Genomic DNA, 57,671 nt, shown 5'->3' on the forward strand with positions numbered 1-57,671 from the left:
CAAGTCGAGAAAGCCGTAAGCCTGGCGGCCGTCGGCGATCGCATAATGCTCGCATCTGATCGCGCGGACGCGAATACCGCCGAGCGGGAAGATACCGGTCTCGACCGCCGCCTTGCGGACGAGTTCAACGACCGCGGCCATATCGACGCGGCCGTCGAGATTGGCTGAATATTCGATCGTGAAGTGCGGCATGTTCCGATGACTCCCGCTCTCTTAAGGCATCAGGCGAAGTAGCAACTTACTGAACCGTACGGACCATAATCCGCCTGGATCGTGTCTCCCTTGCGGGTTTCGATCGGCCGGACGAACGAGCCCGCCAGCACCACTTGTCCGGCTTCGAGCGCCAGCCCGTTGGGCGCGATCTTGTTGGCGAGCCAGGCCACTGACGTGGCGGGATGATTGAGGACGCCGGCCGCGAGTCCGGTTTCCTCGAGCTGGCCATTGCGGAAACAGAGCGCGCCGATCCAGCGGAGGTCGGCGTCCATCGGCCGGATCGGGCGTCCGCCCAACACGATCCCGGCATTCGCGGCGTTGTCGGCGATGGTGTCGAAAATCTTCCGCGTCGCCTTGGTCTGCGGGTCGACGCGCTCGACTCGTGTATCGAGGATTTCCAGCGCGGGTACCACGAACTCGGTCGCATTAAGCACGTCGAACATCGTGCAATCCGGTCCCGACAGCCGGGACTTCATCACAAAGGCAAGCTCCGCCTCGGCGCGGGTCGCGATGAAGCGGTCCGACGGCACCAGCCCGCCGTCTGCAAAGAACATATCGTCGAGCAGGATGCCGGAATCCGGCTCATCGATATTGAGCGCGCTCTGCATCGCCTTCGAGGTCAGGCCGACCTTGTGTCCCTTCACGGCACGGCCCTGGGCGACCTTCATCTCCACCCAGGCTTTCTGAATAGCGTAGGCATCCTCGATCGTTATGCCGGGATGTTCGAGCGAAAGCTGGCGGATCTGCTTGCGCGTCTTCTCGGCTTGATCGAGCCGCTCGGCGGAGCTTCGGATGTCGTCTCTGGAAAGCGCCATGGGCGTCCGGCTCGATCAGCAAAAAAGCGGGTGCTGAAATTTGTTTAACATGTTAAGTTATCCGACGCAAACTGATTGATGCTTATTGCGCCGCAAAACTTTATCCTTCGCGGAAACGACGATTCCGGAAGCGGCGGGCCACTGAAAATGTCAGGCAAGAAATCGCCGAACGGATCGCGTTCGGACCAGGAGGGAACGACGGAAGCCCGCCGCATGCCGATGCGCGAATTCTCGCGTTCGCTGCCGATGTCGCTCTTGCGTGCGCGCGAAGCCGTGATGCGCCAGTTCCGTCCATCCTTGCGCAATCATGGGCTGACCGAGCAGCAATGGCGGATTCTGCGCGCGTTGACGGCGGTGGACACTATCGAAGTGACAGAGCTCGCGCGCGTCGCTTTTCTGCTGGGGCCGAGCCTGTCGCGAATCCTGCGCGACCTCGAAGCGCGCGATCTGATTGAGCGGCGCACGGCCAAGGCGGATTTGCGTCGCGGCGAGGTGTCGATCACATCCAAGGGGCTGAAACTGATCGAGGCCGTCGCGCCCACCTCGGAAGCGATCTACGCCGAGATCACCCACCGCTTTGGCGCGGGCAAGCTCGCCGAATTGCAGGACATGCTGGGCGAACTCGAGCGCAGCCTTGCCGCGATGGAGGTAGCGGGTGAGGGCGAGGCCGCAGCCGACGAGTAAGCGCAAATTTGCATGATGCTAGCGGCCCGATGCATAGCGGCGGCGCAAATGATTGCAATCATTTGTCAAATGCGACTGAGGCGGTAGACACGCGCGCGATTTTTCGCTCAAAGTGCCGGCCAAGCCGGTCATCAAAACCGGCGCGGGAGTCGCGAGGCTAGCTGCCCAAACGCAAGCTTCCCTCGTGCAAGGACAGGCTGAAATCCGGACATGGTCACAATAAAAGTCAACAATCTGATCGATTTCGTCGCTGAGGTTTTTTCCCATTCGGAATCCTCGCCTGAGGAAGCCAGGCGCATCGCGACTTACCTCACGACAGCGAATCTCACCGGCCATGACAGCCACGGCGTGATCCGGGTTCCCGTCTACATTCGCTGGAAGAAGACGGGCAACGTCGTTCCCAATCAAACCCCCGAGATCGTGGTCGACACGCCTTCGCTGGCCGTGGTCGATGGCAAGTTCGGCTACGGCCAGACCGTGACGCCGTTCGCAGTGCGGACCGGCATCGAGAAATGCAAGAAGGCGGGACTGTCAGCCATCGCGCTGCGCAATGCCGGCCATATCGGCCGCGTCGGCGACTGGGCGGAAATGGCTGCCGCCGAAGGGTTGGTGTCGGTGCACTTCGTCAACGCCGCAGGCTCGCTGCTGGTCGCGCCTTATGGCGGCGTGCAGAAGCGGCTCTCAACCGCGCCTTATTGCGTCGGCATTCCGCGGAAAGGGCAGGATCCGATCGTGCTCGATTTCGCGACCTCGATCGTCGCCGAAGGCAAGGTGCTGGTCGCCAGCCGCGGCGGCAAGAAACTGCCGACTGGTGCACTCGTTGATGCCGATGGCACGCTGAGCGAGGAGCCATCCGTGCTCTATGGTCCCTACACGCCGGACGGGCCGCGCGATCATACCAAGGGGACGGGCGCGATCCGTGCCTTCGGCGAGCACAAGGGTTCGGGGCTGGCCTTCGTCTGCGAACTGCTCGGCGGTGCGCTGACCGGCACCGGCGCCACCTCGGGCGGCCGGCAGTTCGCCAACGGCATGCTCGCCTTCTATATCGATCCCAAGGTGATCGACACGACTAACTATTTTGACGCTGAAATCTCGCGCTATACGGACTTCATCCGCGAGACGAAACCGATCGCCGGCGTCGAGTCCGTGCTGGTCCCGGGCGATCCCGAAAGGAAGATGCGCGCCGAGCGCACCAGGAACGGCGTGCCGCTGCCTGACGATACCTGGGCTGCGATCGTCAACACCGCCCGCGAGGTCGGTGTCAGCGAGGCCGCCATTCAACGCGCCATCAGCTAATCAACTCCACGAGTTCCAACAATTGCAACGATCACAAAGGGAAAGCGATCAATGGCAACCAACAACGTCAAGAAAGTATGGGCCTCGGGCAAGGCCGTGGTGAACGCGTGGCTCGCGATCCCGTCCGGCTTTTCGGCCGAAGTGATCGCGCAATGCGGCTTCGACAGCGTCACCGTCGACATGCAGCACGGCGTGCAGGATTACCTCTCGATGGTTCAGTGCTTTCAGGCGATGAACGGTCACCCGGTGACGCCGATGGTCCGCGTGCCCTGGAACGAGCCCGGCATCATTGGCAAAGTGCTCGACGGCGGGGCCTATGGCGTGATCTGCCCGATGATCAATACCCCGCAGGAAGCCAAGAACCTGGTCCAGTACGCCAAGTATCCGCCGAAGGGCACGCGCTCGAACGGCCCAATCCGGTCCGGCATGTACGGCTCGGCCGGTTCTTACCAGCAGACGGCGAACGACGAGATCGTGCTGTTGCCGATGATGGAGACCAGGACGGCGGTCGAGAACATGGAATCCATCCTCGATGTCGAGGGCATCGACGGCGTCTATATCGGCCCGTCCGACCTCGGCTTCTCCTATGGCCTGGTGCCGAAGCTCGACCGCGATGAGCCGGAAATCCTCAAGATCTACGAGAAGATCGTCAAGGAATGCGGCAAGCGCGCCCTCAATCCCGGTATCCACTGCTCCGGCGCCGAGGGCGCGGTGCGCGCCATCAACATGGGGTTCAAGCTGGTGACGCTGTCGAACGAGAGCGGCTTGATGATGACCTACGCCAAGATGCAGGTGAACCAGACGAGGAAGGATTCCGGCGGCAAGGCTTAGAACGCCCTCGTGTCCCGGATGCGGTGCAGCGTTGTAACGCTGCTCCGCAGAGCCGGGACCCAACCTTACGGCGGCAGTGCGTAGGCCCCGGATCAGCAGCGCACCGTAGGAGTCGCGCGAAGCGCGATCCCGAACGCGCTGCGCAGCATCCGGGGCACATAGCTAGACACCGAGGAGACACCACAATGACCACCCCGGCACCCGTGATCCGCCTGCATCCCGACGACGGCGTGCTGATAGCGCGCGCAAGCCTTCCGCCGGGCATGGTGGTGGCCGACGGCGTCACCACCGTCGAGCGAATACCGGCGGGCCACAAGGTCGCGATCAGGCCGATCGCCGTAGGCGAGCCGGTGCGTCGCTATGGCCAGATCATCGGTTTTGCCACCCGGCCGATCGCGTCGGGCCAGCATGTGCACACCCACAACTGCGGCATGGGCGATTTCGCCAAGGACTATGCCTATGGCGTTGACGTCAAGCCGGTGCCGAATTTCGATCTGCCCGCGACTTTCGACGGCATCCGCCGCGCCGACGGACGGGTAGCGACGCGCAACTATATCGGCATCCTCACCTCGGTGAACTGCAGCGCCCATGTCGCCGGCATCGTCGCCGACATGTTCAAGAAAAACCCCTTTACTGGCGACAACCCGCTGGCCGATTTTCCGAACGTCGACGGCGTCGTCGCGCTGACCCACAAGACCGGTTGCGGCATGACGCAGGACGAACCTTTGGCGCTGCTGCGGCGGACGCTCGGCGGTTACGCGCGGCATGCGAATTTTTCCCATGTGGTCGTGCTCGGGTTGGGCTGCGAGGTCAACCAGATCGGCGGGCTGATGCAGGAGCAAAAACTCGCCGGCCGCCTGCGCGCGATGGACATCCAGGAAGTCGGCGGTACCCGCAAGACGGTGGAAGCCGGCATTGCCTTCGTGAAGGAGGCGCTGTCCGACGCCAATAAAGTGAAGCGCGAGAAGGTCGCAGCCAGCGAACTGACGGTAGCGCTGCAATGCGGCGGCTCCGATGGCTACTCCGGCGTCTCAGCCAATCCGGCGCTGGGTGCTGCGAGCGATCTGCTCGTGCGCCACGGCGGCACCGTGATTCTCTCGGAAACGCCCGAGACCTACGGGGCCGAACATCTGCTGACCCGGCGCGCGGTGAGCCGCGAAGTCGGCGAGAAACTCGTCGGATTGATGCGCTGGTGGGAGGAATACACCAGGCGTGAAGGCGCCGAGATGAACGCCAATCCGAGCCCGGGCAACAAGGCTGGCGGCCTCACCACGATCTTGGAAAAATCGCTGGGCGCGATGGCCAAGGCCGGCAGCACCAATCTGGTCGACGTGCTCAACTATGCCGAGCCGATCACCAAGAAAGGTTTTGTGTTTATGGACACGCCTGGCTACGACCCGGTCGCAGCCACGGGCCAAGTGGCGGGCGGCGCTAACTTGGTCTGCTTTACCACGGGGCGCGGTAGCGTGTTCGGCTGCAAACCCGCGCCCTCGATCAAGCTTGCGACCAACACGCCGATGTACAAGCGCATGGAAGACGACATGGACGTCAATTGCGGCACCATCCTGGATGGCGAGGAAACCGTGCAGCAATGTGGCCAGCGCATTTTCGACCTGATGCTGAAAACGGCGTCCGGCCAACCGACCAAGAGCGAAAGCTTCGATTTCGGCGGCGCCGAATTCGCGCCCTGGGTGCTTGGGGCTACCATGTAAGGGGTTGTTCGTCATTCCGGAGCGATGCGCAGCATCGAACTACGGTGCGCAATTGCGCACCTGAGAATCTCGAGATTCCCCGATGCGCAATTGCGCATCTGAGGTCTGGTCCTTCGGAATCATCCCGGAATGACGACGTCAAACATCCGCACTTCCCATAGGCACGCCGTGCCCGTTGTTAGTGCTTGATCCCATCCGGAACCGGTGTTCTGCTTAAAAAAGCCGCTGGAGTCTCCGGTCCGTGTCGATCTTCGTCGCACTACACCATGTCACGCACTACAAATACGACCGGCCGATCGACCTCGGCCCGCAGACTGTTCGCCTGCGCCCGGCGCCGCATACGCGCACGCCGATCCTGAGCTATTCGCTTAAAGTCACGCCATCCAATCATTTCGTGAACTGGCAGCAGGATCCGCAGGGCAACTGGCTGGCGCGATTCGTGTTTCCGGAGAAGGCGATCGAACTGAAGATCGAAGTCGACTTCACCGCGCAGATGACGGTGGTCAATCCCTTCGATTTCTTCGTCGAGCCCTACGCCAACTCCTTTCCGTTCCAGTACACAGCCGATCTCAAGACCGAACTCGCGCCCTATCTCGTCACCGCGGAGCAGGGACCGTTGTTCGCGGCTTACTTAAAGGAGATTCCGCGCGAGGCCGAGAGCACCGTTAATTTCCTGGTCGAGCTCAACGCGCAGCTTCAGAAGAAGATCAAGTATGTCATCCGCATGGAGCCGGGTATTCAGACGCCGGAAGAGACGCTGGCCTGCGGCTCCGGATCGTGCCGCGACTCGGCTTGGTTGTTGATCCAGATTTTTCGCCACCTCGGCCTCGCGGCGCGCTTCGTCTCAGGCTATCTCATGCAGTTGCGTCCCGACATCGATCCGGTCGAAGGCCCACGCGAGGTCGAAAGCGATTTTACCGATCTGCACGCCTGGGCGGAGGTCTATCTTCCCGGCGCCGGCTGGATCGGGTTCGACGTCACCTCGGGCATGCTGACGGGCGAGGGGCACATTCCCGTCGCCGCCACGCCGCACTACCGCTCGGCAGCGCCGATCTCGGGCAGCGCCGGCTTCGCCAATGTCGAATTCGGCTTCGAGATGAGCGTCAAACGCATCCGCGAGGCGCCGCGGATCACGCGGCCGTTCTCCGACGAATCCTGGGCGCGTCTCGATCGTCTGGGCGAGCAGGTCGATGCCGATCTCCAAGCAGACGATGTGCGGCTGACCATGGGCGGCGAGCCGACCTTTGTCTCCGTCGACGATCTGGAATCGCCGGAATGGAACATTGCCGCCATCGGCCCGACCAAGCAGGCGTTGGCGGATGAGCTGATTCGAAAGTTGCGTGCGCGTTTCGCGCCGGGCGGGTTACTGCATTACGGGCAGGGCAAATGGTATCCGGGCGAAAGCCTGCCGCGCTGGGCCTTCGGCCTTTACTGGCGCAAGGACGGCGTGCCGATCTGGAAGAATGCCGATCTCATTGCGAAGATCGAAAACCCTCACAAAGCCGATATCGCCGACGCCCGGCAACTGATGGAAGGCGTCGCGAAGCGGCTCGGCCTCGATAATGAGTATCTGATGCCGGCCTATGAAGACCCCGTGCATTGGCTGCAAAAGGAAGCAGCACTTCCGGTCAACGTCGACCCCGGCGACTCCAAGCTGTCCGATCCCGAAGAACGATCACGCATGGCGCGGGTATTCGATGAAGGGCTCGATAAGCCAAAAGGATTCGTGCTGCCGATCCAGCATGCGGACGCCGATGGTCCAGGCTGGATCAGCGAGCGTTGGCAGCTTCGGCGGACCCATTTGTTTCTGATACCGGGCGATTCCCCGCTAGGGCTCCGGCTGCCGATGGCGTCGCTGCCGCATGTTCCGCCGGAAGAATATCCTTATGTCGTCGAGCAGGATCCGATGGATGCGCGGCTGGAGCTGGCGGCCGAAGACAAGGATGCCACCGCGGGAGGCGTGCCAACAAAGCCTGTGCAGAAACCAAAACCCAAACCCAAGCCGGTGCGCACGGCAGCCTCAGTCGAAATCCGCGACGGCGCGTTGTGCGCCTTCATGCCGCCGGTCGAGAAGCTCGAACACTATCTCGACCTGATCGCAGCGGTCGAGGCGACGGCCGAAGAGTTGCAAATACCGGTTCACGTCGAAGGCTATGGGCCGCCCTATGATCCGCGCATCGAGGTGATCAGGGTGACGCCCGACCCCGGCGTGATCGAGATCAACGTCCAGCCGGCGCAAAACTGGCGCGAGGCGGTCGACATTACCTTCGGCCTCTATGAAGACGCCGCCAAGATACGCCTCGGCGCCAACCGTTTTCTCGTCGATGGGCGCCATACCGGTACCGGCGGCGGCAACCATGTCGTGGTTGGCGGTTCGACGCCGCAGGATTCACCGTTCCTGCGCCGCCCTGATCTGCTCAAGAGCCTGGTGCTGTACTGGCAGCGCCATCCGTCGCTGTCCTATTTGTTTTCCGGCATGTTCATCGGCCCAACCAGCCAGGCGCCGCGCATTGACGAGGCACGCCATGACGGACTTTATGAGCTGGAGATCGCGCTGGCGCACGTGCCGTCGCCCGATGTCGAGGCCCCGCTATGGCTGGTCGATCGGCTGTTCCGGCATATCCTCGTGGATATCACCGGCAATACCCATCGCGCCGAAATCTGCATCGACAAGCTCTATTCGCCCGATGGCCCGACCGGCCGCCTCGGGCTGGTCGAATTCCGCGCGCTCGAAATGCCGCCTGATCCCAGGATGTCGCTGGCGCAGCAGCTTCTAATCCGCGCGCTGATCGCAAAGCTCTGGCGCGAGCCGCAGCAGGGCAAGTTCGTACGCTGGGGCACCGCGCTGCACGATCGCTTCATGCTGCCCCATTTCCTGTGGGAGGATTTTCTGGGCGTGCTCGATGAGCTCAGGCAATCCGGCTACGGGTTCTCGCCGGAATGGTACTCCGCCCAGCTCGAATTCCGCTTTCCGGTGTTCGGTCGCGTCCACCACGGCGGTGTCGCGCTGGAACTGCGCCAGGCGTTGGAGCCCTGGCATGTGCTTGGTGAGGAGGGCTCGGCCGGCGGCACCGTGCGCTATGTCGATTCTTCCGTGGAGCGTCTGCAGGTCAAGGCCTCAGGTTTTATCGAAGGCCGCCACGTCGTGACCTGCAACGGCAGGCGGATGCCGATGACACCTACCGGCCGCTCGGGCGAGGCGGTCGCCGCCGTCCGCTTCAAGGCCTGGCAGCCGGCCTCGGGGCTGCATCCGACCATCCCGGTTCACGCGCCGCTGACGTTTGACTTGATTGATAGCTGGAACGGCCGCTCGCTCGGCGGCTGCGTCTACCACGTCGCCCATCCCGGCGGTCGCAACTACGACACCAAGCCGGTCAATTCCTACGAGGCGGAAGCGCGGCGGTTGGCCCGGTTTCAGGATCACGGCCACACCCCTGGCCGAATCGAGCCGCCGCCCGAGGAACGCACAATTGAATTCCCTTTGACGCTCGACTTGAGGACGCCGCTCCTGATCTAATCGGGAGCGACGATCTCGGGGAATCGGAATGTCAGGCCAAGGCAGCAATCAGGAGAGCAAGGCCCGTCCGGGTCAGCGCCGGATGGCGCAATGGACGCGCGATTATGCGCGGCTGCCCGGCATTCCCGACGAATATATCGGGCCTGACGGAGCGCCGCGGGCGGCCTGGGCCCGTTTCTTCGATGCCTTTGCGGCGCTTTCACCTGTTGATATCGAGCGGCGTTTCGCCTCCGCTGACCGCCATCTGCGCGAGGCCGGCGTCACCTATCGCGCGCCCGGCGAAACCGCCGACCGGCTGTGGCCGCTCAGCCATCTGCCGCTGATTATCGACGAGGCCGACTGGCAGCAACTGACCTCGGGCATCGCGCAGCGCGCCCAATTATTGGAAATGATCCTGCGCGATCTCTATGGCGAGGGCCGGCTGGTCACCGAGGGCGCGGTACCCGCGGCCGCGATTGCCGGCAGCAACGAATATCTGCGCGCCGTCTGCGGCGTCAAACCGCCCGGCGGGCGTCATCTCCATTTCTATGCCGCCGATGTCGGTCGCGGCCCGGACGGGCGCTGGTGGGTGCTGAACGACCGCACCCAGGCGCCGTCGGGCGCCGGTTACGCGCTGGAAAATCGCCTGGTGCTGTCGCGCGCTTTTTCCAATCTCTACAAATCGATGAACGTCGAGCGCGTCGCGCCGTTCTTCGAGGCGTTCCGCGATTCGCTTCGGGCCAGCGCCGACCGCGATGAGCCGCGGATCGGCTTGCTGACGCCGGGGGCCTTCAGCGAAACCTATTTCGAGCACGCCACACTGGCGCGCTATCTCGGCTTTCTCCTGGTCGAGGGCGACGATCTCGCCGTCAGCGGCGACCGCATCCATATCCGCACCGTTGCCGGGTTGAAGCGGCTCGATGTGCTGCTGCGCCGGGTCGATTCCAATTTTCTCGATCCGCTCGAGCTTGATGCCTCGTCGCATCTCGGCGTGCCCGGCCTGATCGACGTGCTGCGCAAAAACGGCGTCGTCGTCGCCAATATGCCGGGCTCCGGCGTGCTGGAGGCGAGGGCACTGCTCGGATTCCTGCCGAGCCTGTGCCGGCGCCTGCTTGGCGAGAATCTGATCATGCCGCACATCGCGACCTGGTGGTGCGGCCAGAAATCCGCGCGCGAGGAAGTGCTGTCGCGGCTGGAGGATTTCGTCATCGAGGGTGCCTATGGCCGCGTCGTTCCGGGCTTTTCCAGCCATGCGCCGGTCCTCGCTGGCGAGCTGCCGGCAGCCGAGCGCGACCGGCTCCGGCAGGCGATCACCGACCGCGGCATCGACTATGTCGGACAGGAACTGGTGCGCCTGTCGACCACGCCGGTGTGGGAGCAGGGCCGGATCACGCCGCGCCCGTTCGTGCTCCGGGTGTTTGCCGCAGCGACTCCGCAAGGCTGGACCATCATGCCTGGCGGTTTCTGCCGGATTGCCGAAAAGGGGGATGCCCGTGCGGTGTCGATGGGTGACGGCGTGCGGTCGGCAGATGTCTGGGTAGTATCCGACAAGGCCGTAGCGTCGGCGACGCTGTTGCCTGGCGCCGACACTGTGCGGATCAGGCGGATCGCCGGCGTGGTGCCGAGCCGTGCCGCGGACAATTTGTTCTGGCTCGGCCGCTATCTCGAGCGCGCCGAGGCGACGCTGCGGCTGATCCGCGCGCTCGGCACCTCGACGCGCGATCCGGCCAAGGGAGTGTCAACCGCGCTGCATTCGATCGAGCGTATCCAGCGGATTCTAGTGACCTGGGGCGCCACCTCGCAGACGACGCGGACCAACCCGGCGCGGGTGATCGCCGAGGCGCTGCAGAGCGAGGAGAAGTTCGGTTCGGCGCTTTCATTGGTGCGATCGGTGCAGCGCACTGCGAGTTCGCTGCGCGAGCGGCTGTCGCCCGACGCCTGGCATATCATCACTGAGATGGTGGAACGCCTTGCGCTGCAGGTCGACGATGACGACAGCATTGTCAGTGCCGCCGAACTGACGCTGCAGGAGTTGGCGAGCCTTGCTGGTCTTGCGCAGGAGAACATGAACCGCGCCGCCGGCTGGCGCTTCCTCGACATGGGCCGCCGCGTCGAGCGCGCCATCAACACCGCGCGGTTGGCGCGGCAGTTCGCCTATGACGAAGCGGGCGAGGAAGACCTCGACGTGCTGTTGACGCTGGTGGATTGCCAGATCACCTACCGCTCGCGCTATCTGGTCGGGCCGGCGCTGGCGCCGGTGCGCGACCTCGCCGTGCTCGACCCTTATAATCCACGCTCGGTCGCCTTCCAGGTCGCAGCACTCAACGACCACATCGCGGCGCTGCCAAGCCTGAAGGAACACGGCTTGATTGAGCGGCCACAGCGGCTGGCCGTGGCGCTGCAGGCGACGCTGACGACGGCGGAGGCCGCCACGCTTGATGTCACAACCTTGTTCGCGCTCGAACAGTCTCTGCTCAATCTCGCCGACGCAATCGGCCTGCATTATTTCCCGCACGGGCCGCATGCGAGCCGGCCGGAGAAGCTGACAGGCCTTGCGTGATCTACGACATCCGTCACGTCACGACTTACGCCTACGAGAGCCCGGTGAGCTTTGCGCGGTGCTCCCTGCGGCTGGAGCCGCGGAGCGGCGACGGACAGCAATTGATTTCCCACGCGGTCGAGATCCGGCCGCGGCCGGCCGCGCGCACGGTGCGGCAGGACTTTTTTGGAACCCATACCGAGAGCGTGCTGATCGAGACTGCGCATCGCAATTTGCGGATCGATTCCCGTTCGCGGGTTTCGGTCTCGCGTCAGGCGCCTAGTCGCGCGGCACCCAGCCCGCCGTGGGAGCGCATCCGCGACGTGGCCTTCGAGGCTAGCAGCCTCGGCCCGGCCTCGCCGGTCGGATACGTCTTTGCAAGCTCGCTGGTGCCAGTACTGGCGCCGCTCACCGCCTATGCCGCGCCAAGCTTCCCGCCGGGCGGCGGCGTCCTCGCAGGCGCCCTCGACCTGATGCGCCGCATCCGCGGCGATTTCAGGTACGACCCCAAGGCGACCGTGATTTCGACGCCGCTCAGGGAAGTGTTCGAGAAGCGCCACGGCGTCTGCCAGGACTTTGCCCATGTGATGATTGCGGGCTTGCGCGGGCTCGGCCTGCCGGCGGCTTATGTCAGCGGCTATCTGCGCACCATTCCCCCCGCCGGCCAGCCGCGCCTGCAGGGCGCCGACGCCAGCCACGCCTGGGTTTCAGTCTGGTGCGGCGCCGAGCTCGGCTGGATCGGGTTCGATCCCACCAACGACCTCCTGGTCGAGGATGATCACATCATCCTGTCGATCGGCCGAGACTTCTCCGACGTCTCGCCGGTCGACGGCATCATCGTCGGATCGCCCAAGCAGAAGCTCAACGTCGCGGTGGACGTGCTCGTGGTGGAGTAGGTCGAATGGCGGCCGCGGGGAAACTGCGCTCCCTCTCCCGCTTGCGGGGAGGGCTGGGGTGGGGGGCCGCCGCGAGTCACAACGTTCGTGTGGAGAGAGTTTCCCCACCCGCATCGCATCTTGCGATGCGATGCGACCTCCGCAAGCGAGAGGTTAAAGCCACTGCGCCGACAGAGCTCAGGTACCTGTCTTGCGCATCTGCTCGGACGAATCCGCGCGCAGATTGCGGAAGAATTTTTCGACCTCACGGGACAGCGTCTCGGCGGTCGCGGTCAGTTCGCTGGATGCGGTGAGAACGGAAGCCGCTGCCGTGCTGGTCGTGCCGATGGCGTCGCTGAGCGAGCCGATGTTGACCACCAGCGTTCCGTTGCCCTGCGCCGCCAATTGCGCATTCGACGATATCTCGCGGGTTGCCGAATCCTGCTGCTCGATCGCGCTGGCAATGATGGAAGTTACCTCGTTGATCTCGCGCACCGCGTTGCCGATCTCACGCACCGCTTCGACGGAGGTTTTGGTCGACGTCTGGATCAAGCCGACGTTCTGGCCGATTTCGGCGGTCGCCTTGGCGGTCTGCTCGGCCAGCGCCTTGACCTCGTGGGCGACCACGGCGAAGCCGCGGCCGGCATCGCCGGCTCGCGCGGCTTCGATGGTCGCGTTGAGCGCCAGGAGATTGGTCTGCTCGGCGATCGCCTGGATCAGGTTGAGCACGCCGTCGATGCGCTGGGTCGCAGCCGCCAGCCCCTCGATTTCGGCGACCGATTTCTCGGTGCGCTGGCCCGCCTGCTCGACGGCGCTGGCCGATTGGCGCACCTGGCGGCCGATTTCCTCGACCGACGCGGAAAGCTCCTCGGCGGCGCTGGCGACGGCAGAAACGTTGCTGGACGCCTGCTCGGTCGCGCTCGAAGCGGCCACCGCGCGTCCGTTCGCATCCGACGCGACGCTGGCGATGGTCTGCGCGGTGCCGCGCATCGCGGTCGCATTGTCGGTGACCGCGCGCAGCACGCCGCCGATCGCTTCCCGGAAGGCATCGACCGAGGCTTCGATATGGCGGGTGCGCTCGTCGCGCGCTTTTGAATCCTCGAGCACCTGTGAATTGAGGTTGCGGTTGTGATCCATTGCTTCCTGGAAGATCTTGATGGCGCGGGCGAGTGCGCCGATTTCGTCGGCGCGTTCGGTATGCGGAACCTCGACGCCCTCGGCGCCGTCGGCGACTTGTTTGATGGTGGACGTGATGATCGAAAGCGGACGGGCAATCGAGCGCGCGATGATCAGGATGCCAATGACGACCACCGCCAGCGCCATGACGCCGAGGGCGGTCAGCACAAAAGCCATCGTGTGGTTGGTATCGGTTTGTTGCGCCAGCTTCTTGCTGCGTTCGGCATAGACCTTGGAAAGCGCCTCGAGATCCTTGTTCAGCGCGGTGCGCACTTGGCGGTTGGCGTCGTTGTCGCCCCATTCACGTCCGGCAGCCCCGTTGATCTCGACGCCGCGGCGAACCAGTTCCTTGCGGAAGTCGACGAACTGTTCGATGCGCTTCTTGAAGGTAGCGAACTGCTGGGCGTCATCGGCCTGAACCAACGCTTCCCAGCTCTTGACTACGTCGAGAATGCGCTCATTGAACTTGAGCAGTCCATCGCCGTATTTCTTCACCACCGCCGGTTCGCTCGACATGTAGATGCCGCGGGATTCCATCACGACCGCATAGACCAGCGAATTGATGCGCTCGACATTGAGCGCGGCGCGGCTGGCGATCGAGACCGCTTCGGTGAGTTCGGCGTTCTGGCGGGTGTTGTAGTCGGACAAGGCCGTGATCGCGGCGACGAGCACGGCGACCAGCGCGAAAATCGAATACAACTTGGCTGCAAGCGAAAACCGGAATGCCATGGCGCCACCAAAACGAGTGCGGTATTTGCAATTCAGCCGTATCGGCACGCGGTGTGGATCCAGCGAATGCCGTCAGCTTGGATAAAGTGTGCTGAATTTTGATGGAGAATGTCTTAACGCGCGAAGTTCATCAGGCTGCAACCAATACTAATCATCAAATTGTTTCAGGTAGTTACGGGATTAGAGCGGACGGGCCGCGCTGGGAAAATTCGCCAGCACTGCGCGACTGGAACGGGCGCAGCCATGCCGGTGCAATTGCAGGTGGCTGTTGCGGAAGACGACGCCGGTCCCTGGACCACCCAGCCAGACGAACGGGGCCCGCCATGACGGGCAACCCCGCGCTCGGCGCACGTCAATCTGTCACGGCAACCCCACAACCGAAAGTAGCTTCAGCCAGCTTCCGCCATCGAGAAGGCTTCTCACCAAGCGCAATCCGCTTGGGCAAGCATTTCTGCAGCGAATCAAGTTAGACACCGAGCAAGGCGACAGAACTTGGTCGAGTTGGTCTTGCCGGGCGGCAACAATCGGTCGCTCCAATCGTCATGTGACGTCTGCAGAAGACGCCACTCTTTCGCTTATCCGTGAGAATTGGGACTCATGACTCAAAGTGTCGCCTTGCCGGGCAATCTCGATCTGTATCTTCACGTGCGCGTGCTGATCGCCCTGATCCTCGGGCTCAGCGTCACGCGTTTGGTCAGTGGCATCGCGGCGTTGGTCCAGCACCCCGGTCGCTACCCGATCTGGCCTGTACATCTTGGCTGGGTCGCCTGGGCGCTCCTGAACGTGGTCACGTTCTGGTGGTGGGAGTTTCGGCTGAGCCACATCCAGCAGTGGACGTATGGACTTTACTTCTTCGTCTGCGTGTACGCATCGATGTATTATTTCCTGAGCGTCCTGCTTTTCCCGCAGGATCTCGACGAATATAACGGTTACGAGGACTACTTTCTCTCCCGCCGCCGCTGGTTCTTTGGCTTTGCCGCGCTTACGGAATCGCTCGATGTGGTCGATACCTGGATAAAGGGCGAAGCGCATCTGCGATCGCTCGGACTGGAATATCTCATCGCCACTGGCGCATTCGTATTGCTGTCCGCGGCAGCCGCGAGAACGCGCAACCCGAAATTCCACATGCTGTTTGCGCTCAGCGCGGTGGTTTATGAGATAAGCTTTTCGATCCGCCATTTTGGTACGCTGGATTAGTCAAGGGCGGGACGCCAATGGCTGGTCCCGTCCACCGCCACAGTCTCGAGCGGATTGACGCCCGGATGATGCCGACATTCCCGCTGATTGCGGCCTGTGGCCTTGGCTGTCCGCCCGGCATAGATTAGCCAGGCAACGGAGCGGGTACGGCGCAGGAGGGTCAGCATGGTCTATCGGCAGATCATTGGTGCCACCACCTATGCGTTCGACGGTTTGCGCGAACTGCTCGCCAAGGCGACGCCGCCGCGATCCGGCGACCGTCTTGCTGGCGTAGCGGCCGATAGCGCGGAACAGATGATCGCAGCGCGAATGGCGCTCGCCGACGTGCCGCTGAAGCATTTCCTCAACGAGGCTGTCATCCCCTATGAGGATGATGAGGTCACCCGGCTGATCATCGACAGCCACGATGCCCCGGGTTTTGCGGCCATATCGTCGCTGACCGTCGGCGGCTTCCGCGACTGGCTGCTCTCCGATGCCGCAACAAGCGAGTCTTTGGCGAAGGTCTCGCGCGGCATCACTCCGGAAATGGCCGCCGGCGTCTCCAAGCTGATGCGCAACCAGGACCTGATCCTCGTTGCCAAGAAATGCTCCGTGACCTCGGCCTTTCGCAACACCATCGGCCTGAAGGGCCGGATGAGCGTGCGGCTGCAGCCCAACCATCCCTTCGATGATGCCAAGGGCATTACCGCTTCGATCCTCGACGGCATCCTCCTGGGATCGGGCGATGCCTGCATCGGCATCAATCCGGCCACCGACGATCCAGCCGTGATCGGCGAGTTGCTGCGGCTGCTCGACGGTATCATCTCGCGGCTGCAGATACCGACGCAGGGCTGCTTGCTCACGCATGTCACCACGACGCTTGGGTTGATCGGGCAGGGCGCGCCGGTCGATCTGGTATTCCAGTCGATCGCGGGAACGGAGGCTGCCAATCGCAGTTTTGGTGTGGATCTCGCGCTGCTGCGCGAGGCGCGTGAGGCGGGGCTGTCGCTTCGCCGCGGCACGGTCGGCAACAATTTGATGTATTTCGAGACGGGGCAGGGCTCGGCACTCTCGGCCAATGCCCATCACAATGTCGACCAGCAGACATGCGAGGCGCGGGCTTACGCGGTGGCTCGTGCCTTCGACCCGCTGCTGGTCAACAGCGTCGTCGGTTTCATCGGTCCGGAATATCTTTACGACGGCAAGGAAATCATCCGCGCAGGCCTTGAGGACCATTTCTGCGGCAAGGTGCTCGGCCTGCCGCTCGGGGTCGACGTCTGCTACACCAACCATGCCGAAGCCGACCAGGACGACATGGACAATCTGCTGACGCTACTGGCCGCCGCCGGCGTCACCTTCATTATGGGCGTGCCGGGCGCCGACGATGTCATGCTGAACTATCAGTCGACCTCGTTCCACGACGCGCTCTACGTCCGGGACCTCTTCGGGTTGAAGCGAGCGCCGGAGTTCGACGATTGGCTGGTCCGCTCAGGCCTCGCGGACGGCGACTTTCGACTTGCCGGCAACCCGGCCCTGCTGCCCGAATTTGCCTCGCGGCTGATAGCCTGAGCCCCGGCCTGCAGATTTTCGTGCAACCAATTGAACCCGCTGCGAGTTAGGTCTGACTGTCACAATGTTGAAGAATTTCTGGCCCAGCTTTCAATGTCGTGCTTAAATTCATGTCAGCCTTGAGGAAATTTGATGAGAGCTGAAGGCATCGGAACGGTACGGCGTATCCTGTGCGTCTTCCCGCGCTATACGTCTTCTTTCGGTACATTCGAGCACGCCTATTCCCTGACCGACGGCGTGCAGGCTTTCATGCCACCGCAAGGCCTGTTGCTGATCGCGGCCTACCTCCCGGCGAACTGGCCGGTCCGCTTCATCGACGAGAACATTCGCCCCGCCTCGAAGGAAGATTTCGAATGGGCGGAGGTTGTGTTCGTCAGCGGCATGCACATCCAGCGCCAGCAGATGAACGACATCTGCCGCCGCGCTCATGCGTTCGATCTCGCAGTGGCGATCGGCGGACCGTCGGTGAGCGCCTGCCCGGATTACTATCCCTCGTTCGACTATCTCCATGTCGGCGAACTCGGCGACGCCACCAATGAGCTGATCGAACGGCTGGCGCGCGACCCCTCGCGCCCCGCGCAGCAGGTGGTGCTGGCGACCAAAGATCGGCTGTCGATGACCGAGTTTCCGATACCGGCCTACGAGCTGGCGGAAGTGAAAAAATATCTGCTCGGCAGCATCCAGTATTCAAGCGGTTGTCCCTATCAGTGCGAGTTCTGCGACATCCCAGGGCTCTATGGCCGCAACCCGCGTCTGAAGACGCCTGAACAGATTGTCGCCGAACTCGACAAGATGCGCGAATGCGGCATCACCGATACGGTCTATTTCGTCGACGACAATTTCATCGGCAACCGCAAGGCCACGCTGGAATTGCTGCCGCATCTGATCGAATGGCAGAAGAGGACGGGCTATGTCGTGCGACTGGCCTGCGAGGCGACGCTGAACATCGCCAAGCGGCCCGAGATCCTCGAGAAAATGCGCGAGGCGATGTTCGTCACCGTGTTCTGCGGCATCGAGACGCCCGATCCCGACGCGCTGAAGGCGATGCACAAAGACCACAACATGATGGTCCCGATCCTCGAAGGCATCCAAACCATCAATTCCTACGGCATGGAGGTCGTCTCCGGCATCATCATGGGTCTCGACACCGACAAGCCGGGTACGGCGGACGCACTGCTCAATTTCGTCGATGAATCGCGGATTCCACTGCTAACGATCAATTTGTTGCAGGCGCTGCCTAAGACGCCGCTGTGGGACCGGCTGGAGCGCGAAGGTCGGCTGGTCAATGACGACGACAGCCGCGACTCCAACGTCGAATTCCTGATGCCCTACGACCAGGTTATTAGTTCCTGGAAGCGATGCATGGAGATCGCCTATCAGCCCGAGAAGCTCTACGCGCGCTACCAGTATCAATGCGACTACACCTACGCCAACCGGATCAAGGTGCCGGTCGCGCCTGAAATGAAGACTTGGCCCAACATCAGGCGCGCGCTGATCATGCTGCGCAACATCTTCTGGCAGGTCGGCGTGCTCAGCGATTACAGGCGCGTGTTCTGGAAGTTCGCGATCGGGCGGCTCAGGCGCGGCGATCTCGAAGGTCTGATCGGTTCGGCCACGATCGCGCATCATCTGATCAAGTTCGCGCGTGCGGCGTCCGAGGGCCAGCAGAACGCATCGAACTATTCGATCCGGTTGCGCGAGGCCTCAGTGCCTGCCGAGTAAAAGCCCATGAAAGCGCCGGCGCCGCCGATCCGCTCGCTCGAAGCCCTGCGGGAGCTGACGCCGGCGCGCGTCGGGCTCGGCCGCTCCGGCGCGAGCATGCCGACCGACGCGCTGCTTGCCTTCACCCTCGATCACGCACGCGCGCGCGATGCCGTGCATGCCGCATTCGATGTGGAGCATCTGGTTGCCGGATTGGCAGGGCTTGGCCTGGAGGTCAGCGAGGTCTGCAGTCAGGCACGCAACCGGGGTGACTATCTGCGCCGTCCCGATCTCGGACGCATGCTCGATCCGGATTCGCGGCGCACACTCGAGAAGCGAAGCAGCGGTGCGAACGCGATTGTGATCATAGTAGGTGACGGGCTGTCGCCGGCGGCCGTCAATGTCCACGCGGTCGAACTGGTTCGCCATCTTGCTCCGCGCCTGACGGCGGGTGGGATTCTGTGCGGCCATGTCGTGGTCGCTTCCGGCGCGCGCGTGGCGCTGGGCGACGAGATCGGTGCCGTGCTCGGCGCACGGATGGTGGTGATGCTGATCGGCGAGCGGCCCGGCCTGTCGGCCCCCGACAGCCTCGGCGCCTATCTGACGTTTGCGCCGCGCATCGGCCTCACCGACGAGAAGCGCAATTGCGTGTCCAACATCCATGGCGCAGGCCTGAGCTACGATGAAGCCGCCTTCAAGATCGCGTGGCTGGTGCGTAAAGGCATCGCGCGCCAAGTCACGGGCGTGGCGCTGAAGGACGAAAGCGGAACCGCGCTGATCGTCGCCAGACCACCGATCGATTGAGTCCGAAAACCGTTCGACATCCGGCTGCTTCGCCGTTGTGAGCCAACTCGCGCCTGGCAATGTGAGCCGCTTCCCCAAAAATTGACCGGTGAGGTTGCGGCGCTCCGCTGCAGCATGCGTTGGGTTTGTCAGCCTGAACGCGCCAAAAGCAGTCCAAAGTGGCGCTGGCAGGTGTGGCAAATCAGAGACTTAACGCGCATTTTCGACATTTGCGTGCCGATTTGCCCTGCCGCGCGCGCTTGCCGGATCAGGTTCGGGCCTGTAAAACGGCGCCGATTAATTTACCGCGTGATTTCAAAGGCTAGCGCCGATCGGATAGGGCCCTCGAAGCCGCAATCGCGCCACCAAACTGCATAAAACCAAGCTGCACAACAGGCCGACGTGAGAACTGGACAGGGTATGCTCGACAAGAACTCCGAAAGTCACGTCCACGTCCAAGCCATCGAGGAACCGCCGCCGGGCAAAAGCATCGCCTTCGGGCTCGAGCGCATGGGCCTGATCGCGGTCAAGGCGCCGATCCTGTCCATGATCATCCTCGCCGCGCTGATCGTGGCGGCGTTGTTCGGCATCGAGCGGATCAAGATCGACGACTCGCTGAGCCAGTTGTTCCGCTCCGATTCCAAGGACTACAAGCAATACGAGGCCGTGACCAAGCGCTTCCCGGCCACCGAATTCGACGTCCTCGTCGTGGTCGAGGGCAAGACGCTGCTGGCCCGCGAGAACCTCGAAAAAATCCGCGACATGGTCACCGACCTGCAACTGGTCGAGGGCGTGCGGGGCCTGGTCTCGCTGTTTTCGGCGCGTCAGGCGCCGGAGCCCGGCAAGCTGCCGGCCGCGCTATTCCCGCCCGAACTGCCGCAAGGCGCCGCGTACGACAAGTTCGCCGAGACCGTCAAATCCAACGAGATCATTCGCGGCAAGCTGTTGTCGGAGGATGGCACGCTGGCGCTGATTGTCCTGTCGCTGGAGCCGAAGGTCGTTTCCTCCAACGATCTCGGCAAGGTGGTCGGCGAGATCAGGAAGATCATGGCCGAGGATCTCGCCGGCAGCGGGCTCAACGCGCAGCTTTCCGGCGTTCCCGTCATGCAGCTCGAGATCCGCAACGCGGTCAAGCGAGACGGGTTGACCTACAACATTCTCGGCATTCTGGCCGGCTGCATCATCGCAATCATCTTCTTCCGCAAGATATCGTTCATGGTGGTCGCGGCCTTTCCGCCGATCATCGCAATCCTGCTCGCGCTCGGCGGCCTCGGCTGGGCCAATTTCAATCTCAACATGTTCCTGAACGTGATGACGCCGCTCATCATGGTGATCAGCTTCTCGGACTCGATGCAGTTGACCTTCGCGGCGCGCGACCGCCTGATCGCGGGCCAGGACAAGATTACCGCCTTCACCAACGCGGTGCTGGTGGTCGGCCCGGCTTGCGTGCTCACTCACGGAACCGCCGGCATATCTTTCATTGCACTGCAATTCTCCGATTCCGAACTGATCCGCAAATTCGGCGAGGCTGGTCTTGCCGCCACCATTATCGCGCTGGTGGCCGTGCTGTCGCTGGTGCCCGTATTCGGGGTGCTGTTCGTCCGCAACGAGAAGGTTTTTGCCGTCAAGTTCCAGAGCGCCGACGCCGGCGTGCAGGCGCTGCGCAACTTCTGCTACTGGATTGCGGTGCGGATGGTTGGCCGTCCGGGGCTGTTCAGCCTGCTTGCGGTGCTCCTCGTCGCTGGCCTCGGCTACATCTATGCCACGCTGGAGCCGCGCTACCGGCTCGCCGACCAGGTGCCGGACAAGCGGCAGGCGGTGGCGGCGTCGAGCCGGCTCGACGCCAAGCTCACCGGCGCCAATCCGATCGACGTGCTGATCGAATTCCCCAAGGGCGCCTCGCTCTACGCGCCGGAAACCTTGAAGACGATCGCCGATGTTCATTCCATGGTCGAGAAATCGGCCGGCGTCGGCAACGTCTGGTCGCTGGAAACGCTGCGTCGCTGGCTGGCGGAGAAGGCAGGCAGCACCGATGTCGCGACGCTGAAGGAATATGTCAGCGTTATTCCCGAGCATCTGGTCCGCCGCTTCATTTCGGCCGATCAGGATGCGGTGGTGGTCTCGGGGCGCGTTCCCGATCTCGACTCGAGCGAAATCCTTCCCGTGATCGACAAGCTCGACAAGGCGCTCGACAAGGTACGCGCCGAGCATCCCGGCTATGAGATCGCGGTGACTGGCCTGTCGGCGATTGCCGCCCGCAACAGCGCTAACATGATCGAGAAGCTGAACCGCGGCCTCACGGTGGAATTCCTGCTGGTTGCGATCTTCATCGGCCTCGCATTCCGCTCGGTCGTGGTGATGTTCTCCTGCATCCTACCCGGCATTTTCCCGGTGGTAGCATCGGGCACGGTGTTGTGGATATTGGGCGAGGGGCTGCAATTCGCCAGCGTGGTGGCGCTGACGGTGTCGTTCGGCCTGGGCCTCAGCGCCACGATCCACTTCCTCAACCGTCTGCGGCTGGAGAGTAAGCCGGGCGTCAGTTCGGGACTGGCGGTCGAGCGCGCTACCGTGCTGGTCGGTCCGGCGCTGATCCTGACCACGGTGGTGCTGGCCTGCGGCCTCGTCGTCACCGTGTTCTCCGACCTGCCGTCGCTGCGGCTGTTCGGCTGGCTCAGCGCGTTCTCGATGATCGCAGCGCTGGTGGCTGACCTCTTCATCCTGCGGCCAACTTCGATGTTCCTGATCAACCTGTCGGAAAAGATTCGCGGCGTCAGTCACACCCAGCCAGCGAAGAACAAGGTCGCCGAATAACGAACGCTGCTGAATAGCAGGGTTTGCCGGCCAACGGCAGCCGCAGAGGAGGCTGAGGAATGACGTCTGCAGGATTAGCCGCTCGCCCTGCGGCCGACGCTGCCGCCTACCGCGCGGTCGAACACATCTATCATTCCTATCTCACCGGGCTGATCCTGATGCTGGCATCGCGGGCCGGCGCGCCACGCGCCGCCAAGGTGGTGTTTCGTACCTTTCGGCGCCAGCAGCTGGCGCGCTTTCTTCCCGGATTGAAGAAGCTCGGCCTCGACCAGCTCCCTCATGCGGTCGCCTGCGCGCAATATCACTATCTGTCGAACCAGGTCGGCGGCGTGAAGGTCGAGTATGTCTACGAGAACGACCGCAAGGCCTGGGTGCGCTACCCGCCGCCGCGCTGGATCTGGTCCGGCACGGCCATTTGCGGAATCCCCTCGGAAGTGTCGCGGGCGATGCTGCGCGGATGGCACGCCAATAACGGCGCCGTGCTCGGCAACCCCAAGCTCGGCTTCGTCTGCACCGGGCAGACCGTCGATGGTCAGCCCGGGCTGGAGGGTTACTACAAGGAGTGGGATCACGATCTCGCGCCCGAGGAGCGGCTGCAGTTTTCGCCCGGCGAGCGCTGTCCACCGTTCCGCGCCGATCTCGCGCCGCGCCTGCCGGAGAACACATGGCCGGAGGAACGGCTGCAGAAAGTGCTGCGCAACTATGCGATGGAGTACGTCACCTCGATCGTGCCGGAGACGATTGCCGTGCTCGGTCCGGAAGAGGGCGGCCATCTCGCCGCCGCCGCGGCGCGGCTTGTCGGGATGCACACCTTCGATGATGTCGCCGCGATGCTGGGCGGGGTCGAAGCGGGAGCGGTGGGGTTCGCCAAGGCCTTCGCCCGGCTTGCGCGGGGGCAAGATGACGATGCGGAATTACGGATCGAAGGTTCGGGCGCAACCGTGCGCCAGACCTCGTGGCGGCTGATGGCGGAGCGCGAAGCGCTGTCGCCTGCGGTATTCGACGCCTGGAACGAATTGTGGGTGGGGGCCGCGCTTGCGCATGACCGCTTCATACGGGTCGATCTGACGGAACGCCGCGACCGCGGCGATAGCCATTGGGGCTGGCAATTCCGCTGAGCTGCCGAAAATGAAAATGGCGGCACCGGGGGAGGGCCGCCATTTGGCATTACTGGCGTGATGAGCCGTATCAGGTCTTCGTCATCGTGATCTTGACGCCGCGGATCTCGCCCTTGGAGTCGATCTGCACGATCTGCTTGTTGCCGGTGGTGCGCAAATTCAGGTTGGCTGCAAATCCCGACGCCTCGACGAACACGTCGATCTGGCCGCCGCCGGCGGTGCCCTGTAGATTGCCGAAGATATTCCGGCTCTTTTCGCTCCAGTTGCCGGAGATGCGGTCACCCTGGCTGGTGACGTCGCTCGACAGGTCGAACTTGTAGCTGTCGCTGGCGCAGTGCAGGTTTTGTTTCAGGCCGAGGCCGTTGGCATTGACCTTGTAGTCGGCCTTGCAGCGGATGTTCTCGGTGGTGCCGTTGGACAGCGCGACGGTGCCGGTGCCGCTCCAGTTTCCATCAAAGCCGGCAAACGGACCGCCGACCTGGGCATGGCCTGCGGTGACCGACAACATGAGCGCGGCGCCGATCCCGGCCGCTGCGAGAGCCTGACCGAACAAGCTGGAACCAAACAGTTTCATCGTGAGTTTTCCCATAAAATAGACGCTTCTCTTGCAAGATACGTCTCGCCGCATCGAAGATTTAGTGTTTCCGCAGTATCTTAGGTTCAAAATGACGGAGTGTTGTTTCCGCCGGTTGCGGCAGGAAAGGGCACAAGCAGCCGAATGGAATCAAATATTCGCATCGGCTCCGTCGGCGCAGCATCTAGCTTCGCGCCGCATTGTCTGCAACAGCCAATTGCGGGAGGGCTGTGGCAAAAATACACCTTAGATATCAGTTTGTTATTTGTGGCGCTGAGATCGCCGTAAATTTGGCCGCATTTACCATGCTTGTCCTGTGCACGCTGCTGCGTTACGCGGCACCTGCCATCCAAACAAATCCGCCCCGGCGATGCCGAAACGCAAATCGGGAACAGGATTTTCATGCTGCCGAAATGAAGGAATACGATGCGTAAATCTCTCCTGGCCCTCACCTTGTTGTCGATGTCGGTCTCGTCGAACATCGCCTTCGCCCAGCAACAGCGCAGCGGAACGGCGGAGGAGCAGAAGGCCTGTACGCGCGACGTGCAGAAATTCTGCCGCCCGGTTATCGATCAGGGCGATCTCACGATCCTGGCGTGCCTTAAGGAACATCGGCCCAAGATCAGTGCGGCTTGCAACCAGGTTCTCAAGAACAACGGCCAATAAGGCGCGGCTAGCGTCCGTTAACCCTCGCTGAAAAGCCATTTTCGGCTCTATGACGCGCGTCACGGGCGGGGCTAATCAGCCCATATAGCATTGGTTTTGGCGGCGTATTCCCCTATATGGGGCTCGCGATCTCCTCGCATGCGCCGAAGCACCGGCGCGTGCCGCCAATCCCGATTGATGTAGCAAGTTCTTGATGACCACCGCGAGCGACCTGCGATCCGGAAAGACCGACCGCGACGAGAATTTTCCGGTCGCGTCGTGGATTATCCATCCGCGTCACCGGGCGCTGATCCTCTCATTCTACAATTTCGTCAGGACTGCCGACGACATCGCCGACCACGCAACACTTAGCGCGGACGAAAAGCTGCGCTATCTCGACCTGCTCGAGGCGGAATTGCTGGGCAAGGGCGACACGCAACCGGAGGCCGTCCATCTGCGCCGTGCCCTGGCCGAGCGCGCTATGGTGCCGCGGCACGCGCTCGATGTGCTGGTCGCATTCCGGATGGACGTCACCAAGCTGCGTTACGAGAACTGGGACGACGTCATTCATTATTGCCGCTATTCGGCCATGCCGGTCGGCCGTTTCATGCTCGACGTTCATGGTGAGAGCACCTCGACCTGGGCCGCCTCCGACGCGCTGTGTGCGGGACTGCAGATCAACAACCATTTGCAGGATTGCGCCAGGGACTACAAGAATCTCAACCGCGTCTACCTGCCGCGCGATGCGCTGGCAGCAAGCGGTGCCACTGTCGAGATGCTGGGCGAGGCAAAGTCGCAGCCGGTGCTGTTGCAATGCCTTCATGCACTCGCGGTCAGGACCGAAACCCTCCTCAACAAGAGCAGGTCGCTCAACGCCGAGGTGAAGGATTTCCGGCTCGGGCTCGATATTGCCGTGATCCAGGCGTTTGCCGACAAGATCGTCGGCATGCTGAAAGTGCGCGATCCGCTCTGTGAGCGCGTACATTTGAGCAAGCTGGAGTTGCTCGGCCACACCATCGGCGGCGTCGTCGGCGAGATCACCCGCCGCGCGATTGGACGTCGTCCCCAGACAAAACCGGCGGCCGGCGCATGACGTTGCATCCGGCGGCGGCCAACGCAGATTACGGCACCACCGCGTCCGGCAGTTCGTTCTATGCCGCGATGCGCATTCTGCCGCGCGACCAGCGCGAGGCGATGTTCCAGATCTACAGTTTCTGCCGTCAGGTCGATGACATCGCCGATTCCAACGGCCGGCGGCCCGAGCGGCTGGCCGCGCTCCAGCAATGGCGGGATGACATCGACGCGTTGTACCAGGGCCGCCCGCCGCCGCGCCTGCAGGATTACGCCGCGTCGGTCAAAACCTTCGGATTGAAGCGCGAGGATTTTCTCGCCATCGTCGACGGCATGGAAATGGACGTGCCGCAGGATATCCGCGCGCCGGATCTTGCGACCCTCGATCTCTATTGCGACCGTGTCGCAAGCGCGGTCGGACGCTTGTCGGTGCGCGTGTTCGGCTTGCCCGAGGAAGACGGGATCCTGCTCGCCCACCACCTCGGACGCGCGCTGCAATTGACCAATATACTGCGCGACATCGATGAAGACGCCGGCCTCGGCCGCCTCTATCTGCCACGCGAGGGCCTGCTGCTTGCCGGCATCACGACCGACGATCCGCAACGGGTGATTGTCGATCGCGCATTGCCGAAAGTATGCCTGCCGCTGGCCGAGCGCGCGAAAAAGCATTTCGAGAAAGCCGACCAAATCATGAAACGCAATTCGCGGCGCGTGGTGCGCGCGCCGCGAATCATGTCGAAATATTACCGCGCGATCCTGGACTTGCTATTGGCCCGGGGTTTTGCCGCTCCGCGCGAGCCGGTTCGCGTTCACAAATGGGCGAAGATTGCCATCCTCCTTCGTTATGCGATCATCTGATGCAGAAAAACGTTCATATCATCGGCGCCGGCATTTCCGGCCTTTCAGCGGCCGTGCGGCTCGCCAACGCCAATTACCGGGTGCATGTCCACGAGGCCACGCAGCAGGCCGGCGGCCGTTGCCGGTCCTATTTCGACGCGGCCACTAACCTCACCATCGACAACGGCAACCATCTGCTGTTGTCAGGTAACCGCCATGCGCTGGCTTACGCCAGATCGATCGGCACCGAGGCGGGGCTGGTCGGGCCGAAGCTTGCGCAGTTTCCCTTCGTCGACATCTCAACCGACCAGCGCTGGCAGCTCGACCTCGGTGACGGCAAGTTGCCGCTGTGGGTGCTCGACGAGGCACGCCGCGTCCCCGATACCAAGCTGCTCGATTATCTCGCCTTGGCGCCTCTGGTCTGGGCAGGGACCGACAAACTGGTCGGCAATGCAATCCCCTGCAAGGGCACGCTGTACGACCGGCTGGTGCAGCCGCTGCTGTTGGCCGCGCTCAACGTCGATCCGCCCGAGGGCTCGGCGGGGCTTGCCGGCGCGATCGTGCGGGAAACACTGCTGGCGGGTGGGCAGGCCTGCCGGCCGCTGATCGCGCGCGATGGCCTCAGCGCCGTGCTGGTCGAGCCTGCGATCAAGCTGTTGCAGGACAAAGGCGCCTCGGTCCAACTCGGTCATGAGCTGCGCGACCTCGTCATGAAGGGGAGCCATGTCGGCGAGCTGAAATTCGTTGGCGACACCATCGCGCTCGGCCCCGACGACGTCGTGGTGCTCGCAGTGCCGCCGCGTCCTGCGGCGGCGCTGCTGCCGGGCCTGAAGACGCCATCGAAATTCCGCGCCATCGTCAATGCGCATTTCCGTTTCGATCCGCCCAAGGATGCCGCGCCGATTCTCGGTGTCGTCGGTGGCCTCGTGGAATGGCTGTTCGCGTTCCCGCAGCGGCTGTCGGTCACCATCAGCAACGGCGACCGTCTCGTGGATATGCCGCGCGAAGAACTCGCGCTGGCGATCTGGCGGGATGTCTGCAAGGCCGTCGGCCTGCCGGACGAATTGCCGCTGCCGCCCTGGCAGATCGTGCGCGAGCGCCGTGCGACGTTCGAGGCGACGCCGGAGCAGAATGCGCTGCGGCCGGGCGCCGTGACATCGTTCAAAAACCTGTTTCTCGCCGGCGACTGGACTGATACCGGATTACCGGCAACCATCGAGGGATCGGTGCGATCGGGTGATCGCGCCGCCGATCTGGTTCTGGCGAGGCCAGCCTGATCGGATCAAAGCGTGACCGGCTTCACAGAAGCTGCTCGCGAATGGAGAGAGTCTAGCGATATGCTTTCCGTCGACAAAAAAATTGCGGTCGATTCCGTTGCGACAGTCGATCCCGTCGCGCTGGAGAAGAGCATCTCTTCTGCGACCGAGGCATTGCTCGGCTACCGGCAATCCGATGGACACTTTGTGTTCGAGCTGGAAGCCGACAGCACCATCCCCGCTGAATACATTCTGCTGCGCCACTATCTCGCCGAGCCCGTCGACAGCGCGCTAGAAGCCAAGATCGCGAACTATCTGCGCCGCACCCAGGGCAGTCATGGCGGTTGGCCGCTGGTGCAGGATGGCCCGTTCGACATGAGCGCCAGCGTCAAATCCTATTTCGCGCTGAAGATGATCGGCGATTCCGTCGACGCGCCGCACATGGTGCGTGCGCGCGAGGCGATCCGCTCGCGCGGCGGCGCCTCCGGCAGCAACGTCTTCACGCGTTTCCTGCTGGCCTTCTATGGCGTGCTGAGCTGGCGCGCGGTGCCGGTGCTGCCGGTCGAGATCATGCTGCTGCCGATGTGGTCGCCGTTCCATCTCAACAAGATTTCCTACTGGGCCCGCACGACGATCGTGCCGCTGATGGTTATGGCGGCACTCAAGCCATTGGCGAAGAACCCGAAGGGTGTTGGCATCGACGAGTTGTTCCTGCAGGACCCGAAATCGGTCGGGATGAACAAGAAGGCGCCGCATCAGAGCTGGGGCTGGTTCACGCTCTTCAGCACGCTGGACAAGATCCTGCGCGTGGCCGAACCGCTGTTTCCGAAAAAGCTGCGCCAGCGCGCGATCGACGCCGCGCTTGCATTCACAGAGGAGCGGCTGAACGGTGAAGACGGTATGGGCGCGATCTATCCGCCGATGGCCAATGTCGTCATGATGTACGACGCGCTCGGCAAGGGACCGGATTATCCGCCGCGCGCGGTCACCCGCAAGGGCATCGACAAGCTGCTCGTGATCGGCGAGCACGAGGCCTATTGCCAGCCCTGCGTCTCGCCGGTGTGGGATACCGCGCTGACCTGCCACGCGCTGGCGGAAGCCGGCGGCGACGATACGATCAAGAAGATGGAGCAGGGTCTCGACTGGCTGAAGCCGAGACAGGTGCTCGACCTCAAGGGCGACTGGGCGGCGAAGGCGCCTGATGTCCGCCCGGGCGGCTGGGCGTTCCAGTACAACAACGACTATTATCCCGATCTCGACGACACCGCCGTGGTCGTGATGGCGATGGACCGCGCACGGCGGGCGTCCGGCAGCAAGGAATACGATCAGGCGATTGCGCGCGGCCGCGAGTGGATCGAGGGCCTGCAGAGCCGTGATGGCGGCTGGGCCGCCTTCGACGTCAACAATCTCGAATATTACCTCAACAACATCCCGTTCTCCGATCACGGCGCGCTGCTCGATCCGCCGACCGAGGACGTCACCGCGCGCTGCATTTCGATGCTGGCCCAACTCGGCGAGACCGCCGAGACCAGCAAGGCAGTCGCGGACGGGATTGCCTTTTTGCGCCGCACCCAGCTCGCGGAAGGATCTTGGTACGGCCGCTGGGGGCTGAACTACATCTACGGAACCTGGTCGGTGCTGTGCGCGCTCAATGCCGCCGGCGTGGACCACCAGGATCCTATGATCCGGAAGGCGGCAGACTGGCTGCTTTCGATTCAGAACCGGGATGGCGGCTGGGGCGAGGATGCGGTCAGTTACCGACTCGATTACAAGGGATATGAGCGGGCGCCGTCGACCTCCTCGCAAACGGCATGGGCCTTGCTTGGACTGATGGCGGCCGGCGAGGTGGAACATCCGGCCGTCGTGCGGGGCGTGGAGTACCTAAAAGCCACACAGACTGAGAAAGGACTGTGGGACGAGGCGCGCTACACGGCTACGGGCTTTCCGCGGGTGTTTTATTTGCGTTATCATGGCTACTCGAAGTTCTTTCCGCTCTGGGCGCTGGCGCGGTATCGGAATTTGAGAAGCACCAACAGCAGGGTGGTAGGGGTCGGGATGTGACTTTGGGGGCGGGGGCCGCCGCGATCGTGGACAGATCGGGTGACAGCAATTCGAATGATCCGCGGCCGGTTTTGATCGTAACAGGATTGGTGCAGGAGGCCCGCATCGCGGCCGGGCCCGGCATGATCGTCATCTGCAGTTCCAGCGATCCGCAGCAATTGCGCGCGCTGCTGGCAACGCTCGATCCCACCACCTTCAGGGGTGTCATCTCGTTCGGTGTCGCCGGCGGGCTCGATCCGTCGCTGAAATCGGGCGATGTGGTGGTGGCGACCGAGGTTCTGGCCGGCGATACCCGTTTTCTGGCAGGTCTGGCGCTGAACGAGGAAATGATTGCCCGCGCCGCGCTGCGCCGCCGGCGCGTGGTCCGTGGTGTCCTTTCGGGCGTCGAACAGGTGATCGCGGCGACCGCCTGCAAGGCCGCGCTCCATTCGGAGACCGGAGCAGCGGCGGTCGATATGGAAAGCCACATCGCGGCGGCCTATGCGGCCGAGGCGGGGCTGCCGTTCGCCGCATTGCGAGTGATCTCCGATCCGGCCAGCCGGGCGCTTCCGGCGCTCGCCAAGAGCGCCATCAAGCCGAACGGCGATATCGATCTCGGCAAAGTGCTGCGCGGGGTGGCGCGCAATCCCGCCACGCTGCGCGCGCTGGTCTCCACAGGCATCGATTTCAATCGCGCGCTGCGCTCGCTGCGCGGCTGCCGTGGCTTCCTGTACGGCGAGAGCCTCGCCACCGCGGAGATTTGATCCGCGCCGCTGCGGCCGACTTCAAGATTTTCAAAGGGCGTCAAACAAAAAGAAAAGGGCCCGGTCGCTGAAACCGGGGCCCTTTAATCTTGCTTCAGCGCTCGCTCAGGCGGCGGTGGAGGCCTTCTCCTGCTGCTTGGCGGCGGCGGCAGCCGCCTCGTCACGGCGGATTTCCGAAAGCTTCTTCTGGACCTGTTCGGAGAAGATGTACTGCGCCGGGCGCTGCTTGGAGAGATCGATCTCGGGCGCCATCGGACCCGAAGTGCGGACGCCGCGCAGCGCGACCCATATCGCCTTGAACGGATTTGTCAGCGCCGCGTTGGCAGCGGTCGGCTCATAGCCGCAATGCGCCATGCAGTCGGCGCACTTCTCGTAACGGCCGGTGCCGTAGGAATCCCAGTCCGTGGTCTCCATCAGTTCCTTGAAGGTCTTGGTATAGCCTTCGCCAAGTAGGTAGCAGGGCTTCTGCCAGCCGAAGATATTGCGCGCCGGCATGCCCCACGGTGTGCATTCGTAGCTCTGGTTACCTGCCAGGAAGTCCAGGAACAGGCCGGAATGCATAAAATTCCACTTCTTGTCCTTGCCGAGCGCGAAGACGTCGCGGAACAGTTTTTTGGTCTTGGTACGGTTGAGGAAGTGCTCCTGGTCCGGGGCGCGCTCATAGGCGTAGCCCGGCGACATCGAGACGCCGACACCGAGTTCGGTGGTGAAGTCTAGGAATTTTGCGATCTCTTCCGCCGGATGACCGTCGAAGATCGTGGCGTTGACGTTGACGGTGAAACCGCGCGCTTTCGCGGCCTTGATTGCGGAAACAGCGCGGTCGAACACGCCCTTCTGCGACACCGCCTTGTCGTGGTGATCCTTCAAGCCGTCGAGATGCACCGAGAAGAAGAGATAGGGCGAGGGCTCGAACAGATCGAGCTTCTTTTCCAGAAGCAGCGCATTGGTGCAGAGCGAGACGAATTTCTTGCGGGCCACGAGGCCGCGCACGATCTCGCCGATCTCCTTGTGGATCAGCGGCTCGCCGCCGGGAATCGCCACCATCGGCGCGCCGCATTCGTCGGCCGCGTCCCAGCATTCCTGCGCGGTCATACGGCGATTCAGGATCGCATCGGGATAGTCGATCTTGCCGCAGCCGACGCAGGCAAGATTGCAGCGGAACAACGGCTCCAGCATCAGCACGAGCGGGTAGCGCTTCCGGCCGAGCAACTTCTGCTTCATCAGATAGCCGCCGATGCGCATTTCCTTGAAGAACGGTATTGCCATTTTGGAGATTTTCTTTCTGGACCTGTAAATCTTGAAGTGAATCAACCCGCAGTGAGTTCGGCCGGAAGCCGGAACTCGATATTCTCTTCCCGGCCGGGAAGCACCGAAACCGTGACGGGTCCGATACGCCTCAAAGCCTCGATCACGTCGTCGACCAAAACTTCGGGCGCCGATGCGCCCGCCGTGATGCCGACAGCCTTTGCATCCTTCAGCCAATCAGGGTTCAGCTCGCTCCCATCAGCAATGAGATAACTCGCGACGCCGACCTCGGTGCCGATTTCGCGAAGCCTGTTCGAGTTGGAACTATTGGCGGCCCCCACCACCAAGATGACGTCCACCAGCTTGCTCAGGTCCCTTACCGCAGATTGGCGGTTCTGTGTCGCATAGCAGATATCCCGGATGTCGGGGCCTTGAATATCTGTAAATTTGGCCTGAAGGGCGGCGATTATGTCCTTTGTGTCGTCCACGCTGAGGGTAGTCTGGGTGATATAGGCCACCGGGGCGTCGGTGGGCAGCGTCAGGGCCGCCACGTCTTCAACGTTCTGGACCAGGAGAACCGGCCCTGGAACCTGGCCCATGGTGCCCTCGACCTCGGGATGACCAGCATGACCGATCAGGACCAGGGTCCGGCCCTTGGACATATACCGTTTACCCTGATTATGGACCTTGGTGACCAGCGGGCAGGTGGCATTGAGGACGGGCAGGCCGCGGGCGGCGGCCTCTTCCTCGACGGTACGGGCCACGCCATGGGCGCTGAACACGGTTACCGCCAGCGGCGGCACTTCCGACAGGTCCTCGACGAAGATCGCGCCCTTGGCCTTCAGGCTCTCGACCACGTATTTGTTGTGCACGATCTCGTGCCGGACATAGACCGGCGGGCCGTATTTCTCGAGCGCACGCTCAACGATTTCGATGGCACGCACGACGCCCGCACAAAATCCGCGGGGCTGCGCTAGATACACTTCCATGGGATGTCCATTACGCAAGTTGCAAGAGGTACTGAATTCGCAAATTCACCCGAAGGTCTCCGTGCAGCCGGTCACATCCGGATTTGCAATATCCGCACCACGGCCGGAACCCGTAGGTAATCCCCACCCAATTAGATGGAAGCGCAGGACTATGTGTCAAAAATCGTGCCGCTAGAAAAGGTGCATTGCGCAATGGTTACCGAGTCATAGGTAATAAAATACCTAAAAATACCCTTCGAGAACGGTTGTTCCTCACCGGTTCGTCACTTTATCGCCCACCCGGACCGGCTATACCGGCGCCCGAACGGCCGCTCCGATCTGTTTTGTTTGGCGACTTCGCTTGAACCCTCTGCGACGTAACAAAACAACATTAGATCGGCAGCGGGAACTCCGCTAGACAGCGGGCGTTTTCGCCCAGCTCTCCTTGAGATTTAGAAAGAAACGAAGTGCTGACCAGCATTGTTGTCTCGATTGTCAGAACCTGTACGCGGTTTGCCACTCTCGTTCTCATCGTCTCCCTGCTTCTGGCGGTCGGAGCGAGCTACTATGCCGCCCGGCATTTCGCGATCAACACCGACATCAATACGCTGATTTCGCCCGACCTCGATTGGCGCAAGCGCGACAATCAGTTCGAGCACGCCTTCGATCGCGAAAAACTGATCCTGGCCGTCGTCGAGGCCCCGACCCCGGAACTCGCCAGTGCGGCTTCCAAGGCGCTGGCCACAAAGCTGTCCGGCGACACCAAACATTTCGAATCGGTGCAGCCGCTCGGTTCCGGCGAATTCTTCGAGAAGAACGGGCTGTTGTTCCTGCCGGTGGAAGAAGTCGGCAAGGTCGCCGGCCAGCTCGAAGCGGCGGCCCCCCTGATCGAGATCATGGCCGGCGATCCCTCGATCCGCGGCCTGACCGGCGCGCTGGAGACCGGGCTTGCCGGCGTTAAGCGCGGGCAGGTCAAGCTCGACAATACCGAGCGCCCGTTCAACCTGATCAGCCAGACGGTCGAGGACATCCTGAACAAGGGGACGGCGACCTTCTCCTGGCGCGAACTCGTCAGCGACAAGCCTTTGACCGATGCCGACCGACGCGCCTTCATCGAGTTCAAGCCGAAGCTCGACTACAACGCACTCGAGCCCGGCAAGGACGCGACCGACGCGATCCGGCAGGCCGCGACTGAGCTCAACTTCGCCAGCCAATACAACGCCCGCGTCCGGCTGACCGGCCCGGTTCCCATCGCCAACGAGGAATATTCAACCGTCCAGGACGGCGCGATCGTCAATGGCGTCGCAACGGTGCTCATCGTCCTCGTCATTCTCTGGATGGCGCTGCATTCGGGGAAGATCATCTTCGCAGTGTTCGTGAACCTGTTCATCGGCCTTGCCACCACGACGGCCGTCGGCCTGATGATGGTTGGGTCGCTGAACCTGCTGTCGATCGCCTTTGCTGTGCTGTTCGTCGGCCTCGGCGTCGATTTCGGCATTCAATTCAGCGTCCGCTACCGTTCGGAGCGTTTCAAGAACGAGGATATGGCGCTGGCGCTGGAGAGCGCGGCCCGACGTTCCGCGGTGCCGCTGTCGCTCGCCGCGATGGCCACCGCCGCCGGCTTCCTGTGCTTCCTGCCGACCGATTACAAGGGCATTTCCGAACTCGGCAAGATCGCCGGCGCCGGCATGCTGATCGCCTTTATCTCGAGCATCACGGTACTGCCGGCAATGCTGAAGCTGCTCCACCCGCCCGGCGAAAACGAGCCGGTCGGCTACGCGTTTCTGGCGCCGGTGGACGAATTCCTCGAAAGGCACCGCGTCATCATTGTCGTCGGCACGCTGCTCCTCGTCGTGGCCGGCTTGCCGCTGCTCTATTTCATGAAGTTCGACTTCAACCCGATCAACCTGCGCAATCCCAAGGCCGAATCGATCGCGACCTTCCTCGACCTGCGTAAGGATCCCAACACCGGCGCCAACGCCATCAACGTGCTGACCAATTCCGAAGCGGAAGCGAAGAAAATCGAGGCGCGGCTGGAAAAGTTGCCCGAAGTACTGCGCGTGATGTCGATCGACAGTTTCGTGCCTGAGGATCAGCCGGCCAAGCTCCAGTTGATCGCCAAGGCGGCCAAGGTGGTTGGCCCCGCGCTCAATCCCGACTCGGTCGATGCGGCGCCTACCGATGAGGAGAATGTCGAGGCGCTGAAGAGTTCGGTCGACAGCTTGCGCAGGACTGCCGGCGACGGCAAGGGCCCGGGCGCGGTTGCCTCGCGGAGGCTGGCGGATGCGCTGTCGAAGCTTGCCGGAAGCGATCAGGCGACGCGCGACAAGGCACAGAACATCTTCGTCGCCCCGCTCAAGATCGTGTTCGACCAGCTCAGGAACACGATACAGGCCGGTCCGGTCACGCTGAAGACCCTGCCGCCGGAACTGTTGAATAGCTGGAAATCCAAGGACGGGCTGATTCGCGTCGAGGCGCTGCCGAAGGGCGATCCTAACGACAACGACAATTTGCGCCGCTTTGCCGATGCGGTGCTGGTCGCCGAGCCGAACGCGATTGGCGGGCCGGTGTCGATCCTCAAATCCGGCGACACCATCGTGAAGGCGTTCATTCACGCCGGCATTTGGGCGCTGCTGGTGATCAGCCTATTGCTGTGGCTGACGCTGCGGCGGATCACCGACGTGCTGATGACGATGGTGCCGCTGTTAGTGGCGGGCGCGGTGACGCTGGAGCTCTGCGTCCTGATCGAACTGCCGCTCAACTTCGCCAATATCGTAGCATTGCCGCTACTGCTCGGCGTCGGCGTCGCCTTCAAGATCTACTACGTCACGGCGTGGCGCGAGGGCAGGACGAATCTGCTGCAGTCCAGCCTGACGCGCGCGATCTTTTTCTCTGCGCTGACGACCGCGACCGCGTTCGGAAGCCTGTGGCTATCCAGTCATCCCGGCACCGCCAGCATGGGAAAACTGCTGGCGCTTTCCTTCGTGATCACGCTTGCCGCCGTGCTGTTGTTCCAGCCCGCGCTAATGGGCAAACCGCGCGATGTCGGGCAGTAGGCAGATATCGCCGATATCAGCGGGCTGGCCGGCCGTCTGCTTCTGAGCGGGTGCGGCTTTTGGCGCGGGCGCAGGATTTACCGCACCCGTGGTCTTCGGCGACGCCGGTGCCGGAGCTGCAGACTTGGGCGGCGCACCGGCTGGTCCCTTCGGTGCGCCCTTGGCCATGCTGTTGCTCGGGCTTGAGGGGATTGGCGGTCCAACACGGGTCCAGGTCTCGCCGCCGCACAGGAAGCCGAGCACGCAGCCCTGAATCTCGAGTTGGTCGGTCCCAAGCGGCTTGATCGTCGAGCTGTAGTTTTGTCCGTCCTTGGCGTTATAAACTTCACCTTCCCACGCATCGACGCCGGGTTTCTTCTTCATGTCGATCAGGATCGGCATGCCCAAGGTCGGCCGGCTCTGCTTGGCGACATCCGGATTGTTCTTGTCCTTGCCGCCCGGCGTCTTTTCCCAGGAAACGACGCCCCACATGTTACCGTTGCATTGGGCCACGCGAATGTTGGCCACGCCATCGGCCACTTTCCAGTCACCCGTGGGATCTGCGGCCAGCGCCGCATGAGCTGTGGCTAAAAAGATTCCCGAATAAACTATTGTGCGCGCGATGGTTCTTGGGCAGTGCAACATGGTCCAAACCTGTGTTTAAGTAGATGATCCAAAGCGGGGGTCAAAACGCCGCATTGAGCGTTTTCAGTTGACGAAACGGCCATCAACCGACGTATGTAGCCAATGCCAGATTCATATCTAGACGTTTCCGGGCTGTTTGTAGAGCGGCAGGCGCAGCGCAGTTCCATGCATGCGCGCCATCTGAACGAGCAGCTCGTCCGGGTGCTGAAGACCATCGGCTACGATGTGGGCTTTCAGAAGGGTCAAGGTCAATACCTGTTCGATCGCGACGGGGCCCGCTATCTCGATCTACTCAGCGGATTTGGCGTTTTTGCGATTGGCCGCAATCATCCGGCGCTGCGTCAGGCACTGAAAAGCGTGCTTGACAGCGATTTTCCTAATCTGGTGCAACTCGACGTCTCTACGCTTGCGGGTGTACTGGCGGAACGCCTGCTCGAACATGTTCCATATCTGGACAAGGTGTTCTTTGCCAATTCCGGCGCCGAGACCGTTGAGGCCGCGATCAAGTTCGCGCGTGGTGCGACCGGCCGCCCCGGCATCGTCTCCTGCTCGCATTCCTTCCACGGCCTGTCCTACGGCGCGCTGTCGCTGATGGACGATGCGAATTTCCGAAGTGGATTCGAGCCGCTGCTGCCGGGATGCACGCAGATTCCTTTCAACGATCTCGCCGCGCTCGAGCAGGCATTGTCCTCGCGCCAGGTTGCGGCCTTCATCGTCGAGCCGATTCAGGGCAAGGGCGTCAATATGCCCACCGATGAATTTTTGCCGGGCGCTGCCGCGCTGTGCAAAAAATACGGCACGATCTTCATCGCCGACGAAATCCAGACCGGCATCGGCCGTACCGGAAAATTCCTCGCGGTCGAGCACTGGAATGTCGAGCCCGACATGGTGCTCGTGGCAAAGGCGTTGTCGGGCGGTCACGTGCCAGTCGGCGCGCTGCTGACCCGCAAGTCCATCTTCGACAAGATCTTCAGTCAGATGGACCGCGCTGTCGTGCACGGCTCGACTTTTTCGAAGAACGATCTGGCGATGGCTGCCGGCATCGCAACGCTTGACGTGATCAAGCAGGAAAAGCTGGTCGAGCAGGCCGCCAAGCGCGGCGCCGAGCTTCGCCTTGCGCTGACCCGCATGGTGCCCGGCTATGAATTGCTGAAGGAAGTGCGGGGCAAGGGGTTGATGATTGGCATCGAGTTCGGTCCGCCGAAATCGCTGAAGCTGAAGGCTTCCTGGAATCTGCTGGAGACCGCGAACAAAGGCCTGTTCTGCCAGCTCATCACCGTGCCGCTGTTCAAGGACCACAAGATCCTGACGCAAGTGTCCGGCCACGGCAGCCACACCATCAAGCTGCTGCCGCCGCTGGTGATCACGGAAGAAGATTGCACCTGGATCGAAAAATCGTTCGACGACGTGATTGCCGCGAGCCACAAGGTGCCCGGGGCGATCTGGTCACTCGGCAAGACGCTGGTCGACAACGCGGTCAGGAAGTCGGCTTAACCGGGGTGCTCCGTAGGGCGAATTAGCGAAGCGTAATCCGCCGCCAGTATCATCGCTCGACGAGTATCGGCGGATTACGCCTTCGGCTAATCCGCCCTACATCGACTAGATCGACGCACGGAGTTCTGGAGGCGAGCATGAGCAACATCACCGGTGGCTGTCACTGTGGCGCCATCCGTTACGAGATCGCGGGGAAACCGATCGTTCATGCGTTGTGCCATTGTGCAGATTGCCGCCGTCATGCCGGCGCGCCGATGGTCGGCTGGACGATGTACCCGGAAGACGCGCTCAAGGTGACGAAGGGGACGCCCAAAGTCTACGAATCATCGGAACATGGCCGGCGACAGTTTTGCGCGAACTGTGGCACTGGTCTCTTCTACACCAATACCAACGTGCTGCCCGGGATCATCGATATCCAGAGCGCGACCTACGATGATCCCGACGCGGTGACGGCCATGATGCATATCCAGGTCGCAGAGCGCCTTCGCTGGATGGAGCGCGCGCACGAACTGCCCACCTTCGATCGCTATCCGCCGCCGCCATAGCGGCCGCGGCAAGCCGGTCTTCCCTGCAACAAAAAAGCTCCGGACGTATCCGGGGCTTTTGGTTATCGAAAATATCGTCGGCCTATTCCGGCTTGCCGATATTCACCTTCAGCGTGCCGACGCCGTCGACGCCGCACTCGATCTTGTCGCCGGGATTGAGCTGCGAGACGCCGGCCGGCGTGCCGGTCATGATGATGTCGCCGGCGGCGAGTTTCACCTGCTGCGAGAGCTGCCAGATGATTTCGGGCACGCTCCAGATCAGTTCGGTAAGATCGCCTTTCTGCGTTTCCTTGCCATTGACCGTCAGCCAGATCTTGCCCTTGGCGGGATGGCCGATCTTCGACGCCGGCTGGATCGTCGAGCAGGGCGCGGAATAGTCGAAGGATTTTCCGACTTCCCACGGCCGTTCCTTCTTGCGCGAGGCGATCTGCAGGTCGCGACGGGTGAGGTCGATGCCGACGGCGTAGCCGTAGACATGGTCGAGCGCCTTATCAGCCGGAATGTTGAGGCCACCGCTCTTCATCGCGACGATCAGTTCGACTTCGTGATGCAGGTCCTTGGTCAGCGGCGGATAGGGAATCGTGGCGCCGTCGGGCACCAGCATGTCGGCGTGCTTAGCGAAGAAGAACGGCGGCGCGCGCTCGTCATTGCCCATCTCGCGGATGTGCTCCAGATAGTTGCGCCCGACGCACCAGATGCGGCGGACCGGATAGGAGCCGGTCTCGCCGACAACGGGAAGCGCGGGCTGCGGGGCTGCTGATATGACGTAGGAGGCTGCGGTCATGAAAAGGGTCTCGGGTTACGGTGGAAATCCGGCGGTAGCTTTTACGCGGTTGCGCTGACCGGCGCCAGACTGGGCGGACCGGCTTCGCGCTGCTGCAGACGGAAGAAGGAGGCATAGCGCCCGCCGCGCCGCAGCAAATCGTCATGCTGGCCACGCTCGACAATCTCGCCGGCCTCGACCACGAGGATGGCATCCGCATGCATGATGGTGTGCAGGCGATGGGCGATCACGATGGTGGTGCGGTTCTGGCAGAGATGCTCGATCGCCTCCTGCACCGCCTTTTCGGATTCCGAATCCAGCGCGGCGGTAGCCTCATCCAGCAGGATGATCGGTGCATTCTTGATCAGCGCCCGGGCGACTGCGATGCGCTGGCGTTGGCCGCCAGAGAGCTGCGTGCCGTGCTCGCCGACGGGCGTGTCGTAGCCGAGTGGAAAGCCCATGATGAAATCGTGAGCGCAGGCCGCCTTCGCGGCCGCCACGATCTCGTCCTGGCTGGCGCCTTCCTTGCCGAAGGCGATGTTGGCGCCGATGGTATCGCGGAACAGGTAAACGTCCTGCCCGACATAGCCGGTCTGCCGCCGCAGCGATTGCCGCGACACGCTCGAGATATCCTGGCCGTCGATCAGGATTTCGCCGCCGTCCACTTCATAAAGCCGCAGCAGCAGGGCCAGCACGGTGGACTTGCCGCCGCCGGAGGGACCGACCAAAGCGGTGGTCTTGCCGGGTTCGGCAACGAAGCTCACGCGTCGTAGCACTGGCTCGTTTGACCGGTAGGAGAAAGTGACGTCGCGAAATTCGACGCGTGCATCGGAGAGTTTCAGCGCCGGCTTGTCGTTGTCGGGCGGCTCGCTCGCCGGGCTATCGACGATCTCCAGAAGCATCCTGGCGCCGACGAGCTTGCTGTTGAGGTCGATGTTGAGTCGCGACAGCCGCTTGGCGGGTTCGGTCGCCAGCAAAAACGCGGTCATGAAGGAAAAGAACTGGCCCGGTGTGGCGCCGAGCGCCACCACGCTGTAGCCGCCATAGAGCAGACAACCGGCCACCGCAAAACCGCCGAGCATCTCCATCAGCGGATTGGCGCGGTTGGATACCCGCGCCATCTTGTTTGAGTTGCGCTCGACGATCGCGATGTTCTCGTCGATCTGCCGCTGCATGGTTTGTTCCAGCGTGAAGGCCTTCACCGTGCGGATTCCCTGCAGCGACTCCTGCATCGTCTCCATGATGTCGGCGCTGCCGGTGAACTGGTTGTGTGCGAGGCCCTTGATGCGCTTCACCAGCTTGCGCAGGAACAGCATCGCCGGCGGCACCACCAGAAGGCCGATCAGCGACAGGATGGGATCCTGCGCGACCATCACGGCGATCAGCGAAATCAGCAACAGCACGTCGCGTCCGACCGCGTTGATCAGAAGCTCCATCACCTCGGTAATCGAGCGCGCGCCCGATGTCAGCCGCGCCAGGAATTCGGACGAATGCCGCTCGGAATAGAATCCGATGCTTTCGTTCATCAGCTTGCTGAACAGCCGCCGTTGGTTGTTGGCGAGGATGGCGTTGCCGATCTTCGACAGGATCACGGAATGGCCGTAGGTCGCCACTCCCTTGATGAACAGCAGGATCACCGTGACGCCCGACAGCAGCGCGATGCCGAGCACGTTCTTATCGACATAGGCCTGGTTGATCACCTGGCCCAGGATGTAGGCTGAACCGGCGGTAGCTCCAGCCGCGAGACCCATCAGCGCGAACGCCAGCAAATAGCGCCGCCAGTAGACGACCCCCTGTTCCATGACCAGGCGGCGAATCAGGATCGCCGCGCCATAGGGATCGTCGGTGATTTTTCTTGTCGGTTTGTTTGAAAGTTCGGCCATCCGCGTTCCATTGACGGCGCCTGGATAGCCCGGCGCGTCAGGGCTGCTGCGATGCCTCCTTGCCTGCTTAGAGGGGCTTTTTCAAGCCAAATAAGCGCTTGATTTCAGGCCGATTCCGCGCGCTGCGGAAGGCCGCCGCGCTCGCTGAACAGTTTCTTTTCCCAGGTCAGCGCGTGGCCGGCAATGGTTTCAAGATTATCGTATTGCGGCGTCCAGTCCAGCACGGAGCGGATGCGGCTGGTATCGGCGACCATGGTCATGATATCGCCGGGACGGCGCGACGCATATTGAACCGCGAAATTGCGCATGGAAACGCGCCGCACGGCCTCGATCGTTTCGAGCACCGAGTAGCCGCGGCCGTAGCCGCAGTTCAGTGTGATCGGACTTCCACCGCCGCGCAGGTATGACACCGCGGCGTGATGGGCCTGCGCGAGATCGCTGACATGGATGAAGTCGCGGATACAGCTTCCATCCGGCGTCGGATAGTCGGTTCCGTACACTTCGACCTTGGCGCGCTGTCCGGTGGCGGCCTCTACCGCGATCTTGAGCAGATGCGTCGCGCCGATGGTTGAGAGGCCGCAGCGGCCGTTCGGATCGGCGCCGGCGACGTTGAAATAGCGCAACACGACGTACTTCATGTCGTGTGCACTGGCAGTGTCATGCAGCATGATTTCGGTCATCAGCTTGGAGGAGCCGTAAGGCGACATCGGCCGCGTCGGCGCATGTTCCGGCACCGGCACCTGGTCGGGATTGCCGTAGACGGCAGCCGTTGACGAAAAGATGAAGCGGCTGACGCCGCCCTTGACCGCTGAATTCAAGAGGCTTCGGGTCGCCATGGTGTTGTTGCGGTAGTAGCCGAGCGGATCGCGCATCGAATCCGGCACCACAACGGAGCCTGCGAAATGAATGATGCTCTCGACGCGGTGCTGGGCGATCACGCTCTCAATGAGGTTTTCGTCGCCGGCGTCGCCGATAAACAGCGGCACGGAGCGGGGCAGCGAGGAGGAAAATCCGGTGGACAGGTTGTCGATCACGACGACGTTTTCGCCGGCATCCACCAGCGCATGAACCGTATGGCTTCCGATATAGCCGGCGCCACCGGTGACGAGCACGGTCATAGGCCACCTCTTCCGATTTGTTGGGGGCGATGCTAGCCGGGCTGCGGTGAAGAGTGGGTTTCGGCGCTAGCGAACTGGCCACTATGCTTAATGTTGCGTATAGGAACTGGCCGAAACGGAGCCGGACGTGCCGATCGAGAATAATTTGGCCAGTGATCTGCAGCTGATCGTGCCGAATCTGCACAGGCGCTATTCGGGCGTTACGGCGACCAACCGGATGGTGGCGCCAAGACTCGCGCAGATGTACCGCGCGGCATGGCTCGGACCGCACGTCCCCGACGGGATCGCGCGGATGGGTTTTACGGATCTTTTGAAACTGCGGTGGCGGCGCACGCCGCTGATCTGGCACGCGCGACGTAACGACGAGATGATTGTCGGCGTCTTGCTACGTGCGCTCGGCTGGCCGCTGAAGCTCGTCTTCACCTCGGCAGCGCAGCGGCATCACACCTGGCTGACGCGATGGCTGATCCGGCAGGTGGATGCCGTGATCGCAACCTCCGAACTGTCGGCGTCGTTTCTCAAGCGCAATGCAACGGTCGTGATGCACGGCGTCGATACCGATCGCTATGCGCCGCCGGCCGACCGCGCGGCGGTATTTGCCGAAGCGAACCTGCCGGGACGTTACGCCATCGGCTGCTTCGGCCGCGTGCGCGCGCAAAAGGGCACGGATATCTTCGTCGAGGCGATGTGCCGGTTGCTGCCGCGCTACCCTGATTTCACCGCCATTGTCGTCGGTGCGGTCGTGCCGGAGCAGCAGGGCTTTGCCGAAGGCTTGAAACGGCAGATCGAAGCCGCCGGGCTGCAATCGCGCATCGTGATCACGGGCGAGCTTGCGATCGAGGAGGTGCAGCGCTGGTATCAGCGGCTGACGATCTACGCCTTCACCTCGCGCAACGAAGGCTTTGGCCTGACGCTGATCGAGGCGATGTCCTCAGGTGCGGCGCTGGTGGCGGCGCGCGCGGGCGCAGCGGAATTTGTGGTCGAGGATGGCGTGACCGGCGTACTGACGCCGCCGGGCGATGCCGATGCGCTGGTCGCGGCGCTCGAGCCCTTGATGAGCGATCCGGCATCTGCGAATGCGATGGGCGAGCGGGGGCGCGAGCGCGTGCTGGAAAAGTTCAGCCTTGAGGCGGAGGCGAATGCGATCGCCGCAATTTATCGCACGCTGGATTGAGTCATCACGCGCTGCGCGATGTCGGCCACTTCGGACGCCGTAATGTCGCGCATGCATCGATGGTCGTTCATGGTGCAGACGGTGCGCTGGCAGGGCTGGCAGGGTAGCTTCGATTTGGTCTGCAGCACGGTCGCGGCAAGGTCGTTCAGGGGCGCCCAGAGATAGGGGCTGGTGGGGCCGAAAATGCCCATGGTCGGCGTGCCGATCGCAGCCGCAATGTGCATCAGGCCGGAGTCGTTCGAGATCGCGACGCTCGCCGCCGCCATCGCCAGAATGCCGTTACGCAAGTCAGTCCCGGTGAGGTCGCGGGCCTTACCCTCGGTGGCGGCGACGATTTCCTGCGCCAGCGCCTTTTCGCCAGGACCGCCGACCACCCAGACGTCGAGACCGCGCTCGATCAGGAGCCGCGCGGCTTCCGGATAATAGGTCCATCGTTTTGAGGCGCCGACGGAGCCCGGGCCGAGCGCTACCGCAGGCCCCGATCCGAGCCCGTTGGCCCGTCGCCAGCGGGCGGTTTCCGCAAGTGGAACCACGAGCTGCGGCACCGGCCATTCGGGCGGCAGCGGTGCGCCGTCAGGCAGCGCCAGCGCGGCATTCTTGTCGATAAAGCGGGGCAGGGCCTTTTCGCCCCAGCGCATCCGGTTGATCAGCCCAAATCTCGCCTCGCCGAAAAAGCCGACGCGCTCGGGGATCCCGGCCAGCGCCGGCGCAATCGCCGCCTTCCAGGTGCGGGGCAGGACAAGGGCGGTTCCATAGTCGCGGGCGCGCAGTTCGGCTGCCAGCCCCCTCTGCTTGGCCAGAGCAAGCCGGCTGCGGGGCAGGTCCCAGACGATCCCGGCGCGGACGCCAGGCATGTAATCGACCAGCGGACCGCAGAGGGAAGTGACCAGCAGGTCCACGGGGCGATTCGGCCAGCGCTGCTTCAATACTCGCACCACGGTGTGGCCACGGACGAAGTCGCCGATCCACATATAGGGAACGATAAGGATGGGCCTGGTATCGGCGGCATCCTCCATTTCGATCCTGTCTGATGAACTTAAATTCATATCTTGATCGTGTCGGCGCTAACTGGTTGCGGCCCCGTCGGTAACCGCTCCGCATCAACACGTAAAGCCAGTCGATCAGTTCTTCGGCCCGAGAAGCGAAGTTGCCTGCCGCGCGGGAGTGAGGCAAAGCTTTCGCCCGAACAATCATGGCAGGGGACGGCATGTTGCTGGTGACCGGGGGCGCCGGTTTTATCGGATCGAACGTCGTGGCGGCGTTGAATGACGCGGGCCGCCGCGACGTCGCGGTCTGCGATATCCTTGGGTCTGACGGCAAGTGGCGGAACCTGGCCAAGCGTCAGCTCGCCGATTTCGTGCCGCCAGCCGAGCTGATCGGATGGCTGCAGGGCCGCCGGCTTGATGCCGTCATCCATCTCGGTGCGATCTCCTCGACCACCGCGACCGACGGCGATCTCGTCATGGAAGCCAATTTCAAGACGCCGCTGCGGCTGCTCGATTGGTGCAGCGCGACCGTGACCCCGCTGATCTACGCCTCCTCGGCTGCGACCTATGGCGACGGCGAGCGGGGCTTTGACGACGACGGCTCGGTCGCGGCGCTGAAGCAACTGAGGCCGATGAACCTCTACGGCTGGAGCAAGAACTTGTTCGATTTGGCCGTCGCCGAGCGCGCCGCGCGCGGCGAGAAGCTGCCGCCGCAATGCGTGGGCTTGAAATTCTTCAACGTGTTCGGCCCGAACGAATATCACAAAGGCACGATGATGAGCGTGCTGGCGCGCCGCTTCGACGACATCAAGGCCGGGCGCGTCGTGCAATTGTTCAAGTCGCATCGCGATGGGATCGCCGACGGCGACCAGCGGCGCGACTTCATCTATGTGGACGACGTCGTCCGTGTCGTGATGTGGCTGCTCGCGACGCCCTCGATCAGCGGTCTCTTCAATGTCGGCACCGGCAAGGCGCGCAGCTTCAAGGACCTGATCCTGTCGGCTTACACGGCGCTCGGCCTGCCGCCGAATATCGAATATGTCGACATGCCCGAGCAGATCCGCGGCGCCTACCAATATTTCACCGAGAGCAAGGTCGAGCGCCTCCGGCAGGCGGGCTATAACGGCGGCTTCACCGCGCTGGAAGATGCGGTCGAGACCTACGTGAAGGTTTTTCTCGATCGTCCCGATCGCTTTCGCTGATGAGCACTAGACAGATGTTCGATTTTGAAGCCCTGAGCCAGGCGATCCCAAATCAGACCGTGCTCTGCGTCGGTGACCTCATGCTCGACGAGTTCGTTTATGGCGAGGTATCCCGTGTTTCGCCGGAGGCGCCGGCGCCTGTCATTGCCGTCCAGCGCAGTGAAACCAACATCGGCGGCGCCGGCAACGTCGCCCGCAACATCGCCTCTCTCGGTGCGCGCTGCATCTTTGCAGGTCTTATCGGCGAGGACGAGGCGGGTGAGAAGCTGAAGGCCGATCTGGCGCGGGAGAACCTGATTGAGGCCGTACTGGTCTCCGATTCCTCCCGCCCCACCACGCGCAAGGTGCGCTTCGTCTCCGAGCATTTTTCCACCCACATGCTGCGCGCGGATTGGGAGCTGGCTGTGCCGGCTCCGGCGAACGTCGAGCAGCGGCTGATCGATGCAATTCTGCCGCTTGTGTCCCGCGCCGATATCGTGCTGCTGTCCGACTATGCCAAGGGCGTGCTGACGGCGCGCGTCATCCGCAACATCATCGACGCTACCAAGAAGCTCGGCAAGCGCGTGATCGTCGATCCCAAGAGCGCCAATTTTGCGATCTATCGCGGCGCCACGCTGCTGACTCCCAACCGGAAGGAGTTTGCCGAAGCTACCCGCAGCCGCGCCGACACCGACCAGAACATTGCCGAGGCGGCGCAGGACGCGATGTACCTTGCCGACTGCGAGGCCATGCTGGTGACGCAAAGCGAGCACGGCATGACGCTGGTGGTTCGCGGCGGCGCAGCGATCCATGTGCCGGCGCTGCCGGTCAAGGTCCGCGATGTCTCGGGCGCGGGCGACACCGTTGCCGCGGTTCTGGCGCTGACGCTTGCCACTCAAGCCGATTGGGAGACGGCGCTACGGATGGCCAATGCCGCGGCCGCGGTAGCGGTCGGTAAGAAGGGCACTGCTACCGTCACGCCCGCGGAGCTGCGGCGGAAAATCCTGCCGCATGCATCGCTGGCGGCCGAAGAGAAGATCGTGCCGGCAGGCGGCGATCTCGCCGTGCATCTGGCGGAGTGGCGCAGGCAGGGACTGCGCATCGGCTTCACCAATGGCTGCTTCGATATTTTGCATCCGGGCCACGTCAAGGTGCTGACGGCCGCGCGCGGCGCCTGCGACCGCCTGATCATCGGCCTCAACAGCGATGCCTCGGTGAAACGATTGAAGGGCGAGGGACGCCCGGTGCAGGATGAGCGGGCGCGCGCCGAAGTGCTGGCGGCGCTGGAGGCGGTTGATCTCGTCGCGATCTTTGCGGAAGACACGCCGATCGACCTGATCACGCGGGTGAGGCCGAGCGTGCTGGTCAAGGGCGGCGATTACACCCGCGAGCAGGTCGTCGGCCACGAGATCGTCGAGGCTACCGGCGGCGAGGTCGTGCTCGTGGACATCCTGCCGGGCCACAGCACGACGTCGCTCGTCGGGCGCGCGCGCGGAGGCAGGGCGTGAGCCTGAGTGCTGCGGTTCCACAAATTTCCCTGGTGCGCCGGTACTGGCGCGACCGGGCGCTGTGGACGACGATCGCGGACGTCTTCGCCATTCTGGCCGCGCTCACGCTGCCGTGGTCGACGTCGCTGGTGGCGATCTTCGTGCCCTGCTGGCTCGGCGCCGTGGCATGGGTGATGGACTGGCGAGCCTACGGGCGATTGCTGAAGCAACCAATCTGCTATCTGCCGCTTGCGCTGGCCGGCCTCGCAGCCGTCGGCACGCTCTGGTCGGATGCGGCGTGGGGCATGCGGCTTTACGCCGTCGGTCCCACTCTCAAGCTCCTGGTGCTGCCAGCGCTGTTCTATCATTTCGAGCGCTCGTCGCGCGGGCTGTGGGTCTTCGTCGCATTCCTGGTGTCCTGCGCCCTGCTGATGGTCGTATCGTGGCTGGTGGCGATCGATCCGAGCCTTTCGCTGAAGGCCCCCGACGAACCGGGAGGGCGCGGCATCTTCGTCAAGAACTATATCGCCCAGAGCCAGGAGTTCGCGCTATGCGCGGTGGCGCTGGCGTATCCGATCATCCGTCTGCTGCGGATGAACCGAATCTGGCAGGCGCTGCTGCTGGGCGCGATCTCGCTCGGCTTCATCGTCAACATGGCGTTTGTCATCGTCTCAAGGACGGCAATGGTCACGATCCCGATCATGCTCGCGGTATTTGCGCTGCTTCACCTGAAGTGGCGAACCAGCCTGCTGATGTTCGGCGGATTGGCCGTCGTGGCGGGATTGGCCTTCGCGACATCACCGCCGTTGCAGCGGACCACGGACGCCTTTGTCAGCGACTATTACCGCTACAAGAACGAAAACCTGCCGACGTCGGTAGGGCTGCGGCTGGAATACTGGCGCAAATCGCTGCGCTTCTTTGCCGAGGCGCCGGTCATCGGCAACGGGACGGGCTCCACGCTCGGTCTATTCCAGCATGCGGCGACCGGCGAGGATGATCGTGCCACCGCCAAGGTCATCGGCAATCCCCACAACCAGACACTCGCCGTTGCGGTCCAGTGGGGAGCCGTCGGGGTAATCCTGTTGTATGCGATGTGGCTGGTGCATCTCTTGCTATTCCGCGGCGACGATTTCGTTTCCTGGATCGGATTGCTGGTCGTCGTCCAGAATGTCTTCACCTCGCTGTTCAACTCGCACATCTTCGACTTTCACGAAGGATGGATGTATGTGCTCGGTGTCGGGGTTGCCGGCGGCATGATGTTGGGGGCCAAGCAACCCGACGCGCGCGCGGAACGGGCAGGTTCGTGATGGGAATGGATCAGCGCTGGGAGATCAATTCAATCGGCTCGATGTTGTCGGTCATGACGTCGGCCCGGCACGATCCGTTCGCGCGCATGCTCAACGTCGATCTCATCGCGGTCCTGGTGGCGGTGTTGCTGCCATGGTCGACCAGCGGCGTGGGTATCGGCATGTTGGTCTGGCTGACCGCTCTGGCGGCGACTCTCGAATTGCGCCCATTTCTGCGTTCGTTGCAGCGGCCGATCAGCGCGCTGCCGATCGCGCTGGTTGCGCTTGCCGCGCTCGGAACGCTGTGGTCGGACGCATCCTGGGGCGCACGGCTTTATGCACTCAGCCCTGCGACGAAGCTGCTCGTTCTTCCGTTCCTGTTCTATCATTTCGAACGCTCGACGCGCGGCATGTGGGTATTCGTTGCATTCCTGGCGTCCTGCACGCTGCTGACAGCCATGTCCTGGATCGTCGCGATTGACCCCAGCCTTTCGCTGAAGGCTCCCGACGAGCCGGGCGGGCACGGCATCTTCGTCAAGAACTATATCGCGCAGAGCCAAGAATTCGTGTTATGCGCGGTGGTTTTGGCCTTCCCCATCATCACGTTGCTGCGAGACGGGAAAGTCCGACAGGCATTGCTGCTGACGGCTGTGGCGACGAATTTTATTCTCAACATGGCATTCGTCGTCGTGTCGCGCACAGCATTGGTCACGCTGCCGGTGATGCTCGCCGTGTTCGCGATGGCGCATCTGAGATGGCGAACCAACGCGCTCCTGTTCGTTGCAGCCGTCGTGCTCAGCGCGCTGGCCTGGACGGCATCGCCTCAACTGCAGGCGACCACGGACAAGTTTGCACGGGACTACCGGATCTATAAGGAACGCAATCAGCCGACATCGATCGGGCTGCGGCTCGAATTCTGGGAGAAGTCTCTGCGGTTCTTCGCCGAGGCGCCTGTCATCGGTCACGGCACGGGATCAACACGAGGATTATTCGAGGCGGCGGCGACCGGGCCTGCGGTGTTGGCGCAGGGGCAGGTGATCGGGAACCCGCATAACCAGACCCTCAACGTCGCGGTCCAGTGGGGCACGATCGGGGTCGTGATCTTGTACGCAATGTGGTTTTTTCATTTCTCGCTGTTTCGCGGCGAGGGGCTGGCTGCCTGGATCGGGCTGATGGTGGTGCTGCAGAACGTGTTCAGTTCGCTGTTCAACTCGCACCTGTTCGATTTTCACGAGGGCTGGATGTACGTGCTGGGCGTCGGAGTAGCAGGAGGCATGGTGCTGCGCGCCAGATCCGAGGCGGCCGAATCTTCCGGAACAGTCCGGCCATGATCGCTGGCATGCACGCCGCAGATAAGATATCAGCGGGCGAGGGACGCCCTGCGAATCCCCCTCGTTTCCGCAGCCGGCCATTGGAATGACGCCTCTTTCGCAACTGACCCGTCGCAATTACCTGATCGCAGCGCATGATGCGTTGGCGACCGCGCTTGCGCTGCTCGCAAGCTTCTACCTGCGCTTCGAGGGAGGCGAGGCCTTCTATGCCCGCCTGCCGTTATTGCTGCGTATTCTGCCGCTCTTCGTCGCCTTCAGCATCGTTATCTGCTACGTCTTCAATCTGACGACGACGAAATGGCGTTTCATTTCGCTGCCCGATGCGCTGAACATCCTGCGCGTGGCGACCATTCTGGCGGTAGCGCTCGTGGTGCTGGACTATGCCTTCATTTTCGGCGCATCAAACGGCAAGGCGCCGGTGCTGTTCGGCCGTATCACCATCGTGCTCTACTGGTTCCTCCAGGTGTTCGCGCTGAGCGCGCTCCGTTTCGGCTATCGCTATTTCCGTTACACGCGCGTTCGCCGCCATGCCCGGACCGAAGGCGCGTCGGCGACACTGTTGATCGGCCGCGCCGCCGACGCCGAGGTGCTGTTGCGTGCGATCGAGAGTGGCGCCGTCAAGCAGCTTTGGCCGGTCGGCGTGCTGTCGCCATCGGCCGCGGATCGCGGGCAGTCGATCCGTAACGTGCCGGTGCTCGGCGGCATCGACGATGTCGAGGACGTGGTCCGCGATTATGCCGGCCGGGGAAAGCCGATTTTGCGGGCCGTCATGACGCCGTCGGCGTTCGAACCCGAGGCGCATCCCGAGGCGGTCTTGATGCGCGCCAAGCGGCTCGGACTGTTCGTCAGCCGGCTGCCGTCGCTCGAAAGTGGCGACGTGCCAAGGCTGACCAATGTCGCGGTCGAAGACCTCTTGCTGCGGCCGAGCGAGAAGATCGATTACGCGCGGCTCGAGGCGCTGGTGAAGGGCAAGGCGGTGATCGTCACCGGCGGCGGCGGCTCGATCGGTTCGGAGATTTGCGACCGCGTCGCGACCTTCGGCGCGGCGCGGCTATTGGTGGTCGAGCATTCGGAACCGGCGCTTTACGCGGTCACGGAAGCGCTGACGGCGCGCGCGGCCAATGCCGTCATCGAAGGCCGGATCGCTGACATCCGCGACCGTGACCGGATCATGAGCCTGATGCGAGAGTTCAAGCCCGATATCGTGTTCCATGCCGCGGCGCTGAAGCACGTGCCGATCCTCGAGCGCGATTGGAGCGAGGGCGTCAAGACCAACATCTTCGGATCGGTCAATGTCGCCGACGCCGCGCAGGCGGCGGGGGCCGAAGCCATGGTGATGATCTCGACCGACAAGGCGATCGAGCCGGTCTCGATGCTCGGCCTGACCAAGCGCTTTGCCGAAATGTATTGCCAGGCGCTCGACCATGACCTGATGATGCAATCCGAGGGCAAGCCGCACATGAGGCTGATCTCGGTGCGGTTCGGCAACGTGCTGGCCTCGAACGGATCGGTGGTGCCGAAATTCAAGGCGCAGATCGAGGCCGGCGGCCCTGTCACGGTGACGCATCCGGATATGGTCCGGTACTTCATGACGATCCGCGAAGCATGCGATCTCGTGCTGACCGCAGCGACGCACGCGCTGACGCCGGCGCGGCCCGATGTTTCCGTCTATGTTCTGAACATGGGACAGCCGGTCAAGATCGTGGAGCTGGCCGAGCGGATGATCCGCTTGTCCGGCCTCGAACCCGGTATCGACATCGAGGTGGTGTTCACCGGCATGCGGCCGGGCGAGCGGCTCAACGAGATACTGTTCGCCAGCGAGGAGCCGCCGGTGGAGATCGGCGTCGCCGGCATCATGGCGGCCAAGCCGAACGAACCGCCGATGCAGACCTTGCGCAAATGGCTCGCGGCCCTGGAGGATGCAATCGCGCGGGATGACCGCTCCACCATCCGCGCGGTGCTCAAGGATGCCGTGCCGGAATTCGGATCGAACGCCGCCTGATTTTTCCTGCCTCGCCCGGTCCGTCCCTGCGGCCATTCGTTGCCCTTCGGAAGCCATGATGCAGAAGCCCGGAAAAGTCGTCATCGTCAGCCAGCATTATCCGCCCGATCCGAGCACGACGGCGGCGATCATGGCCGCGATTTCCGATCGCGTGGCGCGCGAGGCCGACGTGCTGGTGCTGTCGGGAACAACGGGCTCCGCGATACCGGTGCAAGCCGGCAAGCCTGAGATCGTCGAGGTCAAGAACTGGATGCCAGGCAAGAGCGCGCTGGGAAAGCGCGCCATGGCCGAATTGCTGTTCACGGTTCGGATGTTTTTTGTGCTACTGGCGAGGTTGCGGCGCGGCGACGTCACGCTGACCGTACCGGCGCCCTTCATGCTGCCTTATGCTTTTGCCGCTGCGGCGAAGTTGAAGGGCGCGCGATCCGTGCTGATCATGCACGATCTCTATCCCGACGTCCTCGTCATGGCTGGCCTGCTGAAGCCGCAGTCGATCGTGGCGAAAACGATGCGCGCCTTGAACGCGCCGATGTTTCGCGCGCTCGATGCTGTCGTCATCATCGGCCGCGACACCGAGAAACTGCTGCTGCGCTATCGCGGAATGTCCCGCGACAAGATCCGTTTCATTCCGAACTGGGCGACGCTTCGGCGCGGCGTTCGCGCGATCGACCCCGACAATCCCTACCGCCGATCGCTTTCCGCCCGCTTCGTTGTCGGGCTATCCGGCAATCTCGGCTTTACCCACGATCCCGTTATTGTATTCGAGGCGGCGCGCCTGCTGCGCGACGACAAGGATATCCATTTCCTGCTGTCGGGCTGGGGTATCGGGTTCGACCAGTTGAAGGCCATGCTGGCCGAGGCAAAGCTCCCGAACGTTACGCTGGTCGACCGCGTCGAGGATGAACAATTGGAGGCGTTCCTTTCGGCGGCGGACGTCTGGATCATTCCCTACCGCAGGAACGTCGCCGGCGTATCGGTGCCCAGCCGGTTCTACAATCTGCTGGCGATTGGCCGGCCGGTCATCCTGGTTTCTGAAGCGGATGCCGAGGCGGCACTGACGGTGACCGAACATGAAGTCGGCTGGGTAGTGGAGCCCGGCAAAGCCGATGAACTGGCGAGGACTGTCAGTCGTGCCGCCGGCTCCATGGAGCCGCAGCGAGCCGAACGTGCGGCCGAAATCTCCAAACGCTTCGATTTTGAGATCGCTATGGCGGACTATTGCGGGCTGATCCGCGAGCTTTCGCGAAAAGGGCCTGACTAGCCGGAAGACAGCCGCTGGCGTGAGAAGCGGTGCATCAGGAATGCCGTGGCGATGCCGCCGATCGCGAAAAACAGCACTGCGGTTGCCGTCGATGAAGTCATTACCGAGGCGATCGCCAATGCGGCCAGCAGAATATTGAGCGCGAATACCTCGCCCACCACGCGCGAAACCGAAAAGCCGTTGTCGGTGGCGCGTTGATAGAAGTGGGTGCGATGCGCCGCCCAGAACGGCTCGCGTCGCACGACGCGCCGCAGCAGCGTGACGGTCGCGTCGGAGAGATAATAAAGCGGCAACAGTAGCGCCGCTGCCACCTGCTGGTGCCAGGCTAGTTGCAAGAGACACCAGCCGGCCAAGATGCCGATCGGCAGGCTGCCGACGTCGCCGAGAAAGATTTTCGCCACCGGCCGGTTGAACGGGGCAAATCCGAGCATCGCCCCGAACAGCGCCGCGGCGGCGACCATCGTCGACGCCGGAAGCCCGCCGAGCCAGCCAACAAGGACGAGCGCGCCGGTGATCGGGACGATCTCGGCGACCGTCATCAGGTCCAGCCCGTCCATGAAATTGACGAGGTTTACGAACCACAGGCCTGCGAGGAACAGCAAGCCGCGCTCGAGCCAGAGCGGGCAGGCCGGAACGATCCTCACGTTTTCGGGCGCGGCCAAGATCACCGCCGCGACGGCGAGTCCCTGCAGCAATAGCCGCGGCATCACGGGAATCGAATCGAGATCATCGCCAAAACCTACGACCGCGATGAACAGCGTCGCGCCGAATACGGCTACGGGGACTTTCATCTCCGCCGTGCCGGCAAAGGCGATGACGGCGATGGCCGCGATCAGAGTGGCCGCGATCACCGCGATCCCGCCGCCCTGCGGCGTCGGAATCCGGTGGGAAGAGCGTGCATTCGGTTTGGCCAGCGCTATGCGCACGAGTAGCGGCCGGATCGCCCAGGTCAGAACGCCCGACAACAACGCCCCCGGCACTGCTGCGGCAAACGACAGCAATAGTTGCGAATTGGCCATCCTACCCGCGCGGAAGTTACTCGAAAATTATTTGGAAACCCCGATGGGCACCGTGCCCTGCGCGGCTTTCTCGGCGCTGAAGATCCAGACCAGCCCGCCGATCGCGCCGACGATGAAGGATACCGCACCATAGAGCAGAGAGATGTTGACGCCCTCGTTGGCCATGAGGCCGGCATAACCGAACGCCAGCCCCATGGTGGCCTCGCGGACGCCCCAGCCGGCAATCGAGATCGGCAGCATGGTGATCAGCATGACGGGTGGAACGAGCTGGAAGATCTGGCCGAACATAACGGGGGCTGCGATCGACTGCACCACACACCAGGCGATGACGACCGCGAGCACATGCACCAGCAACGACAGCACCGCAACTTTCGGGCCGTGCGTGCGGCCGAACAGCACGCGATTGGCGATCGCCGAACAGGCGTGGATGTGATGGGTGCCCCACCAATGCTTCAGCCATGGCCATTGCAGCCTGCCGAGCAGGAGAAATCCGAGGCCGCCGGCAAGCGCGGCGAAATCGACAAACAACAATGCCGATCTGCCATGGGGATCGGTGATCAGGCGGTAGCTCCAGGGCAGGCTTGCGACGATGACGACCGCGAGCGCGATCAGGCCGATGGCGCGGTCGACGAAGATCGAGTAAGTGGCGGCCCGCCAGCCGGCGCCGTTACGGGCAACCAGCCACAGTCGTACCGCGTCGCCGCCAATCGAGGAGGGCAGCGTTTGGTTGAAGAAGGTCCCGATCACGTTGAAGCGCATCGCCTGCCTGGTCGGCAGCGGCGCGCCGCATTCCACGCCGATCTCGCGCCATCGCAGAACGCCGATGAATATCTGCAGGAACGTCACGGCGATCGCCATGCCGATCCAGCCGAGGCTGGAAACGTCGATGCGGGCGATGAGGTCGGCGAGATCGATCTTGCGCAGCGAGAAATACAGCAGCGCGGCCGAGACCAGTATCTTCAGTGTCGTAAGCAGGATTCGGCGCATCTCGCCCGTGCCGGGTTTGAGAAGGGGGTGCAAAAAGCGATGCAATTCGGCGCCTTGGTATGGTTTTCAGGCCGATCTGGCAATAGCGGGGCTGGTAGGTGTTGCGGCGGCCCCGGCAACGCAGGTAAAGAGGCTCAGGGACAGAAAATTCAGCCATTTGAGCGGTGCCTTCCAAGGATACGATGCCCGATCAATCCATATTGGTCACGGGTGCAGCCGGTTTCATCGGCTTCCACGTTGCGCGCCGTCTGCTGGCCGAAGGACGAATGGTGGTTGGGCTCGACAATCTCAACGACTATTACGACCCGGCGCTGAAGCGGGCCCGGCTGGACGTTCTGCGCCGGGAGCAGGGTTTTACATTCGAGCAGATTGATCTCGCTGATCGGGCCTCAGTCGAACGCCTCTTCGCCGAACACCGCTTTGCAAGGGTGGTGCACCTCGCAGCGCAGGCCGGCGTGCGCCATTCGATCGATCATCCGCATGCCTATGTCGATGCCAACCTCACGGGCTTCGTTAATGTGCTGGAAGGTTGCCGGCATCATGGATGCGGCCATCTGGTCTATGCCTCATCTTCGTCGGTGTACGGCGCCAATACGAAACTACCGTTTTCGGTGGACGACAAGACCGATCATCCGATCAGCCTCTACGCCGCCACCAAGAAGGCCAATGAGCTGATCGCGCATTCCTACAGCCATCTCTATCGCCTTCCGGTGACGGGCTTGCGGTTCTTTACCATCTATGGGTCGTGGGGCCGGCCCGATATGGCGGTTTTCCTCTTTACCAAAGCAATCGTGGAGGGCACGCCGATCCGGCTATTTAACCATGGCAGGATGCGGCGCGACTTTACCTATATCGACGATGCGACGCGCGCCGTGTTACGGCTGGTTGACCAGGCACCCGGCGACGCCGCCGGGGCGCCAGCAAAAGTTTACAATGTCGGCAACAATCGTCCGGAAGAGCTGACGCATGTGGTAGCAGTTCTGGAACAGGCGCTGGGCCGCGCGGCGATCAAGGAGATGCTGCCGATGCAGCCCGGAGACGTGATCGAGACCTTCGCCGATGTCGCGGAACTGACGCGCGACACCGGCTTCACGCCGCAGACCTCGATCGAGGACGGGCTTGCTGATTTTGTCGCCTGGTATCGTGACTACTACAGGATTTGAGACGCCGATGAACCGACGAATTATTCCCCTGATCATGTGCGGCGGCGCGGGAACCCGACTGTGGCCGGCCTCGCGCGAGGTTCACCCCAAGCAGTTCCTGTCCTTGTTCGGGGCGCGCTCGACATTTCAGGACACGCTGTTGCGGGTTTCCGATATTGACCTGTTCGAACGGCCCATCATCATCACCAACAACGCGTATCGCTTCATGGTGATCGAGCAACTGGCGGAGATCGGGCTGGAAGCCGACGTGCTGCTCGAACCAATGCGGCGCGATTCCGGGCCGGCGATAGCGGCCGGAGCTGCCTTTGCGCAAACGCGCGACAAGGACGCCATCGTGCTGGCGCTCGCCGCCGACCACGTGGTACGCGACACGCCTGCATTCCTCGCCGCCTGCCACGAGGGGTTGGCAGCGGCGGAAGCCGGGCACATCGTGACGTTCGGCGTGCAGCCCGAACGCGCCGCCACCGAATATGGCTATATCAATCCCGGCGAGGTCATTTCCGGCAAGATTCGCGCGGTCGCGAAGTTCGTCGAGAAGCCCGATCCTGCGACCGCGGCTGACTATGTCAAGTCAGGCTATCTTTGGAACAGCGGCAACTTCATGTTCCGTGCTGCCGTGCTGTCGGATGAGTATCGCAAGGTCGATGCCGACAGCGTGACGGCCGTCAGCGATGCGGTGGCGAAGGCGGGCACCGACCTTGGCTTCGTCAAGCTCGACGAGGCCGCTTTCGGATCGGCGAAGTCTATCTCGATCGACTATGCCGTGATGGAGAAGACCTCGCGTGCTGCGGTCGTGCCGGTCGCGTGCGGCTGGTCCGATGTCGGTTCCTGGCATGCGGTGTGGGAATTGTCTGGTAAGGACAGCGAGGGCAACGCGGCGCGCGGCGCAGCCGTGTTCGAGGATTCCCGCAATTGCAACGTATCGACCGATCGCGCGCTGGTCGCGCTCGAAGGCGTCGACGATCTGGTGGTGGTCGCAACGCAGGACGCCGTGCTGGTCTCGAGGCAGAAGGATGCCAACGGGCTGAAGCGGCTGGTCGCGAAATTGAAGACGGTGGCGCCGCAGGTGACGGAAGACCACATCAGGGTGCATCGGCCCTGGGGGTCCTATCAGTCGGTCGACAATGGCGATCGGCATCAGGTCAAGCGCATCATCGTCAAGCCGGGCGGGCGGCTGTCGCTGCAGAAGCACCACCACCGCGCCGAGCATTGGATCGTGGTGCGTGGCACGGGGCAGGTGACGGTCAACGAGCTGGTCAAGACCGTGCACGAGAACGAATCGATCTACATCCCGATCGGCGCGGTGCACCGGCTGGAAAATCCCGGCAAGATCCAGCTCGAGCTGATCGAGGTCCAGACCGGCAGCTATTTCGGCGAGGACGATATC

44 protein-coding genes (2 of these 44 cut by a window edge) are annotated in these 57,671 nt (G+C 62.8%); 31 read left to right on the plus strand and 13 right to left on the minus strand.

Translation table 11 applies throughout. The features are described from left to right. Positions 1–192, minus strand: the start of a protein-coding gene (locus HCN58_RS16485) for a 5-carboxymethyl-2-hydroxymuconate Delta-isomerase (protein ID WP_171580454.1). It extends 207 nt beyond the left edge of the window; only the first 192 of its 399 coding nucleotides appear in the window; the start codon lies at positions 190–192; its stop codon lies beyond the left edge, outside the window. A gap of 29 nt (positions 193–221) precedes the next feature. Continuing rightward, positions 222–1,028: a 2-oxo-hept-4-ene-1,7-dioate hydratase gene (gene hpaH, locus HCN58_RS16490; protein ID WP_171580455.1), complete on the minus strand. Its 807-nt coding sequence runs from the start codon at positions 1,026–1,028 to the stop codon at positions 222–224. A 147-nt stretch (positions 1,029–1,175) separates the two neighbouring features. Between hpaH and hpaR the strand changes: the two genes are divergently transcribed. The 7 genes from hpaR (at position 1,176) to HCN58_RS16525 (ending at position 12,482) form a co-directional block, all read left to right on the plus strand. Beyond that, the gene (gene hpaR, locus HCN58_RS16495; RefSeq protein ID WP_171580456.1) at positions 1,176–1,712 is read left to right on the plus strand and encodes a homoprotocatechuate degradation operon regulator HpaR; all 537 of its coding nucleotides are present in this window, start codon (positions 1,176–1,178) and stop codon (positions 1,710–1,712) included. Positions 1,713–1,922: 210 nt separating this feature from the next. Beyond that, positions 1,923–3,008 (plus strand): malate/lactate/ureidoglycolate dehydrogenase, encoded by a 1,086-nt coding sequence (locus HCN58_RS16500; protein ID WP_171580457.1) that lies wholly within the window; start codon positions 1,923–1,925, stop codon positions 3,006–3,008. Between the two features lie 51 nt (positions 3,009–3,059). Continuing rightward, positions 3,060–3,839, plus strand: a complete 780-nt coding sequence (locus tag HCN58_RS16505; protein ID WP_171580458.1) for an HpcH/HpaI aldolase family protein — start codon at positions 3,060–3,062, stop codon at positions 3,837–3,839. A gap of 185 nt (positions 3,840–4,024) precedes the next feature. Then, positions 4,025–5,551, plus strand: a complete 1,527-nt coding sequence (locus tag HCN58_RS16510; protein WP_171580459.1) for a D-arabinonate dehydratase — start codon at positions 4,025–4,027, stop codon at positions 5,549–5,551. A 241-nt stretch (positions 5,552–5,792) separates the two neighbouring features. Beyond that, positions 5,793–9,068, plus strand: coding sequence for a transglutaminase family protein (locus HCN58_RS16515; protein WP_171580460.1), 3,276 nt, complete (start codon positions 5,793–5,795; stop codon positions 9,066–9,068). A 28-nt stretch (positions 9,069–9,096) separates the two neighbouring features. Further along, positions 9,097–11,607 (plus strand): circularly permuted type 2 ATP-grasp protein, encoded by a 2,511-nt coding sequence (locus HCN58_RS16520; RefSeq protein ID WP_171580461.1) that lies wholly within the window; start codon positions 9,097–9,099, stop codon positions 11,605–11,607. Then, complete coding sequence (locus HCN58_RS16525; RefSeq protein ID WP_171580462.1) at positions 11,604–12,482, plus strand: transglutaminase family protein; 879 nt, start codon at positions 11,604–11,606, stop codon at positions 12,480–12,482. Before HCN58_RS16520 ends, HCN58_RS16525 begins: the two co-directional genes overlap by 4 nt. A 177-nt stretch (positions 12,483–12,659) precedes the next feature. Here the strand turns inward: HCN58_RS16525 and HCN58_RS16530 are convergent, their stop codons facing one another. Further along, a complete protein-coding gene (locus HCN58_RS16530) occupies positions 12,660–14,366 on the minus strand; it encodes a methyl-accepting chemotaxis protein (protein WP_171580463.1) in 1,707 nt (568 codons plus the stop codon). Between the two features lie 615 nt (positions 14,367–14,981). On the opposite strand from HCN58_RS16530, the gene HCN58_RS16535 reads away from it, so the two are divergent. From HCN58_RS16535 to HCN58_RS16560, 6 genes are all read left to right on the plus strand, one after another. Next, positions 14,982–15,563, plus strand: a complete 582-nt coding sequence (locus HCN58_RS16535; RefSeq protein WP_210266037.1) for a hypothetical protein — start codon at positions 14,982–14,984, stop codon at positions 15,561–15,563. Between the two features lie 165 nt (positions 15,564–15,728). Then, on the plus strand, positions 15,729–17,111 hold the full coding sequence (locus HCN58_RS16540) for an ethanolamine ammonia-lyase subunit EutB (protein ID WP_171580465.1): 1,383 nt from the start codon (positions 15,729–15,731) through the stop codon (positions 17,109–17,111). 132 nt (positions 17,112–17,243) lie between these two features. After that, positions 17,244–18,833, plus strand: a complete 1,590-nt coding sequence (locus HCN58_RS16545; RefSeq protein WP_171580466.1) for a B12-binding domain-containing radical SAM protein — start codon at positions 17,244–17,246, stop codon at positions 18,831–18,833. A 6-nt stretch (positions 18,834–18,839) separates the two neighbouring features. Further along, a complete protein-coding gene (eutC, locus tag HCN58_RS16550) occupies positions 18,840–19,616 on the plus strand; it encodes an ethanolamine ammonia-lyase subunit EutC (protein WP_171580467.1) in 777 nt (258 codons plus the stop codon). Positions 19,617–20,015: 399 nt separating this feature from the next. Next, positions 20,016–22,406: an efflux RND transporter permease subunit gene (locus HCN58_RS16555; RefSeq protein WP_171580468.1), complete on the plus strand. Its 2,391-nt coding sequence runs from the start codon at positions 20,016–20,018 to the stop codon at positions 22,404–22,406. Positions 22,407–22,465: 59 nt separating this feature from the next. After that, positions 22,466–23,524, plus strand: a complete 1,059-nt coding sequence (locus HCN58_RS16560) for a hypothetical protein (protein WP_171580469.1) — start codon at positions 22,466–22,468, stop codon at positions 23,522–23,524. A 70-nt stretch (positions 23,525–23,594) separates the two neighbouring features. On the opposite strand, the gene HCN58_RS16565 is transcribed toward HCN58_RS16560, so the two are convergent. Next, a complete protein-coding gene (locus tag HCN58_RS16565; RefSeq protein WP_171580470.1) occupies positions 23,595–24,098 on the minus strand; it encodes a hypothetical protein in 504 nt (167 codons plus the stop codon). A gap of 426 nt (positions 24,099–24,524) precedes the next feature. Between HCN58_RS16565 and HCN58_RS16570 the strand changes: the two genes are divergently transcribed. The 6 genes from HCN58_RS16570 to HCN58_RS16595 all read left to right on the plus strand — a co-directional run bounded on the left by HCN58_RS16570 (position 24,525) and on the right by HCN58_RS16595 (position 30,711). After that, positions 24,525–24,764 carry a cysteine rich repeat-containing protein gene (locus HCN58_RS16570; protein WP_171580471.1) on the plus strand — a complete coding sequence of 80 codons (240 nt, stop codon included), beginning with the start codon at positions 24,525–24,527 and terminating at the stop codon, positions 24,762–24,764. A gap of 193 nt (positions 24,765–24,957) precedes the next feature. Next, positions 24,958–25,836, plus strand: coding sequence for a squalene synthase HpnC (hpnC, locus tag HCN58_RS16575; RefSeq protein ID WP_171580472.1), 879 nt, complete (start codon positions 24,958–24,960; stop codon positions 25,834–25,836). Further along, the gene (gene hpnD, locus HCN58_RS16580) at positions 25,833–26,672 is read left to right on the plus strand and encodes a presqualene diphosphate synthase HpnD (RefSeq protein ID WP_171580473.1); all 840 of its coding nucleotides are present in this window, start codon (positions 25,833–25,835) and stop codon (positions 26,670–26,672) included. The genes hpnC and hpnD overlap by 4 nt, the downstream gene beginning before the upstream one ends. Then, the gene (gene hpnE / locus HCN58_RS16585; protein WP_171580474.1) at positions 26,672–27,928 is read left to right on the plus strand and encodes a hydroxysqualene dehydroxylase HpnE; all 1,257 of its coding nucleotides are present in this window, start codon (positions 26,672–26,674) and stop codon (positions 27,926–27,928) included. Before hpnD ends, hpnE begins: the two co-directional genes overlap by 1 nt. Positions 27,929–27,988: 60 nt before the next feature. Then, a complete protein-coding gene (shc, locus tag HCN58_RS16590; RefSeq protein WP_171580475.1) occupies positions 27,989–29,968 on the plus strand; it encodes a squalene--hopene cyclase in 1,980 nt (659 codons plus the stop codon). Further along, positions 29,965–30,711, plus strand: coding sequence for a phosphorylase (locus HCN58_RS16595; protein ID WP_376701182.1), 747 nt, complete (start codon positions 29,965–29,967; stop codon positions 30,709–30,711). Before shc ends, HCN58_RS16595 begins: the two co-directional genes overlap by 4 nt. A 105-nt stretch (positions 30,712–30,816) precedes the next feature. On the opposite strand, the gene hpnH is transcribed toward HCN58_RS16595, so the two are convergent. Both hpnH and ispH read right to left on the minus strand, forming a co-directional pair. Next, positions 30,817–31,977, minus strand: coding sequence for an adenosyl-hopene transferase HpnH (gene hpnH / locus HCN58_RS16600; protein ID WP_171580476.1), 1,161 nt, complete (start codon positions 31,975–31,977; stop codon positions 30,817–30,819). Between the two features lie 41 nt (positions 31,978–32,018). Continuing rightward, a complete protein-coding gene (gene ispH / locus HCN58_RS16605; RefSeq protein ID WP_171580477.1) occupies positions 32,019–32,945 on the minus strand; it encodes a 4-hydroxy-3-methylbut-2-enyl diphosphate reductase in 927 nt (308 codons plus the stop codon). Positions 32,946–33,391: 446 nt separating this feature from the next. Here ispH and hpnN point away from each other — a divergent pair, with 446 nt between their 5' ends. Next, entirely contained in the window at positions 33,392–35,980 is a 2,589-nt protein-coding gene (gene hpnN / locus HCN58_RS16610) for a hopanoid transporter HpnN (protein ID WP_171580478.1), read from the plus strand. On the opposite strand, the gene HCN58_RS16615 is transcribed toward hpnN, so the two are convergent. After that, on the minus strand, positions 35,948–36,604 hold the full coding sequence (locus HCN58_RS16615) for a DUF2147 domain-containing protein (protein WP_171580479.1): 657 nt from the start codon (positions 36,602–36,604) through the stop codon (positions 35,948–35,950). The genes hpnN and HCN58_RS16615 overlap by 33 nt on opposite strands. Before the next feature lie 102 nt (positions 36,605–36,706). Here HCN58_RS16615 and hpnO point away from each other — a divergent pair, with 102 nt between their 5' ends. Both hpnO and HCN58_RS16625 read left to right on the plus strand, forming a co-directional pair. Then, complete coding sequence (gene hpnO, locus HCN58_RS16620) at positions 36,707–38,098, plus strand: aminobacteriohopanetriol synthase HpnO (protein ID WP_171580480.1); 1,392 nt, start codon at positions 36,707–36,709, stop codon at positions 38,096–38,098. A gap of 137 nt (positions 38,099–38,235) precedes the next feature. After that, positions 38,236–38,643, plus strand: coding sequence for a GFA family protein (locus HCN58_RS16625; RefSeq protein ID WP_171580481.1), 408 nt, complete (start codon positions 38,236–38,238; stop codon positions 38,641–38,643). Between the two features lie 82 nt (positions 38,644–38,725). Here HCN58_RS16625 and HCN58_RS16630 read toward each other — a convergent pair whose 3' ends face one another. The 3 genes from HCN58_RS16630 to galE form a co-directional block, all read right to left on the minus strand. Then, positions 38,726–39,427, minus strand: coding sequence for a fumarylacetoacetate hydrolase family protein (locus HCN58_RS16630; RefSeq protein WP_171580482.1), 702 nt, complete (start codon positions 39,425–39,427; stop codon positions 38,726–38,728). A gap of 41 nt (positions 39,428–39,468) precedes the next feature. Beyond that, positions 39,469–41,289, minus strand: a complete 1,821-nt coding sequence (locus tag HCN58_RS16635) for an ABC transporter ATP-binding protein (RefSeq protein ID WP_171580483.1) — start codon at positions 41,287–41,289, stop codon at positions 39,469–39,471. A gap of 104 nt (positions 41,290–41,393) precedes the next feature. After that, positions 41,394–42,407 (minus strand): UDP-glucose 4-epimerase GalE, encoded by a 1,014-nt coding sequence (galE, locus tag HCN58_RS16640; RefSeq protein ID WP_171580484.1) that lies wholly within the window; start codon positions 42,405–42,407, stop codon positions 41,394–41,396. A gap of 127 nt (positions 42,408–42,534) precedes the next feature. On the opposite strand from galE, the gene HCN58_RS16645 reads away from it, so the two are divergent. Further along, the gene (locus HCN58_RS16645) at positions 42,535–43,581 is read left to right on the plus strand and encodes a glycosyltransferase family 4 protein (RefSeq protein ID WP_171580485.1); all 1,047 of its coding nucleotides are present in this window, start codon (positions 42,535–42,537) and stop codon (positions 43,579–43,581) included. Here the strand turns inward: HCN58_RS16645 and waaF are convergent. Then, positions 43,563–44,627, minus strand: coding sequence for a lipopolysaccharide heptosyltransferase II (gene waaF / locus HCN58_RS16650; protein ID WP_171580486.1), 1,065 nt, complete (start codon positions 44,625–44,627; stop codon positions 43,563–43,565). The two genes, HCN58_RS16645 and waaF, sit on opposite strands and share 19 nt — an antisense overlap. Before the next feature lie 161 nt (positions 44,628–44,788). Here waaF and rfaD point away from each other — a divergent pair, with 161 nt between their 5' ends. The 6 genes from rfaD (at position 44,789) to HCN58_RS16680 (ending at position 53,115) form a co-directional block, all read left to right on the plus strand. Further along, positions 44,789–45,769, plus strand: coding sequence for an ADP-glyceromanno-heptose 6-epimerase (rfaD, locus tag HCN58_RS16655; RefSeq protein WP_171580487.1), 981 nt, complete (start codon positions 44,789–44,791; stop codon positions 45,767–45,769). Between the two features lie 14 nt (positions 45,770–45,783). Continuing rightward, positions 45,784–47,256 (plus strand): D-glycero-beta-D-manno-heptose-7-phosphate kinase, encoded by a 1,473-nt coding sequence (rfaE1, locus tag HCN58_RS16660; protein ID WP_171580488.1) that lies wholly within the window; start codon positions 45,784–45,786, stop codon positions 47,254–47,256. Next, positions 47,253–48,542, plus strand: a complete 1,290-nt coding sequence (locus HCN58_RS16665; protein WP_171580489.1) for an O-antigen ligase family protein — start codon at positions 47,253–47,255, stop codon at positions 48,540–48,542. Before rfaE1 ends, HCN58_RS16665 begins: the two co-directional genes overlap by 4 nt. Positions 48,543–48,583: 41 nt before the next feature. Beyond that, the gene (locus tag HCN58_RS16670; protein ID WP_171580833.1) at positions 48,584–49,852 is read left to right on the plus strand and encodes an O-antigen ligase family protein; all 1,269 of its coding nucleotides are present in this window, start codon (positions 48,584–48,586) and stop codon (positions 49,850–49,852) included. An 85-nt stretch (positions 49,853–49,937) separates the two neighbouring features. Next, positions 49,938–51,854, plus strand: coding sequence for an SDR family NAD(P)-dependent oxidoreductase (locus HCN58_RS16675; RefSeq protein WP_171580490.1), 1,917 nt, complete (start codon positions 49,938–49,940; stop codon positions 51,852–51,854). A gap of 58 nt (positions 51,855–51,912) precedes the next feature. Then, a complete protein-coding gene (locus HCN58_RS16680; RefSeq protein WP_171580491.1) occupies positions 51,913–53,115 on the plus strand; it encodes a glycosyltransferase family 4 protein in 1,203 nt (400 codons plus the stop codon). Here the strand turns inward: HCN58_RS16680 and HCN58_RS16685 are convergent. Together HCN58_RS16685 and HCN58_RS16690 are read right to left on the minus strand one after the other, a co-directional pair. After that, positions 53,112–54,134: an MraY family glycosyltransferase gene (locus HCN58_RS16685; RefSeq protein ID WP_171580492.1), complete on the minus strand. Its 1,023-nt coding sequence runs from the start codon at positions 54,132–54,134 to the stop codon at positions 53,112–53,114. The two genes, HCN58_RS16680 and HCN58_RS16685, sit on opposite strands and share 4 nt — an antisense overlap. A 27-nt stretch (positions 54,135–54,161) precedes the next feature. Beyond that, on the minus strand, positions 54,162–55,121 hold the full coding sequence (locus tag HCN58_RS16690; RefSeq protein ID WP_171580493.1) for a lysylphosphatidylglycerol synthase transmembrane domain-containing protein: 960 nt from the start codon (positions 55,119–55,121) through the stop codon (positions 54,162–54,164). A gap of 182 nt (positions 55,122–55,303) precedes the next feature. Here HCN58_RS16690 and HCN58_RS16695 point away from each other — a divergent pair, with 182 nt between their 5' ends. Next, complete coding sequence (locus tag HCN58_RS16695) at positions 55,304–56,284, plus strand: NAD-dependent epimerase (RefSeq protein WP_171580494.1); 981 nt, start codon at positions 55,304–55,306, stop codon at positions 56,282–56,284. A gap of 7 nt (positions 56,285–56,291) precedes the next feature. Further along, a protein-coding gene (locus tag HCN58_RS16700; RefSeq protein WP_171580495.1) for a mannose-1-phosphate guanylyltransferase/mannose-6-phosphate isomerase crosses the window boundary here: on the plus strand, positions 56,292–57,671 show its 5' portion. Its footprint extends 33 nt past the window's final position; only the first 1,380 of its 1,413 coding nucleotides appear in the window; it begins with the start codon at positions 56,292–56,294; the stop codon falls past the right edge of the window.

The organism is Bradyrhizobium australiense (genome assembly GCF_013114825.1).
GTDB lineage: Bacteria > Pseudomonadota > Alphaproteobacteria > Rhizobiales > Xanthobacteraceae > Bradyrhizobium > Bradyrhizobium australiense.

Coding starts and splice junctions, on each gene's coding strand:
- HCN58_RS16520 (WP_171580461.1), top strand. CDS start 9,097: ATGTCAGGCCAAGGCAGCAATCAGGAGAGCAAGGCCCGTCCGGGTCAG.
- shc (WP_171580475.1), top strand. CDS start 27,989: ATGCTTTCCGTCGACAAAAAAATTGCGGTCGATTCCGTTGCGACAGTC.
- hpaR (WP_171580456.1), top strand. CDS start 1,176: ATGTCAGGCAAGAAATCGCCGAACGGATCGCGTTCGGACCAGGAGGGA.
- HCN58_RS16615 (WP_171580479.1), bottom strand. CDS start 36,604: ATGTTGCACTGCCCAAGAACCATCGCGCGCACAATAGTTTATTCGGGA.
- HCN58_RS16685 (WP_171580492.1), bottom strand. CDS start 54,134: ATGGCCAATTCGCAACTATTGCTGTCGTTTGCCGCAGCAGTGCCGGGG.
- HCN58_RS16695 (WP_171580494.1), top strand. CDS start 55,304: ATGCCCGATCAATCCATATTGGTCACGGGTGCAGCCGGTTTCATCGGC.
- rfaD (WP_171580487.1), top strand. CDS start 44,789: ATGTTGCTGGTGACCGGGGGCGCCGGTTTTATCGGATCGAACGTCGTG.
- HCN58_RS16675 (WP_171580490.1), top strand. CDS start 49,938: ATGACGCCTCTTTCGCAACTGACCCGTCGCAATTACCTGATCGCAGCG.
- hpaH (WP_171580455.1), bottom strand. CDS start 1,028: ATGGCGCTTTCCAGAGACGACATCCGAAGCTCCGCCGAGCGGCTCGAT.
- HCN58_RS16625 (WP_171580481.1), top strand. CDS start 38,236: ATGAGCAACATCACCGGTGGCTGTCACTGTGGCGCCATCCGTTACGAG.
- waaF (WP_171580486.1), bottom strand. CDS start 44,627: ATGAATTTAAGTTCATCAGACAGGATCGAAATGGAGGATGCCGCCGAT.
- hpnD (WP_171580473.1), top strand. CDS start 25,833: ATGACGTTGCATCCGGCGGCGGCCAACGCAGATTACGGCACCACCGCG.
- HCN58_RS16500 (WP_171580457.1), top strand. CDS start 1,923: ATGGTCACAATAAAAGTCAACAATCTGATCGATTTCGTCGCTGAGGTT.
- HCN58_RS16690 (WP_171580493.1), bottom strand. CDS start 55,121: ATGCGCCGAATCCTGCTTACGACACTGAAGATACTGGTCTCGGCCGCG.
- HCN58_RS16545 (WP_171580466.1), top strand. CDS start 17,244: ATGAGAGCTGAAGGCATCGGAACGGTACGGCGTATCCTGTGCGTCTTC.
- ispH (WP_171580477.1), bottom strand. CDS start 32,945: ATGGAAGTGTATCTAGCGCAGCCCCGCGGATTTTGTGCGGGCGTCGTG.
- hpnE (WP_171580474.1), top strand. CDS start 26,672: ATGCAGAAAAACGTTCATATCATCGGCGCCGGCATTTCCGGCCTTTCA.
- hpnC (WP_171580472.1), top strand. CDS start 24,958: ATGACCACCGCGAGCGACCTGCGATCCGGAAAGACCGACCGCGACGAG.
- HCN58_RS16570 (WP_171580471.1), top strand. CDS start 24,525: ATGCGTAAATCTCTCCTGGCCCTCACCTTGTTGTCGATGTCGGTCTCG.
- galE (WP_171580484.1), bottom strand. CDS start 42,407: ATGACCGTGCTCGTCACCGGTGGCGCCGGCTATATCGGAAGCCATACG.
- HCN58_RS16680 (WP_171580491.1), top strand. CDS start 51,913: ATGCAGAAGCCCGGAAAAGTCGTCATCGTCAGCCAGCATTATCCGCCC.
- HCN58_RS16635 (WP_171580483.1), bottom strand. CDS start 41,289: ATGGCCGAACTTTCAAACAAACCGACAAGAAAAATCACCGACGATCCC.
- eutC (WP_171580467.1), top strand. CDS start 18,840: ATGAAAGCGCCGGCGCCGCCGATCCGCTCGCTCGAAGCCCTGCGGGAG.
- hpnH (WP_171580476.1), bottom strand. CDS start 31,977: ATGGCAATACCGTTCTTCAAGGAAATGCGCATCGGCGGCTATCTGATG.
- HCN58_RS16555 (WP_171580468.1), top strand. CDS start 20,016: ATGCTCGACAAGAACTCCGAAAGTCACGTCCACGTCCAAGCCATCGAG.
- hpnO (WP_171580480.1), top strand. CDS start 36,707: ATGCCAGATTCATATCTAGACGTTTCCGGGCTGTTTGTAGAGCGGCAG.
- HCN58_RS16530 (WP_171580463.1), bottom strand. CDS start 14,366: ATGGCATTCCGGTTTTCGCTTGCAGCCAAGTTGTATTCGATTTTCGCG.
- HCN58_RS16560 (WP_171580469.1), top strand. CDS start 22,466: ATGACGTCTGCAGGATTAGCCGCTCGCCCTGCGGCCGACGCTGCCGCC.
- HCN58_RS16670 (WP_171580833.1), top strand. CDS start 48,584: ATGTTGTCGGTCATGACGTCGGCCCGGCACGATCCGTTCGCGCGCATG.
- HCN58_RS16510 (WP_171580459.1), top strand. CDS start 4,025: ATGACCACCCCGGCACCCGTGATCCGCCTGCATCCCGACGACGGCGTG.
- rfaE1 (WP_171580488.1), top strand. CDS start 45,784: ATGTTCGATTTTGAAGCCCTGAGCCAGGCGATCCCAAATCAGACCGTG.
- HCN58_RS16565 (WP_171580470.1), bottom strand. CDS start 24,098: ATGAAACTGTTTGGTTCCAGCTTGTTCGGTCAGGCTCTCGCAGCGGCC.
- HCN58_RS16505 (WP_171580458.1), top strand. CDS start 3,060: ATGGCAACCAACAACGTCAAGAAAGTATGGGCCTCGGGCAAGGCCGTG.
- HCN58_RS16540 (WP_171580465.1), top strand. CDS start 15,729: ATGGTCTATCGGCAGATCATTGGTGCCACCACCTATGCGTTCGACGGT.
- HCN58_RS16630 (WP_171580482.1), bottom strand. CDS start 39,427: ATGACCGCAGCCTCCTACGTCATATCAGCAGCCCCGCAGCCCGCGCTT.